Raw genomic sequence first — 55,701 nt, 5'->3', positions numbered from 1 at the left:
AGCAGGCTGCGCGCCCGGCCCGAGGTGAAGTCGACGCGGAGGTTGCCCGGTGCCGCGGCGTTCAGCGCCGCCGTGTCTCCGAGCAGCCCCTGCATGCAGCCCAGGTTCCCCGGCCGCGCGGCGCGGCCCGTGCCGGGCAGGTAGCAGAGCCCGTGCACCGCCGCCGCGTTCATCGTCCGCGGCAGCACCAGCTCCGGCCCCACCTCGTCGCAGCACGCCGGGGTGGCGCGGCACGTGGTGTTCACACAGGCCGCCCTGGGGCAGCTGTCGTTGTTCCACGCGTTGTCGCACGTCAGCCGCTCCCACCGGGCCACCGTGCGCTGCGTCCCGTCCTGCATCGGCACGCCCGCCTCCACCACGAGCCGCACCGGCTGGTTCGTGGCCACCGCCCGCTGCCGGGCGCGGAGCGCGAAGGACCACAGCTCGCGCACCGCCTCGTTCTCCCGCTGCCGGCTGATGGAGTCCTGGAAGTTCACCAGCGCCAGGGTGATGAGCACGCCGGCAATCGCAATCGTCACCGACAGCTCAATCAGCGTCATTCCCCGCTCGTGCCTCATGTCCCCGCCCCCGCCTGCGGAGCCTGCAGGCCGCCCGCCGCGAAGTTCCGCGGCGTCACCCGGAAGGTGAGCGTCCGCCGCTTGAAGCCATCCACCGGAAAGCCCTCCTCGTCGAAGGCGACGGGCTCTCCCGGGTTCACCATCGTCACGTCCGCCCGCCGCGTGCGGATGACCAGGGAGACCTCCACCTCGCGCACCCGCTGCTGCAGCAGCCGGCGCAGCTCGTCGTCCGAGCCGGGGTTGTTCCCCGGCGGCCCCGAGTCCGCCGTGCACGTCACCCGCGTACACCGGTCAATCTCGGGCCGGCCCGCCGCCGCGTCCGGGAACCACCGGTACGCCGACTGCGGGGCCGCCAGGTCGATGACGGCCTGGCGCACCTTCATCCGCTCCACGTCCCGGCTCATCACCACCCACGTGGCGGCGCCCGGCGCCCGGTACTCCAGCGCCGGCAATCCCCCCGCCCAGTTCACCCGGTACGCCGCGCCCTGCGTGCGCAGCGTCACCCAGCCCGAGTCCTCCCAGATGGCATCGTCCGGGTCGCCACAGGGCGGGGTGCCCGTGTTGCCGATGGCGCTCCCCGGGTTGGCGTTGAGCTTCCCGCTCGCCGCCATCACGTTGGAGATTTCCAGGTGGCACGCCACGCTCCCCCGCGGGTTCGCGATGATGGCGGGCGTCGTCTGTCCGCTGGCCGGGTCCATGTCCAGGGGGGGATTGGCCGTGGTGCAGAAGGTGAACGAGTTGCCCTCGCGGATGACCGTCTTCCCGGTGCACGCATCCATGACAATCATGGAGCGCGTGTCCCCCCAGTAGAGCTGCAGCGCGTCCGAGCGCATCCCCGCGTACGGCGTGCCCGCCGGAGGCAGGGCGAAGCCCGGGTCGGCCGCGAAGTACGGAGGCGTGTCCGCCGTCAGGTCCGGCTCCGTCCACACCTGGATGGCGTAGCGCAGGTCTCCGTCCGCGAAGGTGATGGGCGCGTTGCCCATGCCCAGCCCCGCGCGCTGCAGGTCCGTCGCGAGCAGGTCCTTCACCACCCGCCCGGTGACCTGCGCCATCATCGTCTGCTCCTCGAAGAGCGACCGCCGCTGGAGCTGGATGACCCCGCCCAGGGTGAGGGTGAGGACAATGGCGCCGATGGCGGCGGACACCGTCATCTCCAGCAGCGTGAAGCCCCGCCGGGGGGAGGCCATCCGCTTCATGGCGCCACCCGCGTCTGGAGGACCACCACCTGCCGCTCATTGCGCTCCTGCTCCCGCCAGCTCACGGAGACGCGCACGTTGGCGATGTTGCCCACCGAGCCCGCCACGCCGTTCACCAAATCCCGGTTCACCGCGGGGGCGCCCACCGAGCCGGACTCGATGGAGCCCGGAATCGCCCCGCTGTCCACGTCCACCGCCACCTCGTACTCGCGGGCGATGACGTCCGCGGGCGGCGCCACCTCCCGCAGCTCCCCGGCGGACGTCTGCCACACCGTGTAGCGGCGGTTGTCCTGCGCGGCGAGGTTGCCGCAGGGCGGGTTGGCGGTGCAGCCCATGGCGGTGATGTTCTCCAGCGCCTGCTCGGCGATGAGCTGCGCCTGCAGCGCGGTGAGGGTGCGGCGGTTGGACTCGGTGGTCTGCCGCACCACCATCAGCGCGGCGGTGACGCCGAGCAGCAGCACCACCATGCTCAGCATCACCTCGATGAGGGTGATGCCCCGTGCGTGGCGGCTCATCGCGGCAACCTCCCGTCCGGAAGCGGCTCGTAGATGAGGATGCGCGAGCGGGCCGAGGAGGAGCTGGTCGTGCCGTTGTTCCAGGTGTCGCCGCCCACCATCTTCATCTGCCCGGTGGCGGTGAGCGCGAACACGTGCTGGTCGTGCACCACGGGCGCGTTGATGCCGTGCCCCTCCAGGTCCGTGGCGCTGAGGGTTCCGTCCTGGCGCAGCGGCCGCTCGTAGATGCGGCCGCTGTCCGTCTCGCTCAGGTTGCAGATGTCCGCGGCCCTGCCGACGGCGGTGGTGGCGAAGACGCGGTCCTGCGACAGCGCCACGCCGCCCCACACCGTCTGGCCGGGGTCCAGCTGCTGCACCCACGCCGGGTCCAACAGCTCGCAGCCGCCCGTGCCGGAGGGGTTCGTGTCCTCGAAGGCCAGCAGGTGGTAGCGGTAGGTGTCCTTGTTCGCCGGGCCGTCGGCGGACTCGTCGGGGTTGTCGCCGGTGCCGAAGAAGAAGCGCACGACGGGGCTGCCGCTGTCCCGGACCACCTGCACGCCCAGGTTGGAGTAGAGCTGCTGGTAGCTGGAGTCCTGGCCCTGCGCCGCGTTGGGGTGCTCCGCCAGGGACACCGGCGCGCTGGCCACCTTGCACGTGCGCACCTTGCGGCCCAGGGGCGCGGAGGTGTCCACCTGGTCCAGGTTGACGCGGTACACGTTGCCGGCGGTGGTGGGGACGTACATGACGTCGTAGTTGCCGTCCCGGTTCAGGTCCACCAGCGCGCTCTCCGCGGCGATGCCGGAGCCCGCGTCCAGGGTGATGATGCCGGCCATGACACCACCGGCGGTGGCGCCGAAGTTCAGCGGGCGGCCCGTCTTCATGTCGATGAGGTAGACGGCGCCGGCGCGCGCCGGCTCGGACGGCACGTAGTCGGTGCCCACGACGGCCGTCCACACGCCCGCCGACGCGGAGCCCCACGCCAGCCGCGCCACCGAGGGCGCGTGGCGCGAGCCGGAGTTGTCCGGGTACGTCACGCTCGCGCCCGCGTTCCTCGCCGCCAGGAAGGCCAGGTCGATGGCCGGGTCCTTCAGGTTGAACTCCCACAGCGGCAGCGGGTACCAGGAGTCCGCCGGGTCCGTGATGTCGAGCGCGAAGACGGCGGGGCTGCTCCGGCCGGACGCGGAGACGAGCACCGTCTTGGCGCCCGTGGTCTTCGACGCGCTGGTGGCGCGCGTCCACGCGGGCTTGTTGGAGATGCCGAAGTCCACGTTGGCGATGGTGGGCGAGGCATCCACCTGCGGCCGCGGCAGGTCACCCGTGCCGGGGAAGCGCACATACAGGTTGCGGTAGCGCTCGAGCAGCAGGCGCGGCAGGTACGCGAACCGCTCCTGGCCCGTGCCGTACTGGCGCGGCGTGGGCTGCGCGCACGCGCCCGCCGGCTCGAAGTAGCCGCGGAGCTGGGAGCCGGCCGCGCACTCGTCCTTCGTCGCGTGGGTGAACTGGCCCGCGTCGAAGGCGTGCAGGAAGCCGCTCATCGTGCCCACGAAGGCCGTGGTGGGGCGGTCCGCGAGCGGCTCCAGGAAGTTCTTGCGGTACTCGTCCCGCTCCTGGGCGCTGGTGTTCTTCGCCCACGTGTCCAGGTACGGCGGCACCGCCAGGGCCACGGTGGACAGGTTGATGCCGCCCATGGGCCACGGCCGCTTCACGTTGGCGGCGCCCGGGGCGTAGTGGTCCTCCCAGCCGTACAGCCACTCGCGCAGGAAGTTGCGGTCGTTGGTGGCGCCCGTCACGCGCTTGTCGGGCGTGGCGATGGAGGGCGTGCCGCACACCCCGTCGTTGTTGAGGTCATAGAGGTAGCGGTCGTCCTGGAACTCGTCGCAGAGCGCGTCGGGGAAGAGGGGGCTGGCGCTGTCGCCGTCCTCCATCTCGGCGGTGATGGTGGTGCGCGCTCCCGAGGAGCTCAGCGTGAAGAGCTTGCGGCTCAGCGGGTCCGCGCCGTTGCCGAAGGAGAGCGCGAGCGTCCTGCCCGCCTCCCAGCGCTCCACGGGGTGGGTGATGTTGGGGCGCTCCGGGTCATACAGGGAGCGCAGGTAGAGGCGGCCTCGCAGCGAGTAGTCCTTGCGGGCGTCGTAGAGGCGCGTGCTCGGGCCGGGCAGGCCGGAGTCGGGCCAGTCGCCGCCCCAGCTGCTGCCGGGCGTCTCGTTCACTCCCCAGACGATGGCGTTGCCCAGCGTGGAGGGCGAGGCGCGCGCGTAGCTGCCGGCGCGCACGGCCTGGTAGCCCACGTCGATGTTGTCGATGATGGGCCGACACCGCTCGTTGGGGCTGGTGACGTCCACCTTCCAGCACAGCTGCGAGCCGGTGAAGCCCATGGCCAGCATGTCCAGCTCCACCTCCTGCGTGGGTGGAGAGGTGTCGGGGAACTCCACGGGAATCCAGGTGGGAGTGGGGTTGTCCGTGCACGAGCCGTTGGCGCAGATGCGGCAGTCCACCGCCACCGAGTAGCGGATGGAGGGCCGCACGCCATTCTCGGGCGTGCAGGCGCCGGGGAAGGCGGACTCCTCCGTCCAGCAGGGCGGGCCGTTGGGGCAGGTGCGCGGCGCGGGCGCGGCGTCGTCCTGGCGCTTGAAGCGCACCTTGGTGATGACGAAGTCGTCGGCGAACTGGGGCGAGATGTCCTTGGACACGGTGCCCGAGCGCGTGCTGCCGCCGTTCTGCTTGTTGATGACGAACACCACGTCGTTGAAGTCGCGGTCGCCGCCGCCGCTGAGGTCCTCGAAGCCGAGAATCCAGCGGAAGGGGTCCGTGGTGGGCGCGCCCACGATGACGTGGGGCATGGGGTTGCGGACACCGCCGGGCCTCGGCACCGTCACCCGCTCCATGGGCATGTCCAGGTTGCCGTAGGCCGCGTCGTTCAGCAGGCGGTACAGCGTGGTGCTCTCCTGCGTCTTGGGGCCGTCCAGCCAGCCGCACAGCTTCGTGCTGGTGCCCGCGACGGTGCAGGCGTTCTCGTCGGGGGCCTCCCGGTTGCAGTCCGGCTCATAGCCGCAGCCGATGTTGCGCTCGGCCACGACGCCGTCGAGGAAGTTCTGGTCCAGGTTCCACGCCGCCTTGGAGAAGTAGACGTTGACGGGCGTGCGCAGGTGCAGCAGGCACTTGCCGTTGGCGTCCTGCTTCAGGCACGGGTACGCGGTGCCCTCGTTGGGGCCGTGGCGGGTGTCGTAGAAGACGATGAGGAAGAAGACGATTTCCCTGTCGCCGCGGATGGTGCCCAGGTCCACGGTGCGGTCGTAGGAGGAGACGCCCGGGTTCGGGTTGGTGGCGCGCGGCAGCCCGCGCGGGTCATACGCGGAGACGTCGTAGTCCGGGACACCATCGTCAATGTCGTCGACGTCGCGGACGGGGGCGAGGTTGCCGTACGTCTCCTCGTGGCCGTCGTCGTCGGTGAGCAGGAAGACCATCCGCCCCAGGCCCTTGTTGCCGTTGCTTTGCGAGGGCGGCTCCAGCAGGTTGGGGATGTGGTTGAAGAGGCCGTTGTCGGAGAAGTCGTTGGCGCCCGCGTTGTTGGTGTCATCGTCATCGTTGCGCAGCGGGACGCCCACCAGGTCCGCGCGGATGTTGTTGTTCGTCCGGCCCGGCCGGGCATCCGCGAGGCTCACCTGCGAGGCGAACGTGCTGGCGCAGTTGTTCCGCATGCCCAGCTCGGGCTGGCTGTACGTCTCGCCGCCGGAGGTGAACGTGTTCGTGCAGCGGCGGCTGAGGCCGATGTACGGGCGGCTCTTGTCGCCGCTCTGAGGCGCGAGGTTGTAGAGGTCCTCGTGCAGGTCGAAGATGCCGTTGGCGTTGCTGTCGACGAGCGCGCCGTTGGCGTCGATGTAGCCCCGCTCCTCCACGTCCTTCAGGTACATGTACCCGAGCGCGTGCGAGGCGCCCGCGGACTCGTACACGTAGCTGATGGTGACGCGCTGGTCGAACGGGAAGAAGATGCGCTCGGGGTTGAGCGGCGTGAGGTTGGTCTTGAGCTGGAGGCGCGGCGGCGTCTCGGGGGTGGTGAGCTCGAAGGTGGACCCTTCGAGGTCCATCGACTCGTCGCTGAAGTCGGGCTGGCGGTCCTGGGTGAGGTTGTCCCTGCACAGCGGCTCGGGGGCCGCCAGCGCGAGCGGGGCGGCCAGCAGGGTGAGTGCCGCGAGGCTCCTCGTCAGCGCGCGCATCATGGCGTCCTCCGGGGCTGGGCGGAGTCGGCGGGCTGCCGCTGCTTCCGCGCGCGGCGCTCGGCGAGCTCCTTCTGGAGTTGTTGCCGCAGCAGCTCCTCACGCGGAGGAGGGGGCGGCTGCGAGCGCGTGGCGAGGTAGCTCAGGACGGCGTCCACTTCCCCCGGCGCCAGCATGCGCGTGTCGCAGCGGGTCTCCGGGCGGACCTTCTGGGGGGCCTGGAGCCACGCGCGGAGCTGCTCGGGGGTGCGGTTGCTCAGCACGGTGTCGAGCTGGGGGCCGGGGGACTTCCGCTGGGAGGCGGGCTTCGCGCCGTTCCGGCCGGCCTTCTGGGCGGAGGGGCTCGCCGGGTGGCAGCGCGCGCAGGACTGCTCGAAGGCACGCTCTCCGGTTTCCTCCGCTCGGGTCAGGGCTGGCAGCAGCAACAGCGCCAGGAGGCACATGGGTTTCATGGGGGCTCGGTGGATGACGAAGTGGGGAGCTAGAGCGTCCGTACGACGCCGGTGTCGGGGGGCCGCTGGTCCTGGGTGTTGTTGAAGGTGCTGTCCGGGCCGCAGCCGCGGTTGACGCAGCCGGGGCCGCCGGCGGCCGGGGCGTTCTCGTTGGTGATGAGCGCCTGGACGATGGCGCGCGTGGGGCGGCCCTCGGTGTTCAGCACCTCGCCGACGGCGATGAGCCACACCTGGCCGTTGCTGTCGTTGGAGCCGTCGGCGTCGTCCACGTCGTCGCGGACGAAGACGCGGTAGCGCACGTTGCCCTGGGTGGGGTAGTCGCCGTAGGGCTCGCCGCTGGCGCTGGCGAGCTCCGTGGCGGTCATCGTCTCCGGGGTGAGGCGCAGGTAGTTCCAGGCGTCCGCGCCGGGGCCGGGCAGCACCTCGTACCAGGGCGGCGAGGCGCCTCCGAGGCCCGGCTCGTTGACGGCGGCGCCCAGCGTGGTGAGCACGTTGCCGTAGGTCTGCCGGTCCCCCAGCCGCAGGCGCATGGCCTCGCGGCCCTCGGCGAGGCCCGCCTCGGCGGCGAAGAACGCCTCCTTCTGCCGCCGGCTGTCACCCTGGGTGTCCGCCTCGCGGCTCACCACGCCGTAGCTGATGAGCACCGCCATCGTCACCAGCGTGACGAGGCCCATCGCGACCAGCAGGGTGAAGCCTCTGGATTCGCGCCGCCGTGCAGCTGGCCGAGACACCGTGTCCTCGCTTCCTCTCCCCGGTGGGGGAACGGGGTGGCCGCATCAGGAGCAAGGGGTGTGCCCGGATTCTTGGATTCCAACTGCCTGGAATTGTTGGAGGCGAAACATCGTACGGGGGATAAAAGGTACTCTGTGACTCCGCAAAAGTTGCGTAGCGGTGCAATTTTTAGCGAGGCAGCGGCGTGCTGGGGGGACACGCTCCAGGTGGGGAGGCGCTACTCCACGCGCTCCAGCTCGCGCAGCTTGTCGATGAGCGCCTGCATTCGCTGGTGGTGGGAGCCGGCCCAGTAGACGCGCTGGCAGTCGGCGCACTGCTGGAAGCGGGAGTGCCGCTCCGTCACGCCTTCGGGGACGCGGCCGTGGACTTCGTGGGGCTGGGCGGAGGTCAGCGCGCCGTTGCACGCCAGGCACCGGGTGAACGGGCGCATCCTCGCGGTCAGTCCGAAGCGGCGCACCACCTCCACCAGCTGGTGCGCCGGGTCCGTCGAGCGGGGGAAGTAGCCGCGCAGCACCTCGCCGCGCTTGAGCACGCCGAGGTCGCGCGTGAGCAGGATGCGGTCCTCGTCGTGTGACAGGCGCGCGAGCACGTCGTCCGCGTAGTCGTTGCGCCAGAGTGAGTCGAAGCCGAGCATCCGCAGGAAGCCCGCCAGCCGCCCCAGCCCCACATCCAGCACGAAGCGGGGCTCCTCCTGTGGCGGCGGTCCCACCCGGGTGACGGGTGTCACGTCCAGCGAGTGGAACGGCGGGTACACCGCGACGCGGGAGCCCGGCCGCACCCGGTACGCGAAGTCCACCGCCTCGCCGTCCACCAGCACCACGTCCACCTCCGGGTGCGGCGGCCCGAGCGACTCGATGAAGTCCTTCACCGAGGGGCCGCCCAGCGGCACGTGGAGGAACTCCTGACCGCGGCGCTCCGGCGACAGGAAGTCGTTCAGCGCCCCATAGAAGCGCACCGTCACCCCCACCTTCGGGTCCATGCTCCCTGCCTCCTGTTGGCTCAAACCCGCGCCGCCGGGTCTTTCATGTGACGGATGTTTCATGGGTGTCTTGATTTGCTGGGCCTGTTGCACGGATTTCATCCGTGTAGACGTGTAATCGAGCGGCAAGTCACAAGACTGTCACTCCATCAGGTTCTATGCTTTTCGCATCGTTCGCGCTCCGGCGCGGGCGGTCCGTCCCCCTCCCCCACGACAAGACACCGGGCTCCCGCGCATGAAGAAAACGCTCTCCTCCTTTTTGTGCGCGGCGCTGTCGCTCACGATTCTGACCCTGGCGTGCGGCGAGGAGGGGGCGAATGAGGGCCCGGATGGGGTTGATTCGCCGGATGGCGGCTCGCTCATCGATGACGCTGGGAGTTCGACGGACGGCGGCACGCAGGCCGATGCGGGCCCGGGTGTGGATGCCGGCGGTGGTGGCACGGATGCGGGCGGCGGCGGCACGGACGCGGGCGGCGGCATGGATGCCGGCTCAGGCACCGACGCGGGCACGAGCACCGACGCGGGCACGGACACCGACGCCGGCTACACGGACATCCGCATCATGGCGGCCAACCTCACCAGCGAGAACGGCCAGGACTACGACCCGGGCCACGGCATCCGGTTGATGCAGGGCGTGAAGCCGGACGTCGTGCTCATCCAGGAGTTCAACTACCTGAACAACACGGCCACGGACATCCGCGCGCTGGTGGACCAGATTGGCAGCGGCTTCCACTACTATCGCGAGGGTGGGGCGCAGATTCCCAACGGTGTCATCAGCCGCTGGCCCATCATCGCCTCCGGTGAGTGGACCGACCCCTACGTCAGCAACCGGGACTTCGCCTGGGCGCGCATCGACCTCCCCGGTCCTCGTGACCTCTGGGCGGTGAGCGTGCATCTGCTCACGTCCGGCTCCGGCGTGCGCAACAGTGAGGCCACCAGCCTTGTCGGCCGCATCCAGGACAACATCCCCGCGGGCGACTACCTGGTCATCGGCGGCGACTTCAACACCGACACCCGCGGCGAGTCCTGCTTCACCACCTTCAATCAGGTGGTGGTCACCGCCGGTCCCCACCCGGTGGACCAGAACGACAACGGCGGCACCAACGCCAGCCGCACCAAGCCCTATGACCACGTGCTGGCGGACGAGGACCTGAAGCAGTACCAGCAGGCCACGGTCATCCAGGGTGCCACCAGCTCCAGCACCTTCGCCAACGGGTTGGTGCTCGACAGCCGCGTCTATACGCCCATCTCGGAAATCTCCCCGGCGCTGTCCGGTGACAGCGGCGCCTCCAGCATGCAGCACATGGGCGTCATCAAGGACTTCCGCGTCCCCAACTTCTGAAGCAGGGGGCTCGCCCTCAGAAGCTCCACTTGTGCTTGTTGCGCTCGATGAAGCGCGCCACCGGAGGAATCCGGGCGATGAGCGGCGTGAGCACGAACACGGCGGCCAGCCGCAGCGGCTTCACCACCTGCGACGCCGCGTAGGCCGCCGCCCACGAGCCCGCCTTCGCGCCCGTGCTGTCCGGCTCGAAGCCGAACTGGATGGCCGTGTAGAAGCCGACAATGGCCAGGCCGAAGATGACGTAGTTCACCACCAGCGCCAGCGGCCCGTACTCCAGCAGCAACGTCTTGAAGCGGGCCATCAGCGAGGGCTTCGCGGGCTTCACCGCGACCTCGGCGGGTGGGGGCGTGTCGGAGACTGGAGGATTCACGTCGGGCTCAACAGGCGGCATGGCCACACCATGCCCGAAATGGGCGCTGGCCGGGAGACAGAGGGGGCGGCCCGGCAGTCGGAGGGTGGGCTCTCCGGGTTGTCAGGGCTTGGGGGGGCGGGTTAGAGGTGGGGAACGCATCATGAAAGCCTCCCTCCGCCTCCTCGTCGTCGTGGCGGTCACCGTGCTCTTCGCAGATCAGGTGACCAAGTACCTGGCCGTGTCCCGGCTGACCAGCGCCCTGGATGGCCGGGAGGGGCTGGCGCGGGTGACGGGTTTCTTCTCCGAGCAGAACCTGGACAACGACCCGCCGGCCGAGGACGGGCGCCGCCGCGTCTCCCGCCCGCACCGCTTCATCGAGGACTACTGGCACTTCCGCTACGTGGAGAACCCGGGCGCCGCGTGGGGCCTGTTCTCCAACCTGCCGGACGGGGTGCGGCGCGCCTTCTTCCACGTGGTGAGCCTGGCGGCGCTGGCCTTCATCTTCCTCATGTACCGCCGCACCGCCGTGGAGCAGCGCCTGGTGCGCGTGGCCCTGGCGCTGATTACGGGCGGCGCGCTGGGCAACTTCATGGACCGGCTGGTTCGCGGCTACGTCATCGACTTCATCGACTGGCACTGGCGCAACCAGCCGGGCATGCGGTGGCCGACGTTCAACGTGGCGGACGCCGCCATCTGCGTGGGCGTGGCCTTCATGCTGCTGGACTCGCTGCGGGTGCGCCGTCCGGAGCCCATCACGGGGCCGCTGACGGAGAGCCCCAATCCGTGACGGCCGGGGGGCTCGTGGTGTAAGCCCTCGGGCGTGCCGCGCAAATACGTCATCCTCCTCGCCGTCACCCTCGGCGTCATCGTCCTGGACCAGTGGACGAAGTACCTCGTCGTCCGCGAGCTCACCACCCAGATGGACGGGAAGGAGAGCCTGGGCCAGCGCCTGGGGGCGATGTACTCCTCCCCGCCGCCGCAGGGCTTCGACGGGCTGCACTACCGGCCGAAGCGCCACATCGAGGTGGCGGAGAACTTCTTCCGGCTGCGCTACGCGGAGAACCCGGGCGCGGCCTGGGGCCTGTTCCGCAGCCTGCCGCCGGAGACGCGCGGGCCCCTCTTCCACGTGGTGAGCCTGGGCGCGGTGCTCCTCATCACCTACTACTTCCGGAAGCTGTCCGGCACGGACCCGGAGGAGAAGTGGGCGCTGTGGGGGCTGCCGCTGGTGCTCGGCGGCGCGCTGGGCAACTACATCGACCGCATCGCCCGCGCGTTCGTCATCGACTTCCTGGAGGCCCACTGGTTCGACAAGGCCTCGTGGCCGTCCTTCAACATCGCGGACTCGGCCATCTGCGTCGGCGTGGGCATGCTCCTGGTGGACGCCTTCGTCCGGAAGGAGAAGCCCGCCGAGTCCGCCTCCAAGGCGAAGGCCTGAGCCCACCCGGCTGACCGGTGAGCCGCCAGGCGGGCCCTGGCGTGCTCCCACGCATTGCCCCGCCGGCGGAGGAGGCTAGCCTTCGCGCGGCGCCGTCCCTCCCGCCTCCCCCGGCAGGTCCCCATGCTTCCGCTCCTGTTCCGCCTCACCTTCACCAGCCTCGGGTCTCAGCTCCTGCTGTACGCCATCGCCGTGGGCGTGGTGGGCTACATCGCCTTCAACGGGTGGCGTGGCGCGCAGGGGCCGCTGGACGCGAAGAAGGGCACGCGCGAGCCGGCCTCCACCCTGGACCGCTTCCTGCGCGCGGCGGCCTTCGGCGGCATTGGCGCGGCGCTGGCCTGGTACGGCCTGAAGTACGCGCTGCCCGCGGGCGCCTTCCCGGGCGCGAAGGGCGAGGGCATTCCCCTGCACACCTACGGCGTGCTGCTGGCCGGCGGCTTCATCGCCGCGGTGACGGTGGCCGGGCGCCTGGCGCAGGACGAGTGGCGAAAGGTGCAGCTCGTCGACGGCCGGTGGGTGGACGTGGAGGGGCCGAAGCGGCGCGAGCAGGTGATGGACATGGCCTTCTGGGCGCTGGTGGGCGGCATCGGCGGCAGCCGGCTGCTCTTCGTGCTGGTGAACTGGAAGGACTACGCGAAGGACTGGACGCAGGCCTTCTCGCTGGGCGGCGGGCTCGTCTTCTACGGCGGCCTGATTGGCGCGGCGGTGGCGTGCTGGTTCTTCGCGCGCGCCAACGGCATGGACTTCCTGCGGCTGGCGGACGTGTGCATCCCCACCGTGTCGCTGGGCCAGTGCCTGGGCCGGCTGGGCTGCTTCAGCGCGGGCTGCTGCTGGGGGGACGTGGCCCCGGCGAGCGCGTCCACCGCGGTGCACTTCCCGGGCGCGGGGCTGGCGCAGGACCTCTTCGGACGGCTCGGCGGGACGAGCAGCCTCGCGTACTCCTCCCAGGCGGAGGACGCGCGCTACGTGGTGGAGGCCACCGGCGAAATCCTCCACCAGGCGGTGCCCGGCGCGGTGCGCATCTCCGACTGGGCGGCCCAGCACGGCCACACCCTGGGCATCTATCCCACCCAGCTCTTCGAGTCCGTGGGGCAGCTCGTGCTGTTCGTGGGCCTGATGTATGCGCGGCGCTACCGCCGCTTCCACGGACACATCCTGTCGCTGTGGCTGATGGCCTACGCGGTGCTGCGCAGCACGGTGGAGCTGTTCCGCGGGGACGTGGAGCGCGGCACGCTGCACGGCCTGCTGCAGTCGCTGGGCTCCCAGGGGCTGGCGGACGTGGTGCCGCTGGAGGCCTGGTACAACATCTCCACCAGCCAGTTCATCTCGCTGTGCATGTTCGCCTTCGGCGCGGTGCTGCTGTACCAGAAGGGCCGCCGCCAGGGCGAGGCGGCGGGCCTGGGGCCGACACCCTCGGCGGCGTGAGGTTGATCCGCGAACCCCACTTGGGGACACTCTGAGGAAGTCATGCCGCCCCCCGAACCCCGACAGGCCGCCGCCAAGAACGCCGCCAAGAACGCCGCGAAGCCCCAGGGGGACTCCGGCTCCAGCGAGAACGTCCTCCAGGAGTGCGAGGCACTCGAGGCGGAGCTGGCCTCCCTGCGCAACCTCTACGAGCAGTACTTCCTGGGCAACGAGCGCCAGGCGCCCTCGCGCGCCCACGAGGACTTCAAGAAGCGGATGATGAGGCTCAAGGGCGCCTTCATCCGCAGCACCTCCGCCAAGTTCCGCGTGGCGGGCCTGCACAACAAGTTCCTCACCTACGAGCGGCTGTGGGTGCGCACGCTGCAGGAAATCGAGGCCGGCACGTACAAGCGGGACCTCTTCAAGGCCCGGCGCCGCGCGGACAGTCGCAAGGGCGCGTCCCCCGGCAAGGACGCCCAGAAGGGCGTGGTGGAGCTGCCGGAGGACATCTCCGACATGGACTTCGAGGAGGTGGAGGAGCTCGTCCGCCCCCGTCCCGCCAACGAGCCGCCGCTGGCCGGCGGCGTGGCCGCGCCCTTCCCGAGCGCTCCCGCCGTGGCGCCCGTCACCGCCGCTCCCGCGGTGGCGCCCGTCACCGGCATTCCCTCCGTGGCGCCCGGCATCGCGCCCCTCACGCCGCCCGCCGGTGGCACGCCCTTCCGGGGCACTCCGGCGGTGGCGCCGCTCTCCGGGATTCCCTCCGTGGCCCCGGCGGTGCCCTCGGTGGCGCCCGCGGGCGGCACGCCGGCCCGGGGCCTGCCCGTGGTGACGTCGCCGCTGGGAGGGACTCCCGCGCGGGGCACCGCGGTGGTGCCTCCGGGCATGGCCGCGAAGCCGGCCGCGACTCCGGGGGCGGTGCCTCCCGCGCGTCCTCTCGTGCCGCCCGGCGCGGCGGCGCGGACTCCCACGCCCGGCGTGGCGGCGGCCCCGCCCCGGCCTCCCGCGGCGGCGGGCTCGGGCGGCATGTCCGACGACAAGCTGCGCGCCGTCTACGACGCGTACGTCACCGCGAAGCGCCGCTGCCAGGAGGACACCTCCAAGCTGTCCTTCGAGTCGGTGGCGGCCACGCTGCGCAAGCAGGTGCCGGAGTTGCTCAAGCAGCACAACGCCAAGGCGGTGGAGTTCAAGGTCGTCATCAAGGACGGCAAGGCGTCCCTCAAGGCCGTGCCGAAGTAGGTGGCGCCATGAACCAGGACCTCGAGTCGCTCAAGTCGCGGGTGAGCCGCCTGTCGGTGATGATTTTCGACATCGACGGCACGCTCACCGACGGCCGCATCTTCTGGGTGCCCAACTCCGGGTGGACGCAGATGTACAGCGTGCGCGACGGCATGGGCATCAAGCGGCTGCAGGAGGTGGGCATCGAGGTGGCCGCCATCTCCGGCGGAGACAGCCTGTCCGCGCAGATGCGCATGCAGTCGCTGGGGCTGAAGCACGTCCACTTCGGCAGCCAGGACAAGGTGGCGCACTTCGAGAAGCTGCTGGCGCTGCTGAACGTGTCCGCGGACCGGTGTGGCTACATGGGCGACGAGGTGGTGGACCTGCCGCTGCTGAAGGCAGTGGGCTTCTCCGCCGCTCCGCCCGAGGCTCCCGACGAGGTGCGCGCCCAGGTGCACTACGTGGCCCAGAAGGCCGCGGGCTTCGGCGCCGCCCGCGAGGTGTGTGAGTTCATCCTCCGGCACCGTCAGAATCCGACAACCTGAGCGCTGGGTGCCGCGAAGCGTCACCTGCTGAAAAGACGTCTGACCGAGATGCATACCCGGGTTGTCGCTCCGGGGGGGCCTCCCTAGCTTGGGTTTCGCGCGAGGGCCTGGACGGCGCGAGACACATGGGAGGCGACGTGGGGATTCGGCGGATGTGGCTCGGGCTGACCGTGGCGGCGATGGGACTCTCCCTCGGGACGGGCTGCATGTCCCCCTCTCCGGAGGCCGAGGCGCGTCTGGCGGCGCTGGAGGCCGAAGGTGAGGAACTGGACACCGCGCTCGACTCCATCGAGGTGCGGCTCCTGGGCAACCAGGCCATGCTCCAGACGTGGCAGGAGCTGGGGCGCAGGCACCAGGAGGTGACGCAGCTCCACTGTCAGACGTCGGACGCGCACCTCGTGGCGATGATGAAGCACTACAACAAGCAGGAGGAGAAGGGGCGTCAGCTCCGCCGCCGCCGCAGTGGCGTGGCCGCCGTGGACTCCACGGTGCTCACCTCCGGCAAGGCGTCCAAGCGCCGCAACAACTGACGCGCGCCACGGGCGCCTCCTTGTCCATAGGGAATCGGCGCTGCCCGGCGGTGGAGGGAACGTTCATTCCACGCGGCAGGCTCCGTCTACCAGCGCATGCGCCCGAGCTGGACCGCGCCGAACAGGCCGAGCGCACAGACCCCTGCCACTCCGAGGGCAAGTCCGCCCAGTCGGAACCGCGGGTCGGGTGCCAGCCGCTTGAGCCGTGACAGGCCGACGATGAGCCCGAGCAGCGCACCCACCGGTGTGCCCAGGAGCAGCCCGAGGAGGCCCGGGAAGCCGTGCGCATCCTGATTCAGGGCCTTGTCCAGGAGGACGCCCACCGTCAGCCCGAGCGCGCCTCCGCAAACGATGAACGCCGCGAGGAAGAAGAGGCCACTGACGACGAAGCGCGCGAGCTGGGTCGGACGCGGCTCACCGGAGAGCGGAGGCATGCTCACGGCTTGCTCCGGCGCAGGAGCCGCCTGCGCATGTAGCCGTCGAAGGCGACGACGGTGCGGTGGAACAGCCCGGGAGCCAGACGCCGGAAGCGCCAGCCCCAGCGGGCATCGGCCATGGGCAGCTCGTAGAGGACGCCCCGGTCCACGGCCTTCAGGAGCTTGCGAGCGACGACCTCCGGGCCGACGTGCGAGGTGTCGACCATGCGCGTTCCCAGCGTGCGGAGCGTGTCCTCGGAGTAGCGGCCGCTGCTGGCGATGTTGGTGCGGAAGAAGGTGGGGCAGGCGACGGTGACGCCGATACCGGCCTCCCGCAGCTCGGCGGAGAGCGTCTCGGAGAGCGCGACCACGGCGGCCTTGGACGCGTTGTAGGGCGCGAGGTCGGGCACGTACATGAGCCCCGCGGCCGAGGCGATGTTGAGGATGTGCCCGGAGCCCTGCCTGCGGAAGCGCGGGGCGAAGACATGGCAGCCGTGGATGACGCCCCACAGGTTGACGTCCATCACGTGCTTCCAGTCCGACAGCGGCAGCTCCCCCACGCGCCCCGCGCTCAGCACGCCCGCGTTGTTGACGAGCAGGTCCACGCCGCCGAACACGCTGTCGACTGCGGTGGCCAGGGCCTCGACCTGCTCGGGGCGGGTGACGTCGCAGACGTGGACGCGGGCCTCGCCACCGGCGGCGGTGACACGCTGGGCGGTCTCCTCGGCGGAGGCCGCGCTGATGTCGGAGATGAGCACGCGGGCCTGCCGGCGCGCGAGCTCCTCGCAGAGCGCGCGGCCCAGGCCACTGCCGGCGCCGGTGACAACTGCTCGGGGACGTGGAGGAAGGCTCATGCGTGCTGTCTCCGCGGCTCCTCGAGGACCTCCATCAGGATGCGCTCCAGCATGTTCCGGCCGCTGCCATCACCGCCATACCCCGGGAGTCGTCCTGGCCGGCAGGAGCAGAACCCAGCCCGGTTATAACCACCGGGTTGTTCATGACACACCCGCTTTCCATAGCTTTCCCCGCATCTGTCCAAACCGTACGCCGGGCATGAGGGCAGGCAGGCAGGCGCGGGGTTCCGTGACGGCGCGGGTGAATCCGGCTAGAACCGCCGCCGTGAGACGCGACGCATATGGTGTGGTCGCCGCCATGGCGGCGGGCCTCCTCGGGTGCAATGACCTGGAGGTCTGTGGCTCCACGTCCCAGGACATCACCCGCACGGACGGGGGCGTCTATCGCTGTGTCACCTCCGAGGACTGCCCGCGCACCTCGCGCGTCAATGTCTGCGTGACGGACGTGTCCCCTGTCGCCGAGTGCGTGCAATGCGAGGACACGAAGTGCGTCACCGTCATCCCGGAGTCCTGCTAGTGCGGCCCCTGCGACTCGCGCTCTCCGTGCTGGCCCTCGCCGCCGCGGGCTGCCGCGACAAGCCGGTGGACCACCTCCAGCGCGCCCGCGACGCCACCTTCGAGAAGCGTCCCGACGAGGCCCTCGTCGAGTACCGCAAGGCCTTTGACGGGTTGCGCCATGACGGCTCACCCGAGGCAAGCGTCCTCCGCGCCCGCGCGCTCAAGGGCGCCGCCGACGTCTACTGGCTGGAGCAGCGCAAGGTGAAGGAGGCCGTCGGCGTCTACCGCGAGCTCGTCCAGCAGTGCCCCGACTCTCCCGAGGCGCTCGAGGCCCGCATCATCCTCGCCGAGCTCCTGCGCGTGCACTACCGCGACCTGCGCGGCGCCATCGACTCCCTCACCGCCGCCCTCAAGCTGAACCCGCCCCAGGGCGCCGAGCTCCACTACCAGGTCGCCAAGCTCTACTTCGAGCTGGCGGACTACCAGCAGTGCGAGCTGGAGACCCGCCGCCTCATCGAGCGCTTCCCCACCAGCGCCTTCGTGGACGACAGCCTCTTCCTCCAGGCCCAGGCCATCGCGATGATGGAGGGCCGGCGCCAGGAGGCCTCGCGCACCTTCGCGGACCTGCGCACCCGCTTCCCGGACTCCGAGCTGGCACCGCACGCCCTGTTTGAAATGGGCAAGCTGAAGGCCGACGCCAACGACAACGAGAAGGCGATTGAGCTCTGGGTGGAGACGCTGAAGACGCACCCGGACCCGGCCCTCGTGCAGGACTACATCGCCCGCGCCCGCAAGCGCATCGCCAACACCACCGCGGAGGGTGTGGGCCAGCGCGAGGTGGCCTTCGACCGCGCGCGCCCCGCTCGCAGCTCGCTGGAGGCCGTGGGCGGCAGGCCCGAAGAGGCCGCGACCGAGCACGACTGACGCCGGCCTACGCCGGCACGTCCAGCACCGCCTCCAGCAGGGGCGCCGCCACCGCCGGGTCATCCGCGTCCGCCACCAGCAGGAGGTGCACGCGTCCGCCCTCCACCCGCGCGTCCACGCCCTCCAGCTTCACCTTCGCGTCCACCGCGTCCAGGAACACCGGCGTCCCGTCCGGCGCCAGCACTCCCACGGCCGAGCCCGCCACCGGCCCGTCCGCGTACGCGTCGCGCGTGTCCTCGGCCGCGGCGGTGAACACCAGCCGCCCGTCCGGCAGCGGCGAGGCATCCGTGAAGGACAGGCGCACCCCGCCGGCCCGGCCCAGCTCCCAGCGCCGCGTCGTGCGCACCACGTCCGGGCCCAGCGCGCCCACCTCCAGCCCGCGCTGCGTGCGCTCGCGGTCCAGGTCCACCAGCGCGTCCGCGCCCGTGTCCCCGTTGCCCCGGTTGAGCAGCCGCAGCCGCCCGCCCACCACCGCGGCGCCCTCGATGTTGAGCGGCCCCAATTCCCGCGAGAGCTGCGCGTACAGCGCCGAGCAGTCCACCGTCCTCACGCCGCCCGCCAGCGTCCCGTCCGCCGCCAGCGGCACCACTGCCCCGCGCAGCCGCTGCTCCGTGGAGCCCGAGGGCAGCGCCAGCAGCGCCCCATGCGGCGCATCCGCCAGCGGGCCCAGCAGGCACAGCACCTCCAGGTCCGGCTTGGCCGCCTTGCGCGCCTTCGGCTCCTCCGGGAGCCCGCCCGGAAAGAGGCGCACGCTGTGCCCCGGCGCGTCGCCCCGGGCGGGGAAGACGGCCAGGTGCAGGGCATCATCCGCGACGATGTAGAGCCATGGCCCCACGCGCACCAGCCCGCTGGCCGCGGACACGTGCGCGGGGCGTCCGGGCTCCTCCGGAGCCTCCAGGGTGAGGGTGCGCCGCTGGGTGGTGCGAATCATGGCTGGGCCTCCGCCGGGGGAGGCAGCCACCGCCGGCCCCGGAATCTCAGAGCAGCGTACCGCGCAGAATCAGGCTGGCGACGGTGAAGTAGATGACCACGCCGCTGACGTCCACCAGTGTGGCCACGAAGGGCGCGGACGCGCTCGCGGGGTCGAAGCCGAAGCGCCGCAGCACCAGCGGCAGCATGGAGCCCGCCAGCGTGCCGAACGTCACCACGCCCAGCACGGACAGGGCCACCGCGACTCCCAGCATGAAGAAGTGCTCGCCGTACGAGCCGGAGAGGCCGTGCCAGATGACGATGCGCAACAGGCCCACCAGCCCGAGCACCAGGCCCAGCACCAGGCCGGACAGCGCCTCGCGGCGGGCCACGCGCCACCAGTCCTTCAGCCGCATCTCCCCCAGCGCCAGCGCGCGGATGATGAGCGTGGACGTCTGGCTGCCGGAGTTGCCGCCCGAGGAGATGATGAGCGGCACGAAGAGGCTCAGCACCACCGCGCTGGCGATTTCGTCCTCGAAGCTGCTCATCGCCGTGGCGGTGAGCATCTGCCCGAGGAAGAGCACCAGCAGCCAGCCGATGCGCTTCTTCAGCATGCCGAAGAAGCCCACCTCGAAGTAGGGCGCCTCCAGGGCCTCCATACCGCCGACCTTCTGGATGTCCTCGGTGGCCTCTTCCTGGACGACGTCGACGATGTCGTCCACCGTGACGATGCCCTTCATCCGGCCCTGCTCGTCGAGCACCGGCAGGGCCATGAGGCCGTGCTCGCTGAAGAGCCGGCCCACCGCCTCCTGGTCCGTCTGCTCCGCCAGGGTGACGACGTCGCGCTGCATGACGTCCGCCACCTTCTTGTCGGGGGCGGCCTGGAAGAGCTGCCTCAGGGACAGCACGCCCAGCAGGTGCTGCCCGGCGTCCAGCGCATAGGCGTAATAGACGGTCTCCACCTTCTCCCGCGCCTGCTTGCGCAGGTAGCCGATGGCCTCGTCGATGCTCATGTCCGGCCGCACGCGGGCGAAGCGCGGGTTCATCAGACCACCCGCGTCGTCCTCCGCGTAGGCCAGCAGCACGTTGACCTCGCGGCGGCTGGCATCGTCGAGCTGCGAGAGGATGGCCTCCGCCTGCTCGGGCTCCACCGCCTGCACCAGGTCCGCCAGGTCGTCCGGCGGCAGGAGCCGAACCCAGGGGCGGCGCTCGGCGGCGGGCAGGTGGAGGATGAGCTCCGCCTGGTCCCTCGCGGACAGGCTGATGAAGAAGTCGTCCGACACCGCGGGGGGCAGCAGCCGGAAGCCCTCCAGGCGCTCGTCGATGGAGAGCACCGGCCAGGCTTCGTAGAGCTCCTCCACGGAGAGCGAAGCGCTCTGAGGGCTTTCCATCATCGGCTCACCTCCGGTCGGTGGAGCGTGCGTCGGGACGACGCGGCGCGCCGCCTCTCTACACCCGGGCGGCGGGCACGGCGAGAGGCAGGCAAGCGACATTCCGCGCTTTTTCTCGCGGCCGTGCCCCGGGCCGGGATTCACACCGCCCGTGTGGGCTCCAACAAACGCCGGAAGTCAGCCGGCGGGCCGCTCGAAAATCACGGTGCTGCCGTTGGTCGGCCGGTTGTCCCCCTCCCAGTAGAAGCGGGGGGAGACGGTGCGCAGCTCCTGGGCCAGGCTCGAGGTGCCGGGGAGCCGCTCCAGCCCCAGGGGGCCGGGCAGCGTGGGCTCCACCGGCATCACGGAGAACGCGCCCGGGTACGAGCCGAGCTGGACGTCGGGGATGATGAAGCCGGCGCGGAGCGGCGACAGGACGCCCTGCACCGGCGCGTCCAGCGCCAGGGTGCCCTGCTCCACCAGTGCCCCCTTCCGGGCCTTCCACAGGTGCAGCGTCTGTCCGAAGGGGGCCTGGAAGGGGTCCCCGACGCGCGTCCACACGGTGCCCTCCGCGTAGCCCACCGGCAGGCCGGGCAGCGGCTGGCAGGGCTCGGGCGCGGCGGTGTAGACGCCGTCCGGCCCGAGCTGGAACGGGCACGCGCGGCTGTCCGGAGCCCGCTCCATCTGCACCACCATCAGCCGGTCCTCCGCCACGCGCACCAGCAGCCCCGTCACGCTGTCGATGCCAAAGGGCACCGTGGCGCCCGAGGGCCAGGGGGTGGCGCCCGCGGCGGCGAGGACGCCGGTGTCCGTGAAGGTGAAGCGGTGCAGCGACCGGGCGTCGAGCACCAGCAGCTCGTTCTCCGTGGCGAGCCGGCTCTGGATGGCCGGCAGCGACTGGCTGAGCAGGAGCGAGCCGGTCAGCTCCAGGTCGGTGCCGGTGTCGACGAAGCGGCGCACCCTGCCCTCGCCCACCACCCAGACGACGTTCCCCGAGATGGCCACGTCCGGGGCCACGGTGGAGGTGCTGAACCGCACGGCCTTCGCGTTGGGCTCGCGCAGCGCCACCCCGTCACACAGCCAGGTCCCCCGCGCGGTGCGGTCGAGCTGTGTGCACCGGGGCAGCGGCAGCGTGATGGAGCTGTTGCTTCCCCTCCAGGGCCGCGCCACGTAGGCGCCGAACTGCTGGACGCTGCCCACCGGCGCGAAGGCGACGAGGACGTGGTGGCGGCCGGCCATCCTCGGCGTGAAGCGGAGGATGGCGGACGAGCCGCCCCCGCTCAGGCTCACCTCGACGGGGAGCTCCGTGTTCTCCGGGTCGAACACCTGCGCGGTGACGCTGTCCGGGAGCTGGGAGGCGCGGGTGTCGTCCCTACAGGCGAAGGTCTGGAAGGGGGAGACGTGGAGGGTGGCCGAGGAATCCACCTCGTACGCGGGGGGGCTGACGCTCGTGTTGCCGCCGATGGAGGGGGGGGTGATGCAGGGGGCGTCGGACGCCGAGCAGCCAGACACGGCGAGCACGGCGGTCAAGGCGAGGAGGGGGGAGGCGGTCTTCATCGGGGGGGTAGGCCGCGCCCGTGCCCCTTCGGCCCGGGGGGGACGGGTGCGGCGCGGGCTCCTCCCTTCTCTTACCCCCATTGCCCCCTCCCGGTCAGCCCCGGGGGGGCCCGGGCCCGGCGGAGTCCCCGGCCGGATGTCCGCTGGAGGAAGGAGAAATCACTTCCGTGTCAGGGATGAATCCGCCGCGGCGTCATTTCCCACTGAAAGGAGCGGTGACCATGACGCTGGCGAACCTGACGAGCCCGATGAACCCCGAGCACCTGAACGACACTGTCATCGGCATCGATGCGCTCGCGCCCGCCGGCCTGGCCACCGCTCTTGAACCCGCGCTGCTGGGACCCGCCGCCGGCGGTGAACCGCCCGGACGACTCTGACCCTCCGCGCCCGTCATCCGACGAGGCACGAAGCGACCAGAGGCCGGGCTCCCAGAGGGGAACCCGGCCTCTCTCGTTTCCGGGTCCACGCAGTACCCGCTGCCCCGTTCGTCTATCGGCGTAGGACGCCGCGCTTTCAATGCGGAGAGACGGGTTCGACTCCCGTACGGGGTACTCACGCAGCAATGCAACACATGCGGCCGTGGCCGAGAGGCGAGGCCCCTGAGCGCCACTCAGGAGAACGCGGGTTCGAGTCCCGCCGACCGCTCTAGTCGTACAGCACGCCGCGGTAGCCCAACTGGTAGAGGCGCTGCGCTCAGAACGCAGAGGTTGCGGGTTCGACTCCCGCCCGCGGTATGGCAGTCCTCGGGATGTAGCTCAGCTTGGACAAGAGCGCGCGCTTGGGGTGCGCGAGGTCGCTGGTTCGAATCCAGTCATCCCGACTCGAAACACCCTGCTTCATGGGGCCATGGCTCAACGGGAGAGCACCCGGCTGGCGTCCGGGAGGTCCGGGTTCGATTCCCGGTGGTTCCACTCGACTCAAGCGGACATTGGCGTGCAGAGCTCCACCAGGACTCCGTCGAGGTCCCTCACGTAGGCCACCGTCTGCCCCCAGGGCTTCTGCCTGGGAGGCTGGACGGGCCGGGCGCCGGCCTTCACCGCGCGCTCGAAGGCGGCCTGCACCTCCGGCGTGACGAGCGCCACCTCCACCGCGGCCGCGTCCTCCTTCGCCCGGTTCGGGCGCACGGTGAGGCCGTTCTCCTTCGCCAGGCCCTCCACCGCGAAGGCGAGCGCGGTGGCTCCTGTCTCCATCTCCGCGTAGGTGTTGCTCTCGTGAAGGAAGCGGCGTTGCAGGCCGAAGGCCTTCTCGTAGAAGTCGACGGTGGCGGGCACGTCCTGGACGTAGAGGATGACGTAGCCGAGCTTCATGGCGATGCACTCCGATGCGGGTAGGGGAACAGCGTGCGGGGTGTTCGCACGATGCGCCCCCGCCTGTCTTGAAGGAATCGGACAGGGCTCATTCCAGCAGCGCCGTGGGCGTGACGCCCGCCAGCTCGCGGACCTCGCGTGACAGGTGCGCCTGGTCCGAGTAGCCGCACGCGAGCGCCACCGAGGCCAGGTCCTCCTCCGCGCCGGAGCGCAGCAGCGACACGGCGCGCTGGAAGCGGAGCACCCGGGCGAGCCGCTTCGGCGGTACGCCCGCCTCGTCCAGCACGTCGCGGTGCAGGGTGCGCTCGCTGACGCCCAGCGTTCGCGCCAGCGTGGACATGCGCACCTGTCCTCCCGAGGACTGGAGCCAGCGCAGGGCTTGCGTGACGCGAGGGCGGGGCTCGGTCAGGGGCGACGCCAGCCGATGCGCGAAGGTCTCCTGGAGGAGGGCCAGCGCGCGCGCCGGTGAGGGACAGTCCTCGAGCCGCCGCTGGAGCTGGACGAAGGCCGGCGCGCAGTCCTCCACGGGGACATGGAGGCCACACAACTCACGCGGGCTCACGCCGAGCAGGGGATGCGCCCAGCCGGGCTTCAGCCGGACGCCGAAGCTCACCGCGCCGGGCTCGACGTCGACGAGGGCGAAGCGCTCCATGGGGCCGACGACGGAGAGGCTCGGGCCGGCCAGCCACGTGGGGCCGCCCGCGTCGCGGAACTGGAAGATGAGGTCGGTGCAGCCGTCCGGCAGGATGCGGCTCTGCGTGAGGCCGGCGCCCGAGCCGCGGGGCGGCGCGGTGTAGCGCCAGAAGGCGTCCACCGCCTCCGCCAGGCCGGCGGGAGGCGCCCACTGGATGTAACCCGTCGTCGTCCCGCCAGCCGTCATCGCGCACCCGTGCTCAGGGCTCGAAGCCCGCGCCACCATTCCACAGTCGCTGACTCTCCGCTTCGGTCAGCACCCGCTTCCAGTAGCCGATGGCGTCCAGCGTCCCGTGCAGGTGGGCGTCCTGGCAGGTGTTGTGGGCGCCCAGGTTCAGGTCGGCGGAGCTCACATGGACTCCCGCCGTCCAGGGGCTCGACGCCACCCCTCCGCGGTCGGTGGTGGTTCCGACTCGCAGGTTGAGCGTTCTCCCGAGCGCGTCATGCCAGGCCTCCAGGAAATAGAAGGTGTCCAGGGCCACCGTGGCGGGGTGGACGACGCCGCCAATCTCCCCGGTGCCGGCTCCTCCGGTGCTCGACACCTGGAGCTCGAATCGCTGAAGGGACGCGTTGTACCAGACGCGGTACTCCCTCCCGCCCGCCGCGTTGTTCCATTTCCCGACGAACGTCTGGCTGTCGTAGAACGAGGAGAGCTTCATCCAGCCCGCCCAGGTGAAGCTTCCCCCACCGTGGCTCATCTGCGGCGCGCTGGGACGCCAGAAGTGGTACCCGGCGGGGCCGTTCACCTGCTGCCCCATGCCCTGGATGGCTTGCACCTGCGTGGTGCCTGCCGCATCGGCGGGGAAGGGCATGACGTCCAACCCGCTCACGAGGTCGGCTCGCGCGGCCGTCCCTGCTTCGTTCATCCGCCAGAACATCGTCGCGGACTCCGCCAGGGAGGCCGCCGGGTCGGGCGGCGCATGCACGCAGCCCGTCAGTCCGTACTTGGACGCGAGGTAGTCCTCGATGGCGGCGCGCTCGTCCTGAAGGAGCGCGCGGCGATAGACGATGAGCTCCGCGAGCTGTCCCGCGAACGGGTCCCTGGACTGTCCGCTCTGGGAGCCGTCGCTCGCGCCCAGCGTGGACCGGCCATATCCGTAGGCATTCGTCGTGGAAGCAGAGGCGCCCTGTGAGGCACAGTTGACGAACAGCCGGCTGGCTCCGGACTGGGCCACGGCGGTCAGCACGCGGGTCGCCCCATCGTTGGCGGGGGCCGCCGCGGACAGGTGCAGGCCGCTGCCGTTCGAGTTGGCCTTCACGGTGGGGTTCCCCGCCACGAAGGTCAGCCCGGCGCCATAGGTGGTCAGGAAGCCCTCCGAGGACGAGCCCGTGCCCACGATGTGTCCCTCCGTGTCGGTCGTCTGGAGCACGGCGAAGACCGTGAGGGGGAAGTTGCCGGAGGCGAAGACATTGGAGGCCAGGTCGAGGCGGTCATTGACACCGTCGAACTGAATGGCCGCGTGGCCCGCGATGGCGGCGCGTCGCAACACGGGCTGCAGGCTCGCGGTGCCCTGGGTGGCATGGCTGCCCTGGCCCGAGGCATCGGCCCAGGTGCCCACGGGCGAGCCGTCCGCCGTGCGCAGGTCATCCGCCCGGAGCCACAGGGCCCTTCCTTCCGGGACGACGGCTTCATCCGCGCACGAGCCGCCGTTACCCCCGCACACGCCGCAGGCGTCGATGACGGCACCACTGCCCGGCACTCCATCGCAGCCGGCGGGCGCGGTGATGGCCACCCCATACTTGCTTCCGAGGTACTGCTCGATGAGGGTCCGCTCGCTCTCGCCAAGGACCCGGTGGTAGACGAGCACCTCCGCCAGCTCACCGGCGAAGGGGTCCTGGGACGCGCTCGAACTGGAGCCGTCGCTGGCGCCGAGCGTGGACTTGCCGTAGGCGTAGGCATTGAGCGGGGCGTAGGACTCGCCCGCGGACTGGCCGTTGATGTACAGGGCGCTGGGGCCTCCATGCGCCACGGCGGAGATGACCCGGACCTGACCGTCGTTGACGGTGGCTCCCGGCAGGAGCAGCCCCGCTCCGTTCGAGTTGGCCTTGAGCGCTGCCTGTCCCGCCGTGAGGAACAGTCCCCCGCCATAGGTGGTCAGGAAGCCCGCCGAGGACGAGCCGGTGCCCACGAGGTGCCCCGCCACATCGGCCGTGCGGAGCACGACGAAGACGGTGAGGGGGAAGCGGTTGCTGGCGAAGACGTTGGAGCCCAGGTCGAGGCGGTCGTTGACGCCATCGAACTGGAGGGTCGAGTGACCGGAGAACGCGTTCCGCCGGAGCAGGGGCTGGGCGTTCAGTGTGCCCTGGGTGGCATGGCTGCCCTGGCCCGAGGCATCGGGCCAGCGTGTCACCGCGGAGCCATCCGCCGCGAGCAGGTCATCCGCCCTCAGCCACAGGGCCCGACCCTCCGGGACGACGGCTTCATCCGTGCAGGTGCCGCCATCGCCACCGCACACCCCGCATGCATCGACGATGGCGCCGCTGCCTGGGACTCCATCGCAGCCTGGAGGGAGGGTGATGGCGAGCTGGTATTTCCCGCCCAGACACAGCTCGAGGGTGGTCCGCTCGCTGTCGCTGAGCGCGCGGTCGAAGACCATCAGCTCGGCCAGCCGGCCCGCGAAGGGGTCCTGGGACGCGCCGGAACTGGAGCCGTCGCTGGCGCCCAGCGTGGACTTGCCATAGGCATAGGCATTGAGCGACGCGGACGACTGCCCCGCCGGCTCGCCGTTCACGAACAGGGTGCTGCCTCCGGTCTGGGTGACGGTGGAGATGAGCCGGGGCTGCCCATCCGTCACCGTGGCGGCGCCGCTCAGGAGCAGGCCACTGCCATTCGAGTTGGTCTTGACCGTGGGCTTGCCCGACACGACGGTGAGACCCCGGCCATAGGTGGTCAGGAAGCCCGCCGAGGATGAGCCGGTACCCGCGATATGGCCGTTCGCGTCGGTCGTCTGGAGCACAGCGAGGACGGTGAAGGGGAGGCTGCCGGCGGCGAAGACATGGGTGGTCAGGTCGAGGCGGTCGTTGATGCCGTCGAACTCGATCGCCGCGTGGCCCGCGATGGCGGCCTGCCGGACCAGGGGCTGGGCGCTGGTGGAGCCCTGGACGGCGTGGACGCCCTGGCCCGAGGCGTCAGGCCAGCTCGCCAGGGGAGTGTTGTCTTCGAGGAGGATGTCGCTCGCGCGGAGCCACAGGCGGAGGCCGTTGACGGGAGGCTCGCACTCACTCGAGCTCTCGGCCGTCCTGCGTGCCGGGGTGTACCCGGGAGTCTGTTCGGAGCCGGTGCAGGAGAGGGACATCCAGGAGCAGCCGAGGAGAAGCGTGGCTGCCAGGCGCGCGCGGACCCGGGGCGCTCGGGGGGCGGACAAGAGGGGCATGGCCCGAGGTTAGCTTTCCCGGCGGGTCGTTCGAAAACACCCGTTGCGTGTCAGGGATGGATTTTCCGCGCGTCTATTTTCGCTGAAAGGAGCGGTGACCATGAACACGGCGAACCTGACGAGCCCGATGAATCCCGAAAACCTGAACGACACTGTCATCGGCATCGATGCGCTCGCGCTCGCTGGCCTGACCACCGCTCTGACCGTCGCACTGCGTGAAGAGCGCGCTGGCGATAGTCCACCCGGACTCTGACCTCCCGTGCCCGTCACCCGACGAGGCATGAAGAGACCAGAGGCCGGGCTCCCAGAGGGGACCCGGCCTCTCGCTTTTCCGGGTCAACGCAGCACCTTGCAGTCGTGGCCGAGAGGTGAGGCCCCTGAGCGCCACTCAGGTGGACGCGGGTTCGAGTCCCGCCGACTGCTCTACACAGAAGACTCCTGGGGCCATGGTTCAACGGGAGAACACTCGGTTCGCATCCGAGAGGTCCGGGTTCGATTCCCGGTGGTTCCACTCCAACGCCGCGATAGCCCAATCGGTAGAGGCACTGCAATCAGAGTGCAGAGAGTGCGGGTTCGACTCCCGCTCGCGGCATGGCAGTCCGTAGTGCGCAGTGCCTTCCTGCTCCGGGATGCGATTGGATCGCAGCACGGCCGTCTACCGTGTGAACAGGGTTCGATTCCCTGTCGGAGCGCTCTTCCCCACCACGACTCGTGGGAGGTCCCATGCGCTTCATCCACCTGAACGACCCTGGGCCGGACCTCGAGTCCGAGCCTGAACTGCTGGACGGAATCGCTTCCTTCTAGCGCCCCGGCGCCGGCTTCCGGCGCCCACTTCCCGCCTCGTTCGTCTATCGGCGAAGGACGCCGCACTCTCAATGCGGAAAGACGGGTTCGACTCCCGTACGAGGCACTCTCGCAGTCTTTTGGTTCTGTAGCTCAGTGGATGAGAGCACTCGGTTGCGGACCGAGGGGTCGCAGGTTCGAGTCCTGCCAGGACCGTTATTCGATGCACGCCGAGCCAGCTGGAGACGGCATCGGTCTGACGTACCGACTTCGCCGGGTTCGATCCCCGGGGCGTGCACTCGCGTCAAATCCTCACAACGGGTGTAGGCCCGGGCGGTGTATGTCCTGTCCTCCTGTTGTGCCATCCGCCTCGGTGTGGCAAGGGAAGGGCACTTCCGCCATGGATGACGCCACCCTCTCCTCACTGAAGGCCGCTCTCGCGGCGAGTCCCGACAACGGCCCGTTGCTGGCGTTGCTGCTGCGCGCCCACCTCACCCGTGGCGAGCTGCCCGCCGCCCGCGAGCTGCTCGGCACGCGCGCACCGGAGCACCTGCCCGAGCAGGACCGGCACGTCGGCGCCCAGGTGCTGCTCGAGAGCGGTGACGCGCGCCGCGCGCTGCTCTTCTGCCAGGGCTCCACCGCGGAGCAGGCCCTGTGGGCCGCCCGCGCGCACCTGGCGCTGGAGGAGCTGGACGCCGCTCGCGCCGCGTACCAGCGCGCGGTGACGGCCAACGCCACCCTGGAGGACATGGACCTGCGCGCGCGCCTGTCGGCTCGCGTGGCGGAGGTGCCGGCGCCGCAGGGCGGCCCCCGCCTGAGGGTCATCTCCAACGACGACACCACCGAGGAGGACGTGGCGCGCGCGGTGGCTCCTCCGCTGCCGCCCATCACCTTCGCGGACGTGGGCGGCCTGGACGAGGTGAAGCGGCAGGTCACCCGCCGCATCATCCAGCCCTTCCAGAAGCCCAGCCTCTTCGAGCGCTTCCGCCGCAAGGCGGGCGGCGGCATCCTGCTGTATGGCCCTCCTGGCTGCGGCAAGACGCTGCTGGCGCGCGCCACCGCCGGTGAGTGCAAGGCCCACTTCTTCAACGTCGTCATCTCCGACGTGCTGGACATGTACATCGGCGAGTCGGAGCGGAAGCTGCACGCCCTCTTCGAGAAGGCGCGCCAGAGCACTCCGTCCGTCCTCTTCTTCGACGAGCTGGAGGCGCTCGCCGCCAAGCGCCAGTACAGCCGCGAGGCCGCCAGCGGCAAGCTGGTCAGCCAGTTCCTCACGGAGATGGACGGCTTCGCGCAGACGAACTCGGGAGTGCTGGTGCTCGGCGCCACCAACACGCCGTGGGCCATCGACCCGGCCTTCCGCCGCCCCGGCCGCTTCGACCGCGTCTTCTTCGTCCCCCCGCCGGACGCGCCCGCGCGCCGCGACATCCTCCTGCTGGCGCTCAAGGGCCGGCCCCAGGAGGCGAACCTGGACCTGGACTTCATCGTCCAGCGCACCCAGGGCTTCTCCGGCGCGGACCTGTCCCACGTGGTGGAGACGGCCAGCGACCTGGCGATTGAGCGCTCCCTGGACGCCGGCGCGGAGTCGCCGCTGCGCGACGAGGACCTCAAGGCGGCGTTGCGCGAGGTGAAGCCCACGGTGCTGGAGTGGCTCACCACCGCGCGCAACTACGCTCGTTATGCCAACGAGGGCGGCCAGTACGACGAGGTGCTGAGCTTCCTCCAGGCGCACGGGAAGTCCTGAACCTCATGCGCGCGAACACCTACGCCATCGTCGACGAGCCCCGGCCGGGTGCCCTCCAGCAGTGGGTGGTCAACCCCATCTGGCCTTTCTTCGCGCTGATGTTCGCGGGGAGCTGGCTGGCCCTGCCCTGGTTCGCCTTCAACGGCGTGGCCATGGGCAGCGCCACGCGGCGCCGCGAGCTGCTGGTGGTGCTGCTGGCCACGCCCCTCAAGCTGGGCCTCTTCCTCTTCCTGCTGATGCTGCACAAGAAGACGGGGCTGCCGGAGGGCGCGCTGCGCTACTTCCTGGTGGGCGTGACGGTGCTGAAGCTGGGCCTGGGCTACTGGCTCCTCAACCTGCAGCAGCCTGCCTTCGGCCTCTACCAGTACTTCGACGGGCCGGTGCGCAACGGGATGTTCGTGGTGTTTGGCGCGGCGCTGGTGCACCCGCGCGTCCTCGAGTTGTTTGGCGGCTGGCTGTGGCAGATGGTGGTGTGGTGATGCGTGGGGGCATGACGCCGTGGAACGGATGAGCTCGGACCGGCTGCTGTCCTTCGCGCGGGCGCAGCTCCAGCGCGGGGACCTGCATGGCGCGGTGCGGACCTTGCGGCAGGTGCTGTCCGAGGAGCCCACGCTCGCGGAGGCGCATGCGCTGCTGGCCCGCGTCCTGCTGAGGCAGAAGCGCCTGCACGCCGCGGAATACGAGGCGCGCGAGTCGCTGAAGCTGGACCCGCACCTGCCCCTGGGCCACGCCGCGCAGGCCTCCGTGGCGATGATGCGCGGCCTCCACAAGGAGGCGGAGGAGCACCTGTCCACCCTGCTGGAGCTGGAGCCCGAGGTGCCCGCCTGGTGGCGGCTCAAGGCCCGGCTGCGGAGCCTCCAGGGCCGGCGTCAGGAGACGCGCGAGGCGCTGTTGCACGCGCTCGGCCTGGACGCGGCGGACCCGGACACGCTGGTGGACCTGGGCGAGGAGGCGCTGGAGCGCGGAGACCTGAAGGAAGCCGAGCGCCGGGCACACGAGGCGCTGGCGCTCACTCCCGAGCACGAGGACGGCCTGGTGCTGATGGGGCACGTGCTGCTGCGGCGCGGAAAGCTGGACGAGGCCCACGAGCACGCGGTGTGGGCCCTGCGCCAGGACGCGACGGACTCGGGGGCGCTGAGGCTGATGGTGGCCATCAAGGCCCGGCGGAGCTGGTGGCTGGGATTGTGGTGGCGCTACAACGCGTGGATGGAGACGCTGGGCACCACTCGCGGCACGCTGGTGCTGCTGGTGGCCTACGTCCTGTCACGTGTGGCCACCTTCGCCGCGGAGGACCTGGGCTCGGAGGGTGGGGCGACGGTGGTGCAGACGGTGTGGCTGGGATTGGTGGTGTATAGCTGGGTGGCCCCCGGCATCTTCCAGCGCATGCTCCGGCGGGAGCTGACGGAAGTGCGGCTCAAGGCGGGCTTCTGAGGTGAACGGCATGGACTGGCGCGAGGTGAGGACACGGCTGGCGTGGGGCGGCGCCTTCCTGGTGGCGGGCTGCGTGGTGCCCCAAGCCGCCCAGCGCTGGCTGTGGCCGCCGGTGCGGGTGACGGTGGTGAACGGCTCCACGGGCGAGGTGCTCCGGGACGTGGAGGTGGTGATGGCGGGGGAGTCGCACGCCGTCGGAGAGCTGGGCTCCAACGTCTCGCACCAGATTCCCCTCCAGGCCGCCAGCGCGGGCCTGCCCGTCCTGGTGCGCTTCGGCGCCCGGGGACGGCGGTGGGAGACCCGCTCGGTGGTGCCCGCCGGCGCCTGCTGTGGTGACAGGCTGAGGCTGGCGGTGGCGCCGGAGCTGCGCGACGAACCCTTCGTGCTGGATACGCCGTGAGCCCCGTCACCCTGCAAATCAACCTCGCGCCCACGGACTACCCGCACGCGCGCCTCATCCTGCCGCACCAGCTCCGTCAGCTCGGCCCGTCCGTCCAGGAGGTGCTGCTGGTGATGGACCTGCACCGCAGCCAGGGCGCGCGCTTCGCTGAGGCGTGGCTGGAGCGAAAGCCGAAGATGGAGCGGCTGCTGTCGGAGCTGTCCTCGGCGGACCCGCGCATCCGCGTGGTGGAGGTGGACTACTCGGAGGCCACCACCCGCGCGCTCTCCGAGCGCTTCTTCGGGGGCACCCGGCTGCCGATGAAGGACTCGCGCGGTGGGCCGTACCACTCGTACTTCTTCGGGCTGGCGGCGGCGGCGCACCGGCACGTGCTGCACCTGGACGCGGACATGCTGATTGGCGGCGGCTCGCGGGCCTGGATGGCGGAGGCGGAGGCGCAGCTCGCCGCGCGCGAGGAGCTGGTGAGCTGCAGTCCGCTGGCGGGCCCGCCCCGCGCGGACGGCACGGTGGCGGGGGATTCCCGCTGGTACGAGCCGGACGGGCGCGTCCCCGGGGCCTTCCGCTTCCGGCGCTTCAGCAGCCGCGTCTTCTTCGTGGACCGCGACGCCTTCGCGCGACGCGTGGGCCCGCTGCGGGCGCGGCTGGCGCCTCCCATCCACGTGCTGCGCGCGTTGCGCGCCGGCAATCCGCCGTACCGCGAGCCGGAGAACCTGGTGACGCGCACCATGGTCCGGCGGGGACTGTGGCGGCTGGACTTCCAGGGCTCGGCGCCGGGCCTGTGGTCGCTGCACCCGCAGTACCGCTCGCCCACGTTCTATGAGCGGCTGCCGGAGCTGATTGCCCGCGTGGAGTCCGGCGACATGCCCGACGCGCAGCGGGGCCAGGAGAACGTGCAGGACTGCCTGGTGGACTGGTCCGACGTGCGGGCCGCGCGGAAGCGGTGGTACCGGCGCGGGTAGGGCGGGCCGCGCATGATGGCGGTGCGGGGGGCGCCCTTGCTCCGGTAGATGCTGAGCACGAGCGAGAACCTGGCGGGTCCACGCGGAATGGACGCTCCATTCCGGCCCGGGGGCTGTAAGGGCCCACGGCAGGACTCATCCGCGTCCTGAATCAGCGCAGCGCCTTCTCCGACGTGATGATGCCGTCCGCGTCCGCGTAGAGGTAATGGCCGGGGCGGAAGGTGACTCCGGCGAAGCGGACCTCCACGTCGCGCTGACCCTCGTTGCGCTTGTTGCTCTTGAGCGGATGCGTGCCCAGCGCCTTCACGCCGATGGCGGTACGTCCCACGTCCTCCGCGTCGCGGATGCAGCCATTCACCACCACGCCGGCCCAGCCGTTCTTCTGCGCCAGCGCGGCGAGCTGGTCACCCACCAGCGCGCAGCGGCGGCCGCCGCCACCATCCACGACCAGCACCCGGCCCTGTCCGGGCTCCTCCAGTGCCTTGCGAACGAAGGAGTTGTCCTCGGGCGCACGCACCGTGCTGATGGGGCCGGAGAACGAGCGGCGGCCGCCATAATCGAGGAAGCCGGGCTCGGCGACCTGGAAGTGAGGGGTGTTCGAGTGCTCGTCGCAGAGGTCGGCGGTCTTGAAGTCCATGGAGTCGCTCATGCGCGCAAGCCTGCTCGGGGCTCACGCGAGGACGCAACGTCCAACTCGCGGAGGACGTCCTCTGCCAGTTTCAGGGTGAACGCACCGAGCAGCTCGCGGGCCTGCTCGACGGGCGTCGCGCTCGTGATGGGCGAGACGGCCGTGCGCTGGGCGCCGAGCCACGCGGGCGCCACCTATGCGAGCGTCGAGCCATGGCGAGGTTCCAGTCCGGACCGGAGGCTGGGCGCTGGGATGGGCGTCACCGCGGCTCAGTGCCGTGGAGCGGAGGCCCGGGCCTGCCGCGTCCGACGTGTCTTGTCCAGCAGGTCCCAGGTCTGCGGCTGTTCCGCCAGCAACGCGAGCCAGCCGTCCACTTCCGCCTGCATCGTCGGGTCCACCCCGCGCAGCTTCTCCAGCACGGGCACCGCCCGCGACAGCCCCAGCCGGGAGATGGACTCCAGAATCGCGCTCCGCACGTCTTTGTCCGTCTCCGCCGCGTAGCGTGCGGCGAGTGCGTTCAGGCTCTCGGGAAGCTGCGACACGGGTGAGGTACCCAGCGCCCGTGCCGCCGCGGCGCGCACCTCCGGGTGCTCCGAGGACTGGAGCAGCTCGCGCACCTGTCTCACCGACGCACCGCCCGCCGCCTCGATGGACGTGGACGTGAGCAGCCCCGCCGCCGTGCTCGGGTCGTCCGCCAGCGCAGCCAGCGATACCGCTCGCTCCGCCACCCCCCGGAAGCGGCCGAAGTTGCGTGCCGCCTCCTCGCGGAAGTTCTCCACCACCGCGCTCCGCACCGCAGGCGACGGGTCCTTCACCCAGTCGCGGTACACATCCTGGCCCTTCAGCACCCGGTCTCCCAGGAGCTCCGTGGACGGCTCGCCCGTATGCGCCAGCGCGCGCACCAGCGTGGCTTTCAGCGTCGGGTCCCGCTCCTGGTTCAGGTGCTCCACCAGCCGCACCAGCACCACGGGCTTGCCGTCCAGTGCGTAGCGCAGCACCCAGGCCTCGGCCACCACCGCCAGCAGCTCCGGGTCCCGCTCCGCCTGCAGCCGCGACCAGAGTGTCTCCTCGGGCAGTGACTCCACCAGTCCCCGCAGTTGCTCGCGCACGTAGCGCCGGTACGCGGGGGACGCCTTGCCCTTGCGGTACTCGTCCAGCAGCGTGGACAGCTCGCACGGCACCGTCTTCAGCGGGTCCGCGTCCGGGGGGACCACCTGGAGCGCCACCGCGGCATCCTGGTTTGTCTCTTCGGATGTATCTGCCGCGCCCGCGTCCATTGCCACGACCGTTGAGCCGCTCGTCACCGGGCTGGCATCACGCCCCCACCGCAGCCAGCCAATCGCTGCGGCCACCAGGGCCACCGCGGCCACGGCCCATCCGAGCCTCTTCCGCGTCTCCGCCATGGCGCTCAATCCCCCGGCTCTTCCGGGCACCGGTGACGCATCCGCTTGTTCAGCCACAGCCGGTCGAAGTCCGTGTGGCCCGCGTCGTACAGCGCCTTGAAGTCGGAAGAGTCCTGCTCGAAGCGGCTGTCCAGCCGTGCGTACTCCTTCACCTGGGGCAGTGCCTCCGCGCCGCCGGCCCGCAGCGTGTAGCGGAGGATGGCCGCGCGCACGCAGCGGGACTTCTCCATGCGGAAGGCCTCGGCGTAGTGCCGGAGCACCGCGTCCGTGTCCCGGCCGTTGGACACCACCAGCGCGGCCATCTCCCGCACGTCCGCGTCCGGGTCTTCCCGCATCAGCGTCGCCAGCTCCTTCACCGGCGCCTCGTCCAGGCGCGCCGCCGGGTACGTGCCCATCTCCACCGCGAGCTTGCGCACGTCGGGCTCCGTGGAGCCTCGCGCGATGTCCAGCAGTCGCGTCATGTACGGCGTCACGGAGCCCGTGGCCTTGAAGTCGTTGTCCATCACCCGGCCGAGCGTGCGCGCCGCGTGCATCGCCACGCCCGTCATCAGCGTGTCCTTCTTCGCCATCGCCGCCAACCGGTCCATGGACGCGGCGTCGAAGCGCTCCTGCGTCTCCAGCGCGATGAGCGCCTGCGCCTGGTGCCCCGGGTCGGCGTGTCCCTCCGCCATGGAGAAGAGGCGCGCCGCCACGCGCGGGTCCTTCACCGCCTCGGAGTTCCGCAGGCCGCCCATCAGCACGGACAATTCCGGCTCCGCCGCCGAGTCCGCCCACGCCACCACCTGGAGCGCTGCGTCCGCGTCGCGACCGAGGACTTCCGACAGCCGCTCGGTGAGGAAGGTGAGCGCGGCCGGGTCGTTCTGCTCCGTCGCCTGACGGATGGCGGCGCGCACTCCCGCCAGTCCGTACACGGCCTCGAAGTCCAGATAGCCCGCGCGGCAGACGAGGCGCGGCATGCGCTGCTCCGGCCCCGGGCGCGTGGGCTGGGCGGAGGAGGGCATGGCGAGGAAGCAGAGGGCGGCCAGCGCGAACGCGCGCCGAGGGACGAGGTCCGGCAAGACGAGGCCCCTACTTTCCGCCTGCCAGGCAGGCTGCCATGCCCACCGCTCTCCTCGTCCACGTCCGCATGTGCTCCTCCCGGGCTCACCGCCCCACGCGAAGAGTCCATTCTAGTACGAATTTCTGACAAGCCTGTTTCTTCCAGTCCGGAGGGGAGTGTCCATAATCAGGTGGCAACGGCACGAAGAAGCGGCGGGCATGGGAGCGGGCGTGGGTGGAAGCGGGAGTGCACGTGCCGCGTGTTATGGAACGCGCCATGAACCACGCTCAAAGTCAGGCCCTCTTCGCTCGCGCGCAGGCGCGCATCCCGGGTGGAGTGAACTCGCCGGTCCGCGCCTTCCGAGGCGTGGGTGGCGACCCCGTCTTCTTCCGTGAGGGTGCCGGTGCATGGCTCACGGACGTGGACGGCAACCGCTACGTCGACCTCGTCGGGAGCTGGGGGCCGCTCATCCTCGGCCACGCGTACCCGCCCATCGTCGATGCCATCATCGACGCCGCCCGCCGCGGCAGCTCCTACGGCGCGCCGACGCCGGGCGAGGTGGAGTTCGCGGAGCTCATCTGCGCCACCATGCCGGCGGTGGAGATGGTGCGCCTGGTCTCCAGCGGCACCGAGGCCACCGTGGCCGCCATCCGCGTCGCGCGCGGCTTCACCGGCCGCGACTTCATCCTCAAGTTCGAGGGCTGCTTCCACGGCGCGGGCGACCCGTTCCTGGTGAAGGCGGGCAGTGGCGTGGAGACGCTCGGCCTGCCGGACTCGCCGGGCGTGCCGAAGGCCCTCGCGGAGCTCACCCTCACCGCGCCCTTCAATGACCTCGGGGCCGTGGAGCGCATCTTCGCGGAGAAGGGCAAGGACATCGCCTGCGCCATCATCGAGCCGGTGGTGGGCAACATGGGCGTGCTGGTGCCGAAGCCGGGCTACCTCGAGGGCTTGCAGGCGCTCTGCCAGAAGCACGGCGTGCTGTTCGTGATGGACGAGGTGATGACGGGCTTCCGGCTGTCTCGCGGCGGCGCGCAGGAGCTGTACGGGCTGAAGCCGGACCTGACCACCATGGCCAAGGTGATTGGCGGTGGCATGCCGCTGGGCGCGTACGGTGGCCGCAAGGACATCATGTCGAAGGTGGCGCCGGCGGGGCCGGTGTACCAGTCCGGCACGCTGTCGGGGAACCCGGTGGCGGTGGCCGCGGGCATGGCGTGCCTCAAGGCGCTGGCGGCGCCCGGCACCTACAAGCGGCTGGACGAGGTGAGCCGCATGCTGGAGGAGGGCTTCGTCGCCGAGGCGAAGGCCGCGGAAGTGCCCGTCACCGTCAACCGCGTGGGCAGCATGCTCACCGTCTTCTTCACCGGCGAGCCCGTGTACGACTACGCCAGCGCGAAGAAGGCGGACACCGCGCGCTTCGGCCGCTTCTTCCACGCCATGCTGAATGAAGGCGTCTACCTGCCGCCCAGCCAGTTCGAGGCGGCCTTCGTGTCGCTGGCCATCGGCGAGCCGGAAGTGGCGCACGTGCTCGGGGCGGCGAGAAAGGCCTTCCGCTCGCTTGGCAAGGCCGGTTGAGCCGGAGCCCCTGTCGGGGCCCCTTCGCTTCGGTCCCTATACCCTCGTGCGCCGCATCGGCGCCGGGGGGATGGGGGAGGTATTCCTCGCGCGCGAGGAGGCGCTGCGCCGCGCGTGCGTGGTGAAGAAGGTGCTCCCGCGCCTCATGGCGGACCCGCGGTTCGTCGGGCGCTTCCGCGACGAGGCCCGGGTGATGGTGCGGCTGGCCCACCCCAACATCGCCCGCGTGTACGCCATGGGCGAGGTGGACGGGCAGCTCTACCTCGCCATGGAGTACGTGCAGGGCAAGACGCTCAGCCGGCTGGCGTACCGGCTGCGGCAGCTCGGCAGGACGGTTCCGCTGGGCATCATCCTCCACCTGGGCGAGCGGCTGTGCGAGGGGCTCGCCTACGCGCATGACGCGAAGGACGAGGAGGGCCATCCGCTGCACCTGGTGCACCGGGATTTGTCACCGGCCAACGTGTGCATCAGCTACGCGGGCGAGGTCAAAATCATCGACTTCGGCGCGGCGCAGTCCACGTTGAAGGAGCAGCAGACGGCGCCGCGGGTGGTGATTGGCAACCTGACGTACATGGCACCGGAGCAGGCGCGGAAGCGCTTCGTGGACCGGCGCGCGGACGTGTACGCGGCGGGCGCGCTGCTGTGGGAGTTGGTCGCGTGGCGGTCCCTGGCGCAGCGGGGCGACCCGGTGGAGCGCTGGCGGCGCGCGGCGTATCCGACGTGGGAGCCCGCCGGGCGCTTCCGCAAGGGCGTGCCGTCCAGCCTGGACGCGTTCCTGATGCGCGCGCTCGCGCCCGAGCCGGAGTACCGCTTCCCGGACGCCGCGGCCATGGGCGCGGAGCTGGCGCGGCTCAAGGCGAAGCTGACCCCCGGCGCGTCGGACGCGGACCTCGCGCGGCTGATAACGGCTGCCTTCCCGCGCGAGAAGCGGGTGGAGGAGAAGGCGCTCCAGGAGCTGCTGCGCGAGGACGCGTCCCGCTTGCGCACCGAGCGCGAGTTCGCCGCCGTGCTCACGCCGCCCAACGCGCTTGCCTTCGAGCACAGCGGCATCGACACGCCCGAGGACTTCATCCCCTCCGCGGGCCTCGGCGTCGAGCCGGCGCACGGACAGGCGGAGGACGGAGGCGCTTCCGCTGTGCCCGGCGACACGGCTTCACGGGCGGCCCCGGACGCGGAGCGGCGGAGCGGCACGGGCAGGACGGCCATGTACGGTGTGGCCGCGCGTCGGGCGGATGCCGCCACCGAGGTGCTGGTGGCTTCCAGGGTGCCGGGCGCACGTGGGGCGGATGCAGCCACCGAGGCGCTGGAGGCTTCAAGAGTGCCGAGTGCACGTGGGCTGGACGTGGCCACCGAGGTGCTGGTGGCTTCCGGGGTGCCGGGCGCGCGTGGCGCGGATGCCACCACCGAGGCGCTGGAGGCCGCGAGGGTGCCGAGCGCACATGGCGCGGATGCGGCCACCGAGGCGCTGGTGGCTTCGACGGTGCTCGGAGCCCTCGACCGTGCCGCCACCGAGGCGGTGGAGGCCTCGAGGGTCCTGGTGGCCATCGAGCGCGCCGAGGCCGCGCGGGCCAGCGGGCCCGGGGAAGCCCTCGCCCCTCAGGACACGGACGACACGGAGGACACGGTGACGGTGACGCCCGTGAAGGCGCCCCGGGGCTCCTCGGTGAAGGCTTCCGTCCCGCGCAGGATGCCGCGCGAGACGCAGGTGGGCTTCGGCGTGGACATCTCGCAGCAGGTGGACTCCGCCGCCGTGGAGGCGCGGCGGCTGGAGCTGGTCCGCGCCATCACCGGCGAGGACGAGGCCGTCGCCGCGCCGCGCGCATGGCTCCAGCGCCGGCGTGCCCTGCTCGCCGCGGGACTCTTCGTTGGCGCGTGCGCAGTGGGGCTCGGCGTGGCCTGGGCGCTGCAGTAGCCGCCTCAGGTGCCGTCCAGGGACGCCGCGAGGGCGGCGGACGCGTCCAGCGGCAGGTAGAGCCGGAACGTGGTGCCCTGGCCCGGCTGCGAGTCCAGCGTCACGCGTCCCTGGTGTGACTCGATGATGCGCTTCACCACCGCCAGCCCCAGGCCGGTGCCCTTGGCCTTGGTGGTGAAGAAGGGCTCGAAGATGCGCGCGCTCACCTCGGGGGAGATGCCGGGCCCGCTGTCGGAGAACCGCACCTCCACCTCCGGCGAGCCCGGAGCGCGCCGGACGCTCGCGCTCAGCAGGCCGCCCTGGGGCATGGCCTGCACCGCGTTGATGGCCAGGTTGAGGAAGGCCTGCCGCATCATCCGCTCGTCCACCGTCACCGGCGGCACGTCGTCCGACAGGTCGAGCTCCACGCGCACCTTGCCGGCCGCCTCCGTCAACGCGCCGCGCACCGCGTCCTCCACGAGGGGAGCCAGCGGCACCGCGTACGGGTGTGGCGCGGGCGGGCGGGCGAAGGTGAGCAGGTCCGCGACGATGCGGTTGAGCCGGTCCGCCTCCTCACCCACGATGTCCACGAGCTGAATCGCCGGGCTCTCCGGTCCGATGATGCGGCGGATGGATGCCACCGAGTTGAAGATGGCGCCCAGCGGGTTGCGCACCTCGTGGGCCACCACCGCGGACAGCTCGCCCAGGGCCGCCAGCCGCTCGCGGCGCACGAGCTGCGCCTGAGTCCGGGCCAGCTCCACGTAGCTCGCCTTCAGGTCCTCCACCAGCCGGGCGCCCTCGCGGGCCAGCGCGAGCTGGTTGGCGATGGCGCTCGCCCGCTCCACCTCCGCGGGCGTGAAGCGGCGCGGCCGCCGAGTCTCCACCGCCATGATGACGCCCACCGCGCGCTCGCGCACCACCAGCGGCAGCACCAGGAAGGCCCGTCCATCCGCCGCGCGCCGCAGCTCCTGGTTGATGCGCAGGTCCGCCTCGGCGTCCTCCACCAGCACCACCTCGCGGGTGTGGAATGCCAGCGCCGCCAGCGAGGTGTACGCCGGTATCAGGGGGATGGATTTCCCCACCATCTCCGGGTGGCCGCCCGTGGCGGAGCGGATTTTCAGCCGCTCGCCCGCGGCGTCCGGTAGCAGCACGTACGCGTCCGGCGTGTCCACGATGCGCGCCAGGCTGGTGACGCCGGTGGTGAGCAGCTTGTCCAGCTCCAGCGTGGCCGCCAGCGCCTTGGCTACCTCGTGCAGCAGCGCCATGTCCTCGGCGCGCCCGCGCAGCTCGTGCAGCAGCCGGTGGGATTCAATGGCCGCGGCGAAGTGGCTGCCCATGGCCTGCAGCGTCTCGCGCTCCAGCGGGGTGAGGGGCCGCCGCTCCCGGAAGAGCACGGCGAGGGTGCCCACGTCCCGCGAGCTCACCCGCAGCGGCACCACCCCCACGGTGCGGAAGCCCTGCCGCCGCAGCTCCTCGCGCAGCGGGCTCAGGCAGCTCTCCACGTCCCGCTCCAGCACCACGCCTTCCCGCTGGGCCCGGAGGCTCAGGCCGCCGGCGAGCCACAGGTGGGCGAAGCGCTCCGTGCCGTCTTCCTCCAGGCCGCGCGCGTAGGCCAGCTCCAGCTCGGCCGCGTTCTCCACGGGCAGCAGCAGGGCCACCGCGTCGCAGCCCAGCAGCCCGACGATTTCCGCGGTGCCCGGGTCGAAGAAGGCGCGCGGGTGCGGGGCCGCCGCCGCTTCCGACGCGAGCCGGTTGAGCGCCGCCAGCGCCGTGTTCTGCGCGGACAGGCGGGAGATGGTGAGCGCCGCGTCCAGCGCCGCCGACACCTGCGCGCCGAACAGCCGCGCGGACGGCACCTCCTCCTCGCGCAGCCAGTCCGCCGCCAGCGCGAGCATCGCCCTCGGCTGGCCCTCCACGTCGATGCGCACCGCGATGACGTGGGGCTGTCCGGCCCGCTGCAAGGCCACGCGCGCCGCGTCCGCCAGGAGCGGGTTGGTTCCCTCGAGGAACCGGGTCACCTCCTGCGGCAGCTCGGGTGCGTAGGCGGCCCCCTCGCGCCAGGCCCGCTCCAGCAGCGGGGGCCAGTGGCCCACCATGTCCCGCACCCACCGTCCGCTCAACGCCCCTGCCTCCGGTGGCACCAGGGACGGTGGCACGAAGGTCTGCCCCAGCCGCACCCCGGTGCCCTCGGGGGAGAGCCACGCGAAGCCCAGCCCCGTCTCCTCCAGGCCGGAGAACATCCGGCGCAGCACCTCGCCCTCGGTGCGCAGCGACGGCAGGGACGCGCCCAGCTCCGCCATCCGTTGGAGCACCGCGCGGCGCAGGCCCCGGGACGACACGTCCCGCACCAGCACCACGTAGTCCTCCCCGTTGGGGATGACGGTGAACTCCGTGCGCCTGTCTCCCTCGGTGGTGCGCACCGTGGCTTCGTAGGTGGTGGGGACGCGCTCGCCGCGCATCCGTCGCGCGTGCCGGCTCGCCAGCTCCGCCGCGCTGGTCTCCTCCAGCGCCGACGTGAAGGGCTGGCCCAGCAGCGCTTCGCGCGGTTGGCCCAGGAGCGCCACCAGGGCGTCGTTCAAGTACACGAAGCGGCGGTCCCGGATGGCGCAGACACCCACGGTCATCGCATCGAAGGGGCCATAGGTGTCCCCGGATTCGGCGGAAGGTTTCACGGCACCCGGACTCTTCCATCGCTGGCAGGCCGGGCGGAAGTGGCGCCCGGGCGCTTCGCTCACCAGCCTACAGCGTGGGGGACGGTCCTCGGGCGGCGAACCCGTGGATGGGGTGGCTTGGCCCTGTTTGTATCGAGGAGCCCGCGCGCGGGCGGTCGCCGGTGCTCATGAGACGAGTCCCGCGCGGTGCCACTGCCGAAGTGGAGCGCAGTGGGACTACGCTGCCCGCACCATGTCGCTTGCCGGCAGCACCTCCAGACAAGCCCATCCACCGCGGCGCATCCCCCACCGCGCCGCGCTCCTCTCCGCGCTCCTCCTCGCCGCGTGCAGCCGCGGCCCGAAGCCCAACCCCTACGGCCTGGACTGTGTGCTGCCGGAAGGTGTCTCGGAGTCGGCCTGCGCCCACGTGGCCGAGCACCAGCAGGTCCACAAACCCACGCTGACGGGCGCCCGCGAGCTGGTGCTCACCGCCCTTTCCGCCACGCGCACCGCCACGCACCTCGTGGTGGACGCCACCTTCCAGGGAGCCTTCCGCAACGAGGCGGATCAGAACCTCTACCTCTTCCTGGGCGAGGCCGGCGACACGCGCACGCCCTACGCCCTCACGGCGGACCCCCAGTACGCCGCGGACCTGGGCTACCCCGTGCGCACCGCGCTGGAGCTGCCCCATCGGCTGGAAGTGCGCGTGGGCATCATGGCTCCGGCGGTGTCCGGCTACACGCCCCAGGTGTACGTGCGCGACGCCGTGCACGCGGACGCGGTGGGCCCGGACGCGGCGGTGGTGCAGCGCGTGGACGGGCCGCGCCTGCACGTGGAGGTGCCGCTGGAGCGCTATTACCGCCTCAAGGGCACCCCTGTACCCCGAGCCCTCTCCGTCACCGTGGCCACCGCGCGGGACTACGTGGGCTTCATCGACCACCGCACCGTGCCCGCGCTCGCGGAGGGCGACACCCGCGAGGCCGCCCCGAGGGACGCCGAGCCCGTGCTCTACCCCTCGCTGGACGCGCGCTCCCACCGCTTCAAGGCGGTCTCGCTGCGCCAGGAGGGCGGCACCACCACCGTGGCCCTGGAGCTGGCGGCCCCGGTGACGGACTGGGCGCAGACCAACCTCCAGTTCTTCTTCGTCCCCCTGCCGCCCACCCGGCCCCGGGATGCGCTGATGGACTCCTCGCACGCGGTGACGCTGCCGTACGCCTGGGCGCACTACTGCGCCGTCTATTCGCCGCGCCGGATGTTCTGCAAAGCCTCCGGCGGCCGCGACTTCTCCTACGACACGGCCTACGCCGAGCGCACCACCCTGGAAGCCCCCGCGGGCGTCCGCTTCCGCGACGAGGGCGGGGGCCGCTACGTCCTGGACGTCCCCACCGCCTCCCTGGGCGCCGGCCCCGAGGGTTTCGGCCTCCTGCTGGCCGTGGGCCGGGACGGTTTCGGACCCACCGCCTTTTACGGGAAACCCCTGATTCCCAAATGAAATCAATGAGTTGGGATGTTTGCCTGGGAGGAAATAGCGTAAAATTCCCGTAAAACTGCCTACCCGGCTTTACCGGAGTCTGCTCGGACCGGTAATATTTACTTCACGTGCACCTGGATTCCGCCAGGGGCACGCCCAAGTCCAGAGGGGGCAGTACACATGCAAGACAAGAAGGTCAGCACGCCCGGCCGGTTCGGGCGGCGCGGCCTGTATGCGGCCATCGCCGGTGTGGCGGTGCTGGAGGTCGCGTACGGCTGCGTGGGCGAAGAGAACATCGAGGAGTTCGTGAACGAGCACGTGGGCTCGACGGCGGAGGCGCTGGCCTCCGGCGCCACCTGCGGCGGCACGTTCAACGTGGACGCGCGCAAGTCGCTGTTCGTGACGGAGCAGTCCATCCTCACGAACTTCACCTTCCAGCGGGTGATGGACACCCTCACCAGCCGCGCGGGCGTGACGAACTCGTCGCTGAGCGTGTACCAGCAGTGGTGGGACACGCAGAACAAGAAGCCGGGCGTCACCACCGGCGGCGCGCACTGTGACGACGTCACCAACACCGCGGGCCAGGGCACGCTGAACGGCTTCCCGTTCAACCAGTGTCCCCGGAGCGAGGGCGCGCTGGCGAGCACCAACCCCTTCACGGGCTCGGACTCGTACATCCCCATCGGCCTGGTGAACCGGTTCGACCTGGCGCCGGTGGACGGCTCGCACTGCGGTGAGTACCGCATCGTGTTCGCGAAGAACTCCGGCACCACGGGTGGCCGCAACCTCGTCATCTTCGAGGGCGTGCTGCCCAACCCGCAGGGCTCCGGCCTGGCCGGCTGCTGCCCGGTGGCGCAGTTCTGGGCGGAGCTGTCGTCGGACCCCAGCCCGGCGTCGCGCGCCACCAAGCTGGACAACTTCTTCTTCAACGGCCTGCCGGGCTTCGCGCCGGTGGTTCGCCCGGAGCACTACGGCATGCTGGGGGCGGGCACGTACTCCAACAGCCGCGGGCAGATCCGCTCCAACCAGTTCACCTCGTTCCCCTGGACGCTGAAGGACTTCCGGCTGGACAAGGTGTGCACCACCACCACCACGGGCGGCGTGGACGTGGAGGAGACGAGCACCACCACCTGCAAGCTGCTGGTGCGCCCGGAGACGGTGAAGAACAACCCGTTCGGCCGGCAGTTCAACGATGGCAACTCGGTGGCCTTCCAGGACCACTTCCTCACGCAGGTGGCGGGGCTCCAGGCCACCAACGTGAACGCCATCACCATGGACATCAACAACACGTTCAACGCCCCGGACAGCCCGGACGCGGCGGTGAGCAACTACAGCTCGCAGCTCGGCGCCACCTTCGCCGGCCGCATCTCCAGCCAGCTCGTGGCCAACGGCAACCCGCAGGGCCTGACGCCGGCGAACATCGCCAACCGCGCGGAGACGCAGACGTGCATCGGCTGCCACGCGCCGGGCATGACCTCCTCGCTGGGCGGCGGCCTGACGTGGCCGTCGTCGCTGGGCTTCACCCACGTGGAGGAGTTCACCGAGGCGGGCCCCGACGGCAGCCGCTTCCGCATCTCCCCCGCGCTCACCAACGTGTTCCTGCCCCACCGCAAGCAGGTGCTGGAGTCGTTCCTGCTGAACCCGTCGCTGGCGGGTCCGAGCTCGGCTCCCGAGGAGTCGCTGGCCGGCCCCATCGCCGTGGATGACGGGGTGGAGTCCGTCGCCGCTCCCACCCGCGTCCGCACGCTGGGTGGTTCCACCACGCACTGAGCCGGATTCCCGGTGTCCGTCCCTCCCCCAAGGCCCCGCGGCCTGAAGGGGAGGGCGGAGGGACGGCACTCCCGCCGAAACCCTTCCGCGCGGCCGCTGGGAGAGCAGGGGGGCGGGACTCCCGTTCCCGCCCCGTCCCGCTGTACATAGAAGCCGTCCGCGCGGCCCGCCGGGAGCACTGCCCTGGCGGGCCGCGTGGCGCAGCCCGTGGGGGGACTCCCTCACGTCCCAGGTCTTCCGAGTCCGCGAGCCCGCGCCGTGTCCCAGCCTCTCCGTCAGCCCGTCCCGCCGTCCACCGACGCGCGTCCCTCGCCCCATGCCGTTCCGTCCGCGCCGCCACCGGATGTGCCGGGGCCGCTGCGCTGGCTGTTCCCCGCGAGCGTCCGGGCCGAGCGGGCGCTGGACCTGGGCGCGCTGCTACTGCTGTTCGCCGCCGTGTGCGGCCCGTACCTGCGGCGCGTCTTCGAGTCCGAGCTGCCCGGCGGCTGGGACGGCGTGGCCCACTACGGCGTGGCGCACCTGTACGCGCAGCGCGTCTTCCCCGCCGTGTCCGGGTGGATGCCCGAGTACTTCGCGGGCATGCCCTTCCCCAACTTCTACCCGCCCGTCTTCTACTTCCTCGTCGCGCTGGGCACGAAGGTGGGGATGAGCACCACGGCGTCCTTCTGGACGGTGCAGACGCTGGCCAGCGCGGCGGTGCCGCTGCTCAGCTACGAGTGCGGCCGGCGCCTGGGGGGCGCGCGCGTGGCGGGGCTGGTGGCCGGCGCGCTGGCGGTGGGTTTCCTCGCCAACAACAGCCCGGTGCGCGGGCTGGGAATCACGCTTCACTCCACCTTCGACGCGGGCCTGTCCACGCAGTTGCTGGCGCACGTCTTCACGCTGGCCTTCTACGCCGCCTTCCTGGAGGCGGACCGGGGCCGGGTGCCCGCGGTGCTGTCCTCCGTGTTCCTGGCGCTGGTGGCGCTCACCAACGTGCACGTGGTGTGGGTGGCGGCGTTCCTCTTCATCTGTCTCGTGGTGGCGCGGCTGGTGCAGGCGCCCTCGTGGGCGGCGCGGGCCCGCGTGCTGGGGCTGCACTTCGCCATCGGCCTGGGCGCGTTGCTGCTGTCGGCGGTGTGGGTGCTGCCCATGCTGCTGAAGCTGAAGTACGTGCCCACGCAGGCGCTGGAGACGCCCCCGCCCGGGGCCTTCATCTACGCCTTCCTCCGCCTGGGCGCGTACCTCCTCTTCGGCACGCTGGCGGCCTTCTTCAAGCGGGACGGGCGCGCGCTGGCGCTGGTGGCCACGCTGGGGGTGATGCTCGTCTTCACGCTGCTGCCCACGGTGGAGGTGCTGGGGCTCCAGTCCCTGGCGATTCAGCCGGGCCGCATCGTGGTGGCCTTCCCCTTCCTGATGGTCTTCCTGGTGGGCTACCTCGTCGCCGTGGCGGGCGAGGTGTGGCGCTGGCCTCACGCGCGCATGGCGGTGGGCGCCGCGTGCGCGCTGGTCTTCTTCGCGCACTTCAAGCTGGAGCGCGAGCCCACCGGCAACATCGGTCCGGAGCTGGCCGCGGAGTACCAGCAGGTCATCGACGCGCTGGGCGGCCGCACCGACGGGCGCGTGCTGGTGGAGCAGGGGCAGGCGGGACTGGTGGACCCCTTCGGCCTCCAGGTCCTGGTGGGCGCCGCCGGCGGGCACTCGCTGACGACGGTGTTCCGCGAGTCCGCCATCAACGTCTTCTTCGCCAACCCGCTGCGCAACAGCTTCTCCACGCACCAGGAGACCTTCGGCATCGACGGCAAGCTGCACGCCGGCGAGTTCGACGCGGCGCCGCTGGAGGCCCAGGTGGCGCGCCTGCGCCTCTTCAACATCCAGTACCTCGCCGCCCACTCGGAGGGCATCAAGGCGCGGCTGGCCGCCATGCCCCAGGTGCGGCGCGTGTCCCCGCCGGGCCGCTGGGAGCTGTATGCCTTCCGCGACGCGGCCCCGGGCACCGCGGTGGTGCCCGCGTACGAGCCGGTGCTCACCTTCACCTCCTTCAGCGTGAAGCCGCGGCCGGACTTCGGCTTCGACTTCGTGCGCCTGGGCGAGGAGGCCTTCCGCGACGCGCGCCTGGACACGCCGCTGGTGCTCAGCCGCGCCGGGGCGCTGGATGCGGAGTCGGACTGGGAGCGCTTCCAGACGGCGCTCGTCACCGAGTACCGCTACCGCGACGAGGAGGCCGCCTACGCGGCGCTGGAGCGCTTCAGCCGCACGAAACACGTGGTGCTGCTGGCCAGCGCGGACCCGCTGTTCGAGCGGCTGGAGGTGCTGTCGCGGGACAGGGGCACCGTGCACGTGGTGCCCACCATCAGCCCGGAGGAGATGAAGGCCATCGCCGGGGACCTCCAGCTCACGGACTCGACGATGACGGACAAGGAGGCGCTGCTGTACGCGCAGCGGCTGGCCACGCGCGAGGTGGCCAAGGGCCTCTTCGACGCGCTGGAGAAGGTGCGCGTGCCGCTGAAGGACGCGCCGTCCGTGACGGACTCGAAGGTGGAGGGCAACACCGCCACGGTGACGCTGTCGGCGGAGCCCTCGCGCCCGGTGCCCCTGTGGGTGAGGCAGGGCTACTTCCCCAACTGGCGCAGCGCCGAGGGCGAGCCCGTGTACCTGGCCTTCCCCACCTTCCAGCTCACCTTCACCCAGCGGCGCGACGTGACGCTGTCCTTCGTCCACGACTCCGTCGAGTGGGTGTCCGGCGCGCTCAGCCTCCTGGGCCTGCTGGGCGTGGTGGCGGTGCTCCTGGGCCGCCGCCGCGCGCCCGGTGCCACGGCGCCGGTGGCCTGAGCCCTCACACCGGGGCACGGAGCCCGGTGGCGCGGCCGGGCGAAGCAGGACGCCCCTCGCGCCGGGAAGACCGGCGCGGGGCCTCGCATGCCGGCGCGTGAGGCCTCGGCGGCGCCCCGCGCCATTCAGCACGGGAGCGCGGGCCCCGAGGCGCCTCCTGCCCACGCCGCGTCAGTAGGGCTTGCCGGCCGCGCCCCACTCCGCGCCGCGGTGGTGGACCTTCTCGTACAGGCCGATGAGCTCCGCCTGACCGAGGATGTGGTCCTCCATGGCGGCCAGCAATTCCTTGCGCGTGGGCCGGCGCAGGTCGGGCAGCACGGTGTCCAGCGCGTACAGCCGGAAGAAGTAGCGGTGGCGGCCGATGGGGGGCATGGGCCCGCCGTAGCCCACGCGGTGCCAGTCGTTCTGCCCCTGGAGCGTGCCGGGGGGCAGGACGTCCGGGTTGGCGCCCTCGGGCAGCCGCTGGGCGCTCGGGGGGATGTTGTAGAGAATCCAGTGGCACCAGGTCATCTGCGGGTTCTTCGGGTCCGGCGCGTCCGGGTCCTCCACGATGAGCGCCAGGCTCTTCGTCCCGGCCGGCATGTTCTCCCAGTGCAAGGGAGGGGAGAGGTCCTCGCCCTCGCCCGTGTAGGCGATGGGGATGATGTCTCCGTCCTTGAAGCGGGGGGACGTGAGCACGAGGGGCTTCGGCATGGAGTCCTCCGGTGATGCGGTCTTGGGTCCTTGAAGCAAGCTGGCGACGCGCGCCCCCGGGCGACGAGGAGCGGCCGAGCCGCCGCTGGACTGGCGGGTGCCTGGGGAGCGGAGCGGGCTCACCCACATCCCGGCGCGGTCCCACCTTTATATGAGGCGCAACGACTCCACCGTGCCCGGGGGAGGGCCAGGAGGGCGGGGTGCTTCCGGCCCGTCTCCCACCCGGGGGCCCGGGGCGCGGCGGGGGTTTTTCGCCCTGCCGGGGCAGATCGCGATAGCTGAGCTTGAGGGTGCCGCAACCCCGGCTGTGGGGCGGTGTCCGGGGCCGGATGGTAGCGGTTGCGTGTGCCGAGCATTCGATGCTAAGCGGCGCCCGCGCGTGATGGGGCAGGTTCGGGTGGTGCTGGAAACCCGAGGTTTTCCCGGGGTTTGGGGAGGCGTCCGAATGGCGGAGAAGGAGCCCCGGGAGCCAGGTGGTTCGGACGGCAGCGAGCTGGGTCCGGCGGCGCGCCAGATGAGGGCGGCGGAGCCCTACATCTCGGCGGTGTGGAAGCTGGTGGGCGGGGCGGTGGTGGGGGTGCTGGGTGGGTACTGGCTGGACAAGTGGTTGGGAACGGCGCCCTGGTTGCTGGTGGGGCTGAGCCTGGCGGGTATCAGCGTGGGTTTCTACGGATTCCTCCGGGAGATGGCCCGACTGGGGAAGCGGAAGTGAAGGCGCGGGGCGGTGGCGGCGCGGAGGACCCCTTCCGCTCACACGCGGCGATGGCGGCGGGGGTGATGGCGGTGGGGGCGGCGGTGGCGGCCCTGCTTCCGAAGGTGGCGGAAGACCGGGTGTCGGCGTGTTGGGGCGTGGGACTGGCGGCGGTGACGGGCGTGGTGGCGTTGGTGCTGAAGCGGCGGGCGGTGCAGCGGGACCTCAAGTCCGCGCTGAAGGTGGTGGGAATCGTGTTCGGCCTTCGGGCCCTGGGCGTGTTGGTGGGGCTGCTGGGGGTGGTGTCGAGGGGCCTCGCGGCGGTGCCGTTCGTGGCGGGGTTCTTCGGCGTCTACTTCGCGCTGCAGTGGATTGAAGTGAGCTACGTGATGGCCGCGTCCAAGGGCGCGGCGGGCGGAGACGAGTGATGCGCAAGGCAATGGTGCTGTTCGCCAGTCTGTTCGCGGCTGTGGCGTGGGGCTCGTCCGGGGCGGCCGAGGGCGAGAAGGAGGACGTGGCCGGCTACATCCTCCACCACGTCGCCGACGCCCATGAGCTGGAGATTGAAATCCCGCTCAGCCACGACCACGTCACCATCCACCTGCCGCAGATTCTCATCCCCTTCAAGGCGGGCGCCTGCGAGCCGCGGATGACGGACCACGGCGAGGTGATTCCGGGCATCTTGGCGGGCTGCCTGGACATCTCCATCACCAAGCACACGGTGATGATGTGGCTGGCGGCGGTGCTGCTCATCGGCTCCATCCTCATCTGGAGCAACCGCGACAAGACGAAGCTGGTGCCGCGCGGCACCGGGGCCAACCTCTTCGAGATGCTGGTCCTCTTCGTCCGTGACGAGCTGGCCATCAAGAACATCGGCAAGGAGGAGGGCCCGCGCTACGTGCCCTACCTGCTCACCGCGTTCTTCTTCATCCTCTTCATGAACCTGCTGGGCCTGTTCCCCTGGATGGCGAGCGCCACGGGCAACCTCGCCGTCACCTGCGGCCTCGCGGTGTGCACCTTCATCGTCACCCAGATTGCCGGCATCCGCGCGGCGGGCCTCGGCGGCTACCTGGCGCACCTGACGGGCGGCGTGCACCCCCTGCTGTGGCCCATCATGATTCCGGTGGAGTTCCTGGGCCTGTTCACCAAGCCCTTCGCGCTCACCGTCCGTCTCTTCGCCAACATGCTGGCGGGCCACATCGTCATCTTCTTCCTGCTGGGCCTCATCTTCATCCTCCAGCACCCGGCGGTGGCGATGGTCAGCGTGCCGTTCGCCTTCGGCATCTACCTGCTGGAGCTGTTCGTGGCCTTCGTGCAGGCCTACGTGTTCACCATGCTGTCGGCGCTGTTCATCGGCATGGGCGTGGCCATGGGCCATCACGCCCACGAGGAGCACGGCCACGGCCACAAGGAGACGGGTCCCAGCCACGACCACGGCAAGGCCCACGCCTGAGGCCCCGCGCCGTCTCCCACTCGAGTTGACGGGGCGCGCGGTATGGCGCCCCGGTTGAAGACCCGGCGATTCGAAAGGTCGCCGGAGGTAGTCCTAAAGGGACTGAAACCGACCCCCCCACAAGCGGGTCATCGCCTACGAAAGAAGAAGTGCTTCCATGACCAACCTCGCTCTTGCCTTCCTCGCCGCCGGTATCGGCGCCGGCCTCTCCATCATCGGTGCCGCGCTCGGCATCGGTAAGCTCGCCGCCGCCGCCATGGACGCGACGGGCCGTCAGCCTGCCGCCGGTGGCGACATCCGCACCACGATGATCATCGCCGCGGCCCTCATCGAAGGCGCCACGCTGTTCGCGCTGGTGGTCTGCATCCTGCTCGCCGTCAAGGCCTGATAGCCGGCAGGACGTCGGCGCTCGCGGGAGTCCTTCCGCGGGCGCCGGCTTCGCTGTACCCCGTAGTACCCCTCGGTTTCGAGCCCTCTCACCTTCACGTACGGGACACGCCATGTTCCTGCCTTCCGTCCTCGCCGCCAGCAGCTTCGTGGAGGTCCGTCCGGGCCTCATCTTCTGGACCATCGTCACCTTCGTCCTCGTCATGGTCGTCCTGCGCTGGAAGGCGTGGGGGCCCATCCTCCAGCTGGTGCAGGAGCGCGAGACGCAGATTTCCAACTCCGTCGAGAGCGCCAAGAAGATGCTCGTCGAGGCGGAGCAGAAGATGGCGGAGGCCAAGGAGGCCATCGCCAAGGCCCGCCAGGAGGCCGCCGAGACGGTCCGCAAGAATCAGGCGGAGATGACGGCGTTCCGCGACGAGATGATGGCCAAGAGCCGCAAGGACGCGGACGAGTTCAAGGCCTCCGCCCGCCGCGAAATCGACGAGCAGAAGGCGAAGGCCATCGCCGAGGTCCGCGCCATGGCGGTGGACCTGTCCATCGAAGTGGCCGGCAAGCTCATCAACGAGCGCATGGACGACAGCAAGCACCGCGCCCTGGCAGACCAGTTCGTGCAGGGCCTGCCGGTGGGCGGCTCGGCCACCGCGCGTCGTAGCGCCTAGTTCGGGGAAGCGCGCCCTCCGGCGCGCGCGTTCCAGGGAATCAGCATGGCTCTCTCCATCGGTATCGTCGGGCTGCCCAACGTCGGCAAGTCCACCCTGTTCAACGCGCTGTCGGCCGCGGGCGCGCAGGCGGCCAACTACCCCTTCTGCACCATCGAGCCCAACGTGGGCGTGGTGCCCGTGCCGGATGAGCGGCTGGACAAGCTGTCCGCCCTCATCAAGCCGCTGAAGAAGGTGCCCACCTCGCTCGAGTTCGTGGACATCGCCGGCCTGGTGCGCGGCGCGTCCAAGGGCGAGGGTCTGGGCAACCAGTTCCTCGGCAACATCCGCCAGGTGGACGCGGTGCTGCACGTGCTGCGCTGCTTCGAGGACGACAACGTCACCCACGTTGAGGGCGGGGTGAACCCTGTCAGGGACAGGGATGTCGTCGACACGGAGCTGTGCCTCAAGGACCTGGAGACGGTGGAGAAGCGCCGCGAGCGCACCCAGAAGAACACCAAGGTCGGCGGCAAGGTGGGCGACGAGGCCAAGGCCGAGCTCGCGCTGCTGGACCGCATCAAGGCGGGCCTGGACGCCGGCGTCACCGTGCGCGCGCAGAAGCTCAATGAAGAGGAGCGCGCCGTCATCCGCGACCTCTTCCTGCTCACCGACAAGCCGGTGCTGTACGTGGCCAACATCGGCGAGTCGGAGATTGGCAAGGAGGACGCCAACCCGCACGTGAAGGCCGTGCGGGAGATGGCCGCGAAGGAGGGCGCCGAGGTGGTGGTGCTCGCCGCGGCCATGGAGTCCGAAATCCAGCAGCTCCCCGAGGAGGAGCGCGCGGGCTTCCTGGAGAGCGCGGGCCTGAAGGAGCCGGGCCTGCACAAGGTGGCTCGCGAGGGCTACAAGCTCCTGGGCCTGTGGACGTACTTCACCGTGGGCGAGCAGGAGTGCCGCGCGTGGACCATCCACAAGGGCTACAAGGCCCCTCAGGCGGCCGGCGTCATCCACTCGGACTTCGAGCGCGGCTTCATCAAGGCCGAGGTCATGCGCTGGGAGGACCTGGTGAAGCTGGGCAGCGAGTCCGCCGTGAAGGAGAAGGGCCTGCTGCGCGTGGAGGGCAAGGAGTACGTCGTCCAGGACGGCGACTGCATGCACTTCCGCTTCAACGTGTAAGCCGTACGGCGAAGTCTGGCGGTTGCGCGTGCGGGCGCTTCCCACGGGCCATGAGGTCCGGCGGGGGCGCCCGCGAGGCGTTTGGGGCTCAAAGCGAGACGGGCCCGCGCAGCAGCGTGAAGAGCCAGAGGCCCACGGCCAGCAGCGCCAGCACCGAGGTGAAGATGGCGGTGCGGCGCATGATGCGCGGGTCTCCCTCCCCGCGCGAGGCGTAGAACCACGCGCCGCCCACGCGCAGGACGAGGAAGCCCAGCAGCAGCACCGGCCCCACCACCCTCCAGCCCGCGGGGCGCGTCAGCAGCACCGCCCAGGAGGCGATGAGGGAGAGGTTGCCCAGCAGCGACACGAGGGCGAGGCGCGGGTGCGAGCGTCGAGGGTCCACGGCGCCGGAGTCTCCCCGGCCCTGGCTCCGCCTCCAACGTCCGAGTGCGCGCGGTGCCCGGCAGGTGACAGCACCCCGAGCGGCTCCGCCAGCCTCCCGTCAAGAGCGCCCGCGGCGGGACGGGTAAGTCTGTCAATTCGCTTATTCGCCAGCCAGTCGGAGTATCCGCGATTTGACTCTAGGGGTGAGTCTACCACTACCCTTCGTACCCATCCCCCCGCGCACTTCCCGTAACCCAGTCTCTGGAGAAACCCGCTTGCACCTGCGAAGACGAGTCGTCGTCTCCCTGGCTGTTGGTGCTGGTGTCCTGTCGTTGGCCGCGCCTGCTTCCGTTCGTGCCTACCGCGTGTGGGCCGAGGAGCAGCGCCGCCTGCGCTTCGAGGACTTCATGCAGCAGCCCGGCGAGGACGTGCCCCCCCAGCTCCATGCCGCCGTCGAGGAGGAGCTGTTCGAGAACACCTACGTCGAGCGCGAAATCGATGACGCGTTCTCCCGGTGGATGGCGCACAAGGCCCACTGGGGCGTGCCCACGGCGGAGGACTCCGCCATCCTGCTGGACGAGGCCCGCGCCGAGTCCCAGCGCTGGCCGCACCTGATGCCCCGGGCTCCCGGCCAGGCCGCCATCAACAAGGGCCTGGGCACGGACGCCAACTCCTGGGTGAACCTGGGCCCCACCGACGCGCGCTTCCAGTTCAACGGCAGGCCCTACCTGCAGGTGGACTCCGGCCGCATCAGTGGCATGGCCGTGCACCCGAAGGACCAGAACATCGCCTACCTCTCCACCTCCGGTGGCGGCGTGTGGAAGACGTTCGACCTGCTCTCGCCGGACCCCACCTGGCACCCGGTCGGGGAGATGCTGGGCAACATGGCCGTGGGCGACATGGCCATGGACCCCCAGAACCCGGACACGCTGTACCTGGGCCTGGGTGACTTCGTGGACGCGGTCGGTGGCCAGGTGGTGAAGACCACCAACGGCGGTGGGAGCTGGGAGGCGCCGGTGGCGCTGGCCGGCACGTATCCCGCCAGCGTGGGCAACCGCGCCGTGCAGGCGCTGCGCGTGCGCGCCATCAAGGTGGACCCGAGCGCGCCGAACATCATCCTCGTGGGCACCGAGGTGGGCCTCTTCCGCTCCGCCGACTCGGGCGCCTCCTTCCAGCTCGTGGACCTGCCCAACGTGGGCACGCAGGTGCCGGAGCAGGTGTGGACCATCGCCTATACCGGCCAGGTGAACGGCCAGAGCCGCTGGGCCATCAGCGGCACGAACTACGCCACCCCCACGGCGGCCTCGCCCACCGCCTCCACCTCCCTCCAGGGTGACATCTGGGTGAGCACGGACGCGGGCCAGACCTGGACCTCGCGCCTGGCCGTCAACGGGCTGCCGGACTACGACAACGACGCGGCCACCCCCACGGACGTCGGCCGCATCTCCCTCGCGGCGGGCTCGCCGCCGGAGGACCCGACCCGGACGGTGCTGTACGCGCTCACCAGCCTGCGCAGCGATGTGTCCACCGGCGCCGGCATCTGGCGCTCCACCGACGCGGGCAATACGTGGCAGGACGTGTCCGGCGGCCAGGGCGACGGCACGCCGCGCAACATGACGTTCCTGGACACCTCTCAGTGCGTCAGCGTCAACGTCCACAACGCCCAGGCCTGGTACAACTCCACCATCGCGGTGGACCCGGGGGACGAGAACCGCGTCATCCTCGGCGGTACGCTCTGCGGCCTGCGCACCGTCAACGGCCTGGCGGACCAGCCCACCTGGGAGGTGGTGTCGCACTGGCTGCCCGCCTACTCGGAGTCCGCGCTGACGTCCGACGGCGTGCTGCCGTACGTGCATGCCGACTGGCACCGCACGCTCGTGGTGCGCACGCCCACCGGCTACATGACGATGGTGGGCTGCGACGGTGGTCTGTTCACGTCCACCAACGTGTTCGAGCCGGGGCCCATCAACCAGGAGACGGTGCAGTGGCGCTTCCCCAACCGAGGCCTGGCGACGCACCTGATGTACAACGTCGCGTCGGGTGACCCGGCCACGGGCAACCAGTTCATCGCGTTCGCGGGCCTCCAGGACAACGGCACGCGCTTCCGCGACACCGAGGGCGCCCCCACCACCTTCAACCAGGTCATCGGCGGCGACGGTATCGGCGTGGCCGCGTCCCGCGTGGGCGAGGACAGCATCTACTGGGGCTCGGTGCAGTACAGCTCCACCCGCTACTGCGACCCGGACGTCCCGGCGAACCGTGGCTGCAACCAGGGCGTGGGCGGGACGTGGCGGACGCTGGTGCCTCCCACCACCGCGGCCTCGGGCGGTTGCGCCTCCGGTGACACCACCACGTTCCTCACCAAGGTCATGGCCGTCAACACCGGCAACCGTCCGGCGGCCAT

General features: G+C 70.9%; 50 protein-coding genes and 11 tRNA genes (2 of these 61 cut by a window edge). 39 read left to right on the top strand and 22 right to left on the bottom strand.

All coding sequences use genetic code 11. The features are described from left to right. From K8638_RS30740 to K8638_RS30710, 7 genes are all read right to left on the bottom strand, one after another. Positions 1-539, bottom strand: partial view of a Tfp pilus assembly protein FimT/FimU gene (locus tag K8638_RS30740; RefSeq protein ID WP_255663000.1) — the 5' portion only. It extends 91 nt beyond the left edge of the window; 539 of the gene's 630 nt are visible here — the first part of the coding sequence; it begins with the start codon at positions 537-539; the stop codon falls past the left edge of the window. Between the two features lie 14 nt (positions 540-553). Then, entirely contained in the window at positions 554-1,753 is a 1,200-nt protein-coding gene (locus tag K8638_RS30735) for a prepilin-type N-terminal cleavage/methylation domain-containing protein (protein WP_223758234.1), read from the bottom strand. Beyond that, the gene (locus tag K8638_RS30730; RefSeq protein ID WP_223758233.1) at positions 1,750-2,268 is read right to left on the bottom strand and encodes a prepilin-type N-terminal cleavage/methylation domain-containing protein; all 519 of its coding nucleotides are present in this window, start codon (positions 2,266-2,268) and stop codon (positions 1,750-1,752) included. Before K8638_RS30730 ends, K8638_RS30735 begins: the two co-directional genes overlap by 4 nt. After that, on the bottom strand, positions 2,265-6,461 hold the full coding sequence (locus tag K8638_RS30725) for a DUF4114 domain-containing protein (RefSeq protein WP_223758232.1): 4,197 nt from the start codon (positions 6,459-6,461) through the stop codon (positions 2,265-2,267). Before K8638_RS30725 ends, K8638_RS30730 begins: the two co-directional genes overlap by 4 nt. Then, positions 6,458-6,910 carry a cytochrome c family protein gene (locus K8638_RS30720; protein WP_223758231.1) on the bottom strand — a complete coding sequence of 151 codons (453 nt, stop codon included), beginning with the start codon at positions 6,908-6,910 and terminating at the stop codon, positions 6,458-6,460. Before K8638_RS30720 ends, K8638_RS30725 begins: the two co-directional genes overlap by 4 nt. A 29-nt stretch (positions 6,911-6,939) precedes the next feature. Further along, positions 6,940-7,641, bottom strand: coding sequence for a hypothetical protein (locus K8638_RS30715; RefSeq protein WP_223758230.1), 702 nt, complete (start codon positions 7,639-7,641; stop codon positions 6,940-6,942). Positions 7,642-7,859: 218 nt separating this feature from the next. Continuing rightward, complete coding sequence (locus K8638_RS30710; protein WP_223758229.1) at positions 7,860-8,621, bottom strand: Mut7-C RNAse domain-containing protein; 762 nt, start codon at positions 8,619-8,621, stop codon at positions 7,860-7,862. A 235-nt stretch (positions 8,622-8,856) separates the two neighbouring features. Here K8638_RS30710 and K8638_RS30705 point away from each other — a divergent pair, with 235 nt between their 5' ends. Then, positions 8,857-9,963: an endonuclease/exonuclease/phosphatase family protein gene (locus K8638_RS30705; RefSeq protein WP_223758228.1), complete on the top strand. Its 1,107-nt coding sequence runs from the start codon at positions 8,857-8,859 to the stop codon at positions 9,961-9,963. A 16-nt stretch (positions 9,964-9,979) separates the two neighbouring features. Here the strand turns inward: K8638_RS30705 and K8638_RS30700 are convergent, their stop codons facing one another. Beyond that, positions 9,980-10,333: a hypothetical protein gene (locus tag K8638_RS30700; protein ID WP_223758227.1), complete on the bottom strand. Its 354-nt coding sequence runs from the start codon at positions 10,331-10,333 to the stop codon at positions 9,980-9,982. 142 nt (positions 10,334-10,475) lie between these two features. Here K8638_RS30700 and lspA (K8638_RS30695) point away from each other — a divergent pair, with 142 nt between their 5' ends. From lspA (K8638_RS30695) to K8638_RS30670, 6 genes are all read left to right on the top strand, one after another. Then, complete coding sequence (gene lspA / locus K8638_RS30695) at positions 10,476-11,102, top strand: signal peptidase II (protein ID WP_223758226.1); 627 nt, start codon at positions 10,476-10,478, stop codon at positions 11,100-11,102. A gap of 33 nt (positions 11,103-11,135) precedes the next feature. Next, a complete protein-coding gene (gene lspA / locus K8638_RS30690; RefSeq protein ID WP_223758225.1) occupies positions 11,136-11,750 on the top strand; it encodes a signal peptidase II in 615 nt (204 codons plus the stop codon). A 123-nt stretch (positions 11,751-11,873) separates the two neighbouring features. After that, positions 11,874-13,175: a prolipoprotein diacylglyceryl transferase gene (locus K8638_RS30685; protein ID WP_223758224.1), complete on the top strand. Its 1,302-nt coding sequence runs from the start codon at positions 11,874-11,876 to the stop codon at positions 13,173-13,175. Positions 13,176-13,217: 42 nt separating this feature from the next. Continuing rightward, positions 13,218-14,390, top strand: a complete 1,173-nt coding sequence (locus K8638_RS30680; RefSeq protein ID WP_223758223.1) for an MXAN_5187 C-terminal domain-containing protein — start codon at positions 13,218-13,220, stop codon at positions 14,388-14,390. Positions 14,391-14,398: 8 nt separating this feature from the next. Further along, positions 14,399-14,914, top strand: coding sequence for an HAD family hydrolase (locus K8638_RS30675; RefSeq protein ID WP_223758222.1), 516 nt, complete (start codon positions 14,399-14,401; stop codon positions 14,912-14,914). Between the two features lie 206 nt (positions 14,915-15,120). Continuing rightward, a complete protein-coding gene (locus K8638_RS30670; protein WP_223758221.1) occupies positions 15,121-15,444 on the top strand; it encodes a hypothetical protein in 324 nt (107 codons plus the stop codon). An 86-nt stretch (positions 15,445-15,530) separates the two neighbouring features. Here K8638_RS30670 and K8638_RS30665 read toward each other — a convergent pair whose 3' ends face one another. Together K8638_RS30665 and K8638_RS30660 are read right to left on the bottom strand one after the other, a co-directional pair. Then, positions 15,531-15,884 (bottom strand): hypothetical protein, encoded by a 354-nt coding sequence (locus K8638_RS30665; protein WP_223758220.1) that lies wholly within the window; start codon positions 15,882-15,884, stop codon positions 15,531-15,533. Then, a complete protein-coding gene (locus K8638_RS30660; RefSeq protein WP_223758219.1) occupies positions 15,881-16,714 on the bottom strand; it encodes an SDR family NAD(P)-dependent oxidoreductase in 834 nt (277 codons plus the stop codon). Before K8638_RS30660 ends, K8638_RS30665 begins: the two co-directional genes overlap by 4 nt. Before the next feature lie 265 nt (positions 16,715-16,979). Between K8638_RS30660 and K8638_RS30655 the strand changes: the two genes are divergently transcribed. Then, positions 16,980-17,231, top strand: coding sequence for a hypothetical protein (locus tag K8638_RS30655; protein ID WP_223758218.1), 252 nt, complete (start codon positions 16,980-16,982; stop codon positions 17,229-17,231). Beyond that, a complete protein-coding gene (locus K8638_RS30650) occupies positions 17,231-18,136 on the top strand; it encodes a tetratricopeptide repeat protein (protein ID WP_223758217.1) in 906 nt (301 codons plus the stop codon). The genes K8638_RS30655 and K8638_RS30650 overlap by 1 nt, the downstream gene beginning before the upstream one ends. A 7-nt stretch (positions 18,137-18,143) precedes the next feature. On the opposite strand, the gene K8638_RS30645 is transcribed toward K8638_RS30650, so the two are convergent. The 3 genes from K8638_RS30645 to K8638_RS30635 form a co-directional block, all read right to left on the bottom strand. Further along, positions 18,144-19,067 (bottom strand): hypothetical protein, encoded by a 924-nt coding sequence (locus K8638_RS30645; protein WP_223758216.1) that lies wholly within the window; start codon positions 19,065-19,067, stop codon positions 18,144-18,146. Positions 19,068-19,113: 46 nt separating this feature from the next. After that, positions 19,114-20,439 (bottom strand): magnesium transporter, encoded by a 1,326-nt coding sequence (mgtE, locus tag K8638_RS30640; RefSeq protein ID WP_223758215.1) that lies wholly within the window; start codon positions 20,437-20,439, stop codon positions 19,114-19,116. 174 nt (positions 20,440-20,613) lie between these two features. Further along, positions 20,614-21,972, bottom strand: a complete 1,359-nt coding sequence (locus K8638_RS30635; RefSeq protein ID WP_223758214.1) for a hypothetical protein — start codon at positions 21,970-21,972, stop codon at positions 20,614-20,616. A 221-nt stretch (positions 21,973-22,193) separates the two neighbouring features. Between K8638_RS30635 and K8638_RS30630 the strand changes: the two genes are divergently transcribed. The 6 genes from K8638_RS30630 (at position 22,194) to K8638_RS30605 (ending at position 22,883) form a co-directional block, all read left to right on the top strand. Continuing rightward, the gene (locus K8638_RS30630) at positions 22,194-22,349 is read left to right on the top strand and encodes a hypothetical protein (protein ID WP_223758213.1); all 156 of its coding nucleotides are present in this window, start codon (positions 22,194-22,196) and stop codon (positions 22,347-22,349) included. 101 nt (positions 22,350-22,450) lie between these two features. After that, a tRNA-Glu gene (locus K8638_RS30625) sits at positions 22,451-22,523 on the top strand. A gap of 22 nt (positions 22,524-22,545) precedes the next feature. After that, a tRNA-Gly gene (locus K8638_RS30620) sits at positions 22,546-22,617 on the top strand. Positions 22,618-22,632: 15 nt separating this feature from the next. Beyond that, positions 22,633-22,706 (top strand) — tRNA-Leu (locus K8638_RS30615). Between the two features lie 10 nt (positions 22,707-22,716). After that, positions 22,717-22,792: transfer RNA gene (locus K8638_RS30610), tRNA-Pro, on the top strand. A 20-nt stretch (positions 22,793-22,812) separates the two neighbouring features. After that, positions 22,813-22,883, top strand: a tRNA-Ala gene (locus K8638_RS30605). 6 nt (positions 22,884-22,889) lie between these two features. Here the strand turns inward: K8638_RS30605 and K8638_RS30600 are convergent. The 3 genes from K8638_RS30600 to K8638_RS30590 all read right to left on the bottom strand — a co-directional run bounded on the left by K8638_RS30600 (position 22,890) and on the right by K8638_RS30590 (position 27,268). Beyond that, positions 22,890-23,279: a VOC family protein gene (locus K8638_RS30600; protein WP_223758212.1), complete on the bottom strand. Its 390-nt coding sequence runs from the start codon at positions 23,277-23,279 to the stop codon at positions 22,890-22,892. A gap of 88 nt (positions 23,280-23,367) precedes the next feature. Beyond that, a complete protein-coding gene (locus K8638_RS30595; RefSeq protein ID WP_223758211.1) occupies positions 23,368-24,159 on the bottom strand; it encodes an AraC family transcriptional regulator in 792 nt (263 codons plus the stop codon). Positions 24,160-24,172: 13 nt separating this feature from the next. Beyond that, positions 24,173-27,268, bottom strand: a complete 3,096-nt coding sequence (locus tag K8638_RS30590; protein ID WP_223758210.1) for a LamG domain-containing protein — start codon at positions 27,266-27,268, stop codon at positions 24,173-24,175. A gap of 178 nt (positions 27,269-27,446) precedes the next feature. On the opposite strand from K8638_RS30590, the gene K8638_RS30585 reads away from it, so the two are divergent. From K8638_RS30585 to K8638_RS30530, 12 genes are all read left to right on the top strand, one after another. Next, the gene (locus K8638_RS30585) at positions 27,447-27,599 is read left to right on the top strand and encodes a hypothetical protein (protein ID WP_223758209.1); all 153 of its coding nucleotides are present in this window, start codon (positions 27,447-27,449) and stop codon (positions 27,597-27,599) included. A 98-nt stretch (positions 27,600-27,697) separates the two neighbouring features. Continuing rightward, positions 27,698-27,769: transfer RNA gene (locus tag K8638_RS30580), tRNA-Gly, on the top strand. A gap of 17 nt (positions 27,770-27,786) precedes the next feature. After that, positions 27,787-27,857 (top strand) — tRNA-Ala (locus K8638_RS30575). 7 nt (positions 27,858-27,864) lie between these two features. Beyond that, a tRNA-Leu gene (locus K8638_RS30570) sits at positions 27,865-27,938 on the top strand. Positions 27,939-28,183: 245 nt separating this feature from the next. Beyond that, positions 28,184-28,256, top strand: a tRNA-Glu gene (locus K8638_RS30565). 15 nt (positions 28,257-28,271) lie between these two features. Then, positions 28,272-28,345, top strand: a tRNA-Arg gene (locus K8638_RS30560). Between the two features lie 9 nt (positions 28,346-28,354). Further along, positions 28,355-28,427, top strand: a tRNA-Val gene (locus K8638_RS30555). Between the two features lie 102 nt (positions 28,428-28,529). Then, the gene (locus K8638_RS30550) at positions 28,530-29,873 is read left to right on the top strand and encodes a 26S protease regulatory subunit (RefSeq protein ID WP_223758208.1); all 1,344 of its coding nucleotides are present in this window, start codon (positions 28,530-28,532) and stop codon (positions 29,871-29,873) included. Positions 29,874-29,878: 5 nt separating this feature from the next. Continuing rightward, positions 29,879-30,352, top strand: coding sequence for a hypothetical protein (locus K8638_RS30545; RefSeq protein ID WP_223758207.1), 474 nt, complete (start codon positions 29,879-29,881; stop codon positions 30,350-30,352). Between the two features lie 28 nt (positions 30,353-30,380). Next, complete coding sequence (locus K8638_RS30540) at positions 30,381-31,304, top strand: lipopolysaccharide assembly protein LapB (protein WP_223758239.1); 924 nt, start codon at positions 30,381-30,383, stop codon at positions 31,302-31,304. A 10-nt stretch (positions 31,305-31,314) separates the two neighbouring features. Continuing rightward, the gene (locus K8638_RS30535) at positions 31,315-31,704 is read left to right on the top strand and encodes a hypothetical protein (protein ID WP_223758206.1); all 390 of its coding nucleotides are present in this window, start codon (positions 31,315-31,317) and stop codon (positions 31,702-31,704) included. Beyond that, positions 31,701-32,663 carry a hypothetical protein gene (locus K8638_RS30530; RefSeq protein ID WP_223758205.1) on the top strand — a complete coding sequence of 321 codons (963 nt, stop codon included), beginning with the start codon at positions 31,701-31,703 and terminating at the stop codon, positions 32,661-32,663. The genes K8638_RS30535 and K8638_RS30530 overlap by 4 nt, the downstream gene beginning before the upstream one ends. A 151-nt stretch (positions 32,664-32,814) precedes the next feature. Here the strand turns inward: K8638_RS30530 and rraA are convergent, their stop codons facing one another. From rraA to K8638_RS30515, 3 genes are all read right to left on the bottom strand, one after another. Beyond that, positions 32,815-33,312 (bottom strand): ribonuclease E activity regulator RraA, encoded by a 498-nt coding sequence (gene rraA / locus K8638_RS30525; RefSeq protein WP_223758204.1) that lies wholly within the window; start codon positions 33,310-33,312, stop codon positions 32,815-32,817. A 248-nt stretch (positions 33,313-33,560) separates the two neighbouring features. Then, positions 33,561-34,694, bottom strand: coding sequence for a HEAT repeat domain-containing protein (locus tag K8638_RS30520; RefSeq protein ID WP_223758203.1), 1,134 nt, complete (start codon positions 34,692-34,694; stop codon positions 33,561-33,563). Positions 34,695-34,699: 5 nt separating this feature from the next. Then, complete coding sequence (locus tag K8638_RS30515; RefSeq protein WP_223758202.1) at positions 34,700-35,752, bottom strand: hypothetical protein; 1,053 nt, start codon at positions 35,750-35,752, stop codon at positions 34,700-34,702. 257 nt (positions 35,753-36,009) lie between these two features. Here K8638_RS30515 and hemL point away from each other — a divergent pair, with 257 nt between their 5' ends. Together hemL and K8638_RS30505 are read left to right on the top strand one after the other, a co-directional pair. Continuing rightward, positions 36,010-37,305, top strand: coding sequence for a glutamate-1-semialdehyde 2,1-aminomutase (hemL, locus tag K8638_RS30510; RefSeq protein WP_223758201.1), 1,296 nt, complete (start codon positions 36,010-36,012; stop codon positions 37,303-37,305). After that, positions 37,289-39,217 (top strand): serine/threonine-protein kinase, encoded by a 1,929-nt coding sequence (locus tag K8638_RS30505; RefSeq protein WP_223758200.1) that lies wholly within the window; start codon positions 37,289-37,291, stop codon positions 39,215-39,217. The genes hemL and K8638_RS30505 overlap by 17 nt, the downstream gene beginning before the upstream one ends. Positions 39,218-39,222: 5 nt before the next feature. On the opposite strand, the gene K8638_RS30500 is transcribed toward K8638_RS30505, so the two are convergent. Next, positions 39,223-41,868 carry an ATP-binding protein gene (locus K8638_RS30500; RefSeq protein ID WP_223758199.1) on the bottom strand — a complete coding sequence of 882 codons (2,646 nt, stop codon included), beginning with the start codon at positions 41,866-41,868 and terminating at the stop codon, positions 39,223-39,225. Between the two features lie 232 nt (positions 41,869-42,100). On the opposite strand from K8638_RS30500, the gene K8638_RS30495 reads away from it, so the two are divergent. From K8638_RS30495 to K8638_RS30485, 3 genes are all read left to right on the top strand, one after another. Further along, positions 42,101-43,339 carry a hypothetical protein gene (locus K8638_RS30495; protein WP_223758198.1) on the top strand — a complete coding sequence of 413 codons (1,239 nt, stop codon included), beginning with the start codon at positions 42,101-42,103 and terminating at the stop codon, positions 43,337-43,339. Between the two features lie 159 nt (positions 43,340-43,498). Continuing rightward, positions 43,499-45,088, top strand: coding sequence for a hypothetical protein (locus K8638_RS30490; RefSeq protein WP_223758197.1), 1,590 nt, complete (start codon positions 43,499-43,501; stop codon positions 45,086-45,088). 258 nt (positions 45,089-45,346) lie between these two features. Continuing rightward, the gene (locus K8638_RS30485) at positions 45,347-47,896 is read left to right on the top strand and encodes a hypothetical protein (RefSeq protein ID WP_223758196.1); all 2,550 of its coding nucleotides are present in this window, start codon (positions 45,347-45,349) and stop codon (positions 47,894-47,896) included. Between the two features lie 171 nt (positions 47,897-48,067). On the opposite strand, the gene K8638_RS30480 is transcribed toward K8638_RS30485, so the two are convergent. Next, a complete protein-coding gene (locus K8638_RS30480) occupies positions 48,068-48,589 on the bottom strand; it encodes a YbhB/YbcL family Raf kinase inhibitor-like protein (protein WP_223758195.1) in 522 nt (173 codons plus the stop codon). Positions 48,590-49,034: 445 nt separating this feature from the next. On the opposite strand from K8638_RS30480, the gene K8638_RS30475 reads away from it, so the two are divergent. The 6 genes from K8638_RS30475 (at position 49,035) to ychF (ending at position 52,934) form a co-directional block, all read left to right on the top strand. Further along, on the top strand, positions 49,035-49,301 hold the full coding sequence (locus tag K8638_RS30475) for an AtpZ/AtpI family protein (RefSeq protein ID WP_223758194.1): 267 nt from the start codon (positions 49,035-49,037) through the stop codon (positions 49,299-49,301). Continuing rightward, positions 49,298-49,708, top strand: a complete 411-nt coding sequence (locus tag K8638_RS30470; RefSeq protein WP_223758193.1) for a hypothetical protein — start codon at positions 49,298-49,300, stop codon at positions 49,706-49,708. The genes K8638_RS30475 and K8638_RS30470 overlap by 4 nt, the downstream gene beginning before the upstream one ends. Further along, the gene (atpB, locus tag K8638_RS30465) at positions 49,708-50,733 is read left to right on the top strand and encodes a F0F1 ATP synthase subunit A (protein ID WP_223758192.1); all 1,026 of its coding nucleotides are present in this window, start codon (positions 49,708-49,710) and stop codon (positions 50,731-50,733) included. Before K8638_RS30470 ends, atpB begins: the two co-directional genes overlap by 1 nt. Before the next feature lie 157 nt (positions 50,734-50,890). Beyond that, positions 50,891-51,121 carry an ATP synthase F0 subunit C gene (locus K8638_RS30460; protein ID WP_223758191.1) on the top strand — a complete coding sequence of 77 codons (231 nt, stop codon included), beginning with the start codon at positions 50,891-50,893 and terminating at the stop codon, positions 51,119-51,121. Positions 51,122-51,233: 112 nt separating this feature from the next. Next, the gene (gene atpF / locus K8638_RS30455) at positions 51,234-51,779 is read left to right on the top strand and encodes a F0F1 ATP synthase subunit B (RefSeq protein ID WP_223758190.1); all 546 of its coding nucleotides are present in this window, start codon (positions 51,234-51,236) and stop codon (positions 51,777-51,779) included. 45 nt (positions 51,780-51,824) lie between these two features. Next, positions 51,825-52,934 carry a redox-regulated ATPase YchF gene (gene ychF, locus K8638_RS30450; protein WP_223758189.1) on the top strand — a complete coding sequence of 370 codons (1,110 nt, stop codon included), beginning with the start codon at positions 51,825-51,827 and terminating at the stop codon, positions 52,932-52,934. A gap of 88 nt (positions 52,935-53,022) precedes the next feature. Here the strand turns inward: ychF and K8638_RS30445 are convergent, their stop codons facing one another. Continuing rightward, positions 53,023-53,316, bottom strand: coding sequence for a hypothetical protein (locus K8638_RS30445; protein ID WP_223758188.1), 294 nt, complete (start codon positions 53,314-53,316; stop codon positions 53,023-53,025). A 256-nt stretch (positions 53,317-53,572) separates the two neighbouring features. On the opposite strand from K8638_RS30445, the gene K8638_RS30440 reads away from it, so the two are divergent. Continuing rightward, positions 53,573-55,701: the 5' portion of a hypothetical protein gene (locus K8638_RS30440; protein WP_223758187.1), read on the top strand. 904 nt of this gene lie beyond the right edge of the window; the window shows 2,129 of its 3,033 coding nt (coding positions 1-2,129); it begins with the start codon at positions 53,573-53,575; the stop codon falls past the right edge of the window.

This window comes from Myxococcus sp. RHSTA-1-4, from assembly GCF_020037125.1.
Classification (GTDB): domain Bacteria; phylum Myxococcota; class Myxococcia; order Myxococcales; family Myxococcaceae; genus Myxococcus.
The sequence above is the reverse complement of the archived record's forward strand: the minus strand, read 5'-3'. Positions and strand labels throughout refer to the sequence as shown.

Bases quoted from the DNA above. Each gene is read 5' to 3' on its own strand.
- K8638_RS30735 (WP_223758234.1), bottom strand. From the start codon at position 1,753: ATGAAGCGGATGGCCTCCCCCCGGCGGGGCTTCACGCTGCTGGAGATG.
- K8638_RS30730 (WP_223758233.1), bottom strand. From the start codon at position 2,268: ATGAGCCGCCACGCACGGGGCATCACCCTCATCGAGGTGATGCTGAGC.
- K8638_RS30725 (WP_223758232.1), bottom strand. From the start codon at position 6,461: ATGATGCGCGCGCTGACGAGGAGCCTCGCGGCACTCACCCTGCTGGCC.
- K8638_RS30720 (WP_223758231.1), bottom strand. From the start codon at position 6,910: ATGAAACCCATGTGCCTCCTGGCGCTGTTGCTGCTGCCAGCCCTGACC.
- K8638_RS30710 (WP_223758229.1), bottom strand. From the start codon at position 8,621: ATGGACCCGAAGGTGGGGGTGACGGTGCGCTTCTATGGGGCGCTGAAC.
- K8638_RS30705 (WP_223758228.1), top strand. From the start codon at position 8,857: ATGAAGAAAACGCTCTCCTCCTTTTTGTGCGCGGCGCTGTCGCTCACG.
- lspA (WP_223758226.1), top strand. From the start codon at position 10,476: ATGAAAGCCTCCCTCCGCCTCCTCGTCGTCGTGGCGGTCACCGTGCTC.
- K8638_RS30685 (WP_223758224.1), top strand. From the start codon at position 11,874: ATGCTTCCGCTCCTGTTCCGCCTCACCTTCACCAGCCTCGGGTCTCAG.
- K8638_RS30680 (WP_223758223.1), top strand. From the start codon at position 13,218: ATGCCGCCCCCCGAACCCCGACAGGCCGCCGCCAAGAACGCCGCCAAG.
- K8638_RS30675 (WP_223758222.1), top strand. From the start codon at position 14,399: ATGAACCAGGACCTCGAGTCGCTCAAGTCGCGGGTGAGCCGCCTGTCG.
- K8638_RS30670 (WP_223758221.1), top strand. From the start codon at position 15,121: ATGTCCCCCTCTCCGGAGGCCGAGGCGCGTCTGGCGGCGCTGGAGGCC.
- K8638_RS30660 (WP_223758219.1), bottom strand. From the start codon at position 16,714: ATGAGCCTTCCTCCACGTCCCCGAGCAGTTGTCACCGGCGCCGGCAGT.
- K8638_RS30645 (WP_223758216.1), bottom strand. From the start codon at position 19,067: ATGATTCGCACCACCCAGCGGCGCACCCTCACCCTGGAGGCTCCGGAG.
- mgtE (WP_223758215.1), bottom strand. From the start codon at position 20,439: ATGATGGAAAGCCCTCAGAGCGCTTCGCTCTCCGTGGAGGAGCTCTAC.
- K8638_RS30635 (WP_223758214.1), bottom strand. From the start codon at position 21,972: ATGAAGACCGCCTCCCCCCTCCTCGCCTTGACCGCCGTGCTCGCCGTG.
- K8638_RS30630 (WP_223758213.1), top strand. From the start codon at position 22,194: ATGACGCTGGCGAACCTGACGAGCCCGATGAACCCCGAGCACCTGAAC.
- K8638_RS30600 (WP_223758212.1), bottom strand. From the start codon at position 23,279: ATGAAGCTCGGCTACGTCATCCTCTACGTCCAGGACGTGCCCGCCACC.
- K8638_RS30595 (WP_223758211.1), bottom strand. From the start codon at position 24,159: ATGACGGCTGGCGGGACGACGACGGGTTACATCCAGTGGGCGCCTCCC.
- K8638_RS30590 (WP_223758210.1), bottom strand. From the start codon at position 27,268: ATGTCCCTCTCCTGCACCGGCTCCGAACAGACTCCCGGGTACACCCCG.
- K8638_RS30585 (WP_223758209.1), top strand. From the start codon at position 27,447: ATGAACACGGCGAACCTGACGAGCCCGATGAATCCCGAAAACCTGAAC.
- K8638_RS30550 (WP_223758208.1), top strand. From the start codon at position 28,530: ATGGATGACGCCACCCTCTCCTCACTGAAGGCCGCTCTCGCGGCGAGT.
- K8638_RS30545 (WP_223758207.1), top strand. From the start codon at position 29,879: ATGCGCGCGAACACCTACGCCATCGTCGACGAGCCCCGGCCGGGTGCC.
- K8638_RS30540 (WP_223758239.1), top strand. From the start codon at position 30,381: ATGAGCTCGGACCGGCTGCTGTCCTTCGCGCGGGCGCAGCTCCAGCGC.
- K8638_RS30535 (WP_223758206.1), top strand. From the start codon at position 31,315: ATGGACTGGCGCGAGGTGAGGACACGGCTGGCGTGGGGCGGCGCCTTC.
- rraA (WP_223758204.1), bottom strand. From the start codon at position 33,312: ATGAGCGACTCCATGGACTTCAAGACCGCCGACCTCTGCGACGAGCAC.
- K8638_RS30520 (WP_223758203.1), bottom strand. From the start codon at position 34,694: ATGGCGGAGACGCGGAAGAGGCTCGGATGGGCCGTGGCCGCGGTGGCC.
- hemL (WP_223758201.1), top strand. From the start codon at position 36,010: ATGAACCACGCTCAAAGTCAGGCCCTCTTCGCTCGCGCGCAGGCGCGC.
- K8638_RS30495 (WP_223758198.1), top strand. From the start codon at position 42,101: ATGTCGCTTGCCGGCAGCACCTCCAGACAAGCCCATCCACCGCGGCGC.
- K8638_RS30490 (WP_223758197.1), top strand. From the start codon at position 43,499: ATGCAAGACAAGAAGGTCAGCACGCCCGGCCGGTTCGGGCGGCGCGGC.
- K8638_RS30480 (WP_223758195.1), bottom strand. From the start codon at position 48,589: ATGCCGAAGCCCCTCGTGCTCACGTCCCCCCGCTTCAAGGACGGAGAC.
- K8638_RS30475 (WP_223758194.1), top strand. From the start codon at position 49,035: ATGGCGGAGAAGGAGCCCCGGGAGCCAGGTGGTTCGGACGGCAGCGAG.
- atpB (WP_223758192.1), top strand. From the start codon at position 49,708: ATGCGCAAGGCAATGGTGCTGTTCGCCAGTCTGTTCGCGGCTGTGGCG.
- K8638_RS30460 (WP_223758191.1), top strand. From the start codon at position 50,891: ATGACCAACCTCGCTCTTGCCTTCCTCGCCGCCGGTATCGGCGCCGGC.
- atpF (WP_223758190.1), top strand. From the start codon at position 51,234: ATGTTCCTGCCTTCCGTCCTCGCCGCCAGCAGCTTCGTGGAGGTCCGT.
- ychF (WP_223758189.1), top strand. From the start codon at position 51,825: ATGGCTCTCTCCATCGGTATCGTCGGGCTGCCCAACGTCGGCAAGTCC.